Consider the following 56,080-nt stretch of genomic DNA (forward strand, 5'->3'; position numbering starts at 1 on the left):
GGGGGGGGGGCCGTTCTCCCCCCCGCCCCCGCGCCCGGCGTCCTCCCCGGGCCCGCCGCCCCGGCCGGCCCCCCGGGCCGGGGGGGGGCCGCCCCGCCGGGGCGGCACGTGTGGGGGCCCCCCGCTTCCGTGCGTCAGGTGTGACCGGTGTGGCCGTCAGACCCGGGCGGGTTCCTTCGCCGTGTCGTCCGGGCCGCCGACGGCGGTGGGTGCGGCCGGTGGCGCGGTGGTGGCCGGTTCCTGCGACACGTTGAACTCCGTCAGCAGGTCCTTGCTGAAGCCGAAGAAGTACGTGGCGAGGAAGCCCGCCAGATAGCCGACGACCAGGCCGCCCGCGTAGATCGCGATCGTCGCGCCCAGGCCGTGGTTGCCGTCCAGGAGGGGGAACAGGGCCCAGCCGGACGGGCCGATCGCGGTGGAGCCGACCGCGTCGCCGAGCTGGTTGAAGAAGCCGACGAACGCGCCGCCGAACGCACCGCCCACGCACGCCGTGATGAACGGGCGGCCCAGCGGGAGCGAGACACCGTAGATCAGGGGTTCGCCCACGCCCAGGAAGCCTGCGGGCAGGGCGGACTTGATCGTCTTGCGGATGGACTCGTTGCGCGGGAGGCGGAAGTAGACCGCGATGGCCGCGCCGACCTGGCCCGCTCCGGCCATGGCGAGGATCGGGAGCAGGACCGTGTAGCCCTGCTGCTCGATCAGGGTGGTGTGGATCGGGATCAGCGCCTGGTGCAGGCCCAGCATGACCAGCGGGAGGAAGAACCCGCCGAGGACCAGGCCCGCGCCGGCGCCGCCGTTGGAGAGCAGCCAGTCGGCGAACGTACCGATCGCGGTGGAGACCTCACCGGCCACGTACATCAGGCCGAAGATGGTCACCAGGCCGGAGATCAGGACCGTCAGCGTCGGGGTGACCAGGACGTCCAGCGCCTCCGGGACCCAGCGCCGGCACCACTTCTCCACGTACACCGCGAGCACCGCCGCGCCCAGCGCGCCGAGGACGCCACCCTGGCCGGGGGAGAGCTTCTGGCCGAACGCCTCGATGTTCGCGACGCCCGGGAAGACGATGATGGCCGCCACCGCACCGCCGAGGATCGGCGTGCCGCCGAACTCCTTCGCCGTGTTGTAGCCGACGAAGACCGCGATCAGGGCCATGAAGCCGGACGCCATCGCAGCCAGCGCCGGGGTGACGGACGTCAGCCAGCCGAGGTTCACCAGCAGGCCGTTGAGGCCCGCGATGATGCCGCAGCCGATCAGGGCCGGGATCAGCGGAACGAAGATGTTGGCGATCCGGCGCAGGAACAGCTTGAACGGCGTGGCGTTCTTCGCCTTCCTGGCCGCCTTCATCTCGGCGCCCTGCGCGGCCAGTTCCTCCGCCGTGAGCGGGGCGGAGGCCGGCGAGGGGGCCGGAGCCGGCTGTCCGGCCCGGCCCTCCTCGACGAGCTTCTCGAACTCCGGTGTGACGCGGGCGACCGTACCGGGACCGAGAACGATCTGGTACGTGTCGTCGTCGACCACGCCCATGACGGCCGGGACGGCCTTCAGGGCCTCGTCCTGGACGAGTGAGCGGTCGCGCAGACCCAGCCGGAGCCGGGTCATGCAGTGGGCGATGGAGCTGACGTTCGCGGCGCCACCGACGAGCGGAAGGATCGCGGCGGCGGTGGCGCGGTTCTTGTCTTCTGTAGCCATGGTGCGTGGTGCCTTGCTGTGCGGGGGGTGGAGCCGGAGGGTCAGGTGGTGCGGGGGGCGGCGGCGAGCGCGGCGCGGAGGTGGCCGTCCGATGCGGACAGGAGCGTGGCGGCGGTGGGGCCGTCGACCTGGCCGAGGATGGTGAGGATGGCGTTCTTCACCTCGCCGTCGGTCGCGGCGAGCGCGGCCTCGATCTCCTGGTCGGAGGCGCCGGTGGCCAGCGAGACGATCCGCCGGGAACGGGCGCGCAGCTTCTCGTTGGAGGCGCGGACGTCGACCATGAGGTTTCCGTACGTCTTGCCGAGCCGGATCATGGTGATCGTCGAGAGCATGTTGAGGACGAGCTTCTGGGCGGTGCCCGCCTTGAGCCGGGTGGAGCCGGTGAGCAGCTCGGGCCCGACGACGACCTCGACGGGGTGCTCGGCCGCCCCGCCCAGCGCGGAGTCCGCGTTGCAGGACAGGCCGATGGTCAGCGCGCCCCGGGCGCGGGCGTGCTCGACGGCCCCGATCGCGTACGGCGTGCGGCCGGAGGCGGAGATGCCGACCACCGTGTCGTCGGCGGTGAGCTCCAGCGCGTCGAGGTCGGCCGCGGCCAGCTCCTTGCTGTCCTCGGCGCCCTCCACGGCGGTGACCATCGCGGACGGGCCGCCCGCGATGAGGCCGATGACGTCCGCCGGGTCGGTGTTGAAGGTGGGCGGGCACTCGCTGGCGTCGAGCACGCCGAGGCGGCCGGCGGTGCCGGCGCCCGCGTAGATCAGCCGGCCGCCGCGGGCCATGCGGGCGGCGGTGGCGTCGATCGCGGCGGAGATCTCGGGCAGCCGGGCGGCGACCGCTGCCGGGACCGTCTGGTCCTCGCCGTTCATGATCCGGGCGATTTCCGAGGTGGCCAGCTGGTCTATCTCGGCGAGTTCGGGACGGAATGCCTCGGTGGTGAGGGTTTCGAGCTGGGCGCGCAGCTCGCCGTAGCCGTCGGGGGCGGTGGCGTCGGCGTCGGTGATGGAGGTCATGGAGAGCGGCTCTGCTTTCTTGAACTCGTACGGTTCTGCGGGTGCGGGTGCGGGTGCGGGTGCTTCTGCTGGGCGGTGCGTCAGCGGGTGCGCGGGTTGTGGCGGTGGGCCAGCGCCTCGTAGGAGGCGGCGAGGGCCGGGGCCGCCGTCTCGTACGTACGCTGCGCGACTCCGATGAACAGGCAGTCGACGACCAGGAGCTGGCTCGTACGGCTCGACATCGCGGCGGGGCGCAGCTCGCTCTCGCGGGCCGTGGACGTGGTCAGTACGTGGTCGGCGTACTGCGTGACCGGGCCGTCGGGGCGGCCGGTGATCGCGATCGTCGTCGCGCCGCGGTCGAAGGCGACCCGCAGCGGCTCGATGACGTCACCCGTCGAGCCGGAGTGGGTGATCGCGATGGCCACGTCACCGGAGCGCAGCTGCACGGCGTTGGTCACCGCGAGGTGCGGGTCCATGTTGGAGTGCGCGATCAGGCCGATGCGGGACAGCTTCTGGGCCAGGTCCTGGCCGACGAGAGAGGAGGCGCCCACCCCGTAGATGTCGATCCGGCGGGCGGTGGCGGCGGCGGCCACCGCGGCGCCGAGCTGCACGGTGTCGAGCCCGGCGGCCGTGTCGGCGAGGGTCTGCTGCTCGTCGTAGGCGAGCTTGGCGACCACGTCGGCGATCGGGTCGTCGACCGCTATGTCGGCGGTGACGGCGGGGGCCCGGCCGGACTGCTGGTGGGCGGCGAGACCGGCGAGCGCGAGACGCAGATCGCGGTAGCCGGGGTAGCCGAGGAGGCGGGCGGTGCGGACCACTGTGGCCTCGCTGGTGCCGGTGAGCTCGGCGAGACCGGTGACCGTCAGGGCGGCGCAGCCGGCCGGGTCACCCGCGACCGCCTCGGCGACCCGCTGCATGGAGCGGGTCATGGACGGCGCGAGCGTGCGCACCTTGGCGGCGAGGGCTGCCGGGGCGGGCGGCGAATCAGCGCTGAAACTTTCCTTCAGGTCATTGGTCACATTTGAAAGATATTTTCAGGACGCGGGTCCGTCAACCCCCCTTTGGTCCTGACCTCTGGCGGTCCGTCCTGACCTCCGGCGGTCCGCGTAACGTCCGGCGGTCCCGCAGGCGTCCTGCGGTCCGTGGAGCGTCCGGCGGTCCCGCAGAGCGTCCGGCCGTCTCGCGCTGCGGCAGGTGGACAATGGGTGTATGGAGCCGAATCGTCTTGAGCAGGTGCTGCACACCGCCCGCGCGCTCGTCATGGCCGACCTCGCCGCGGGAGAGGTCGCGGAGGCGCAGATCGTCTCCATGGTCGAGGACGCCGTGACGCACCGGCGCTGGTGGGTCGAGCAGTGGCCGGAGGGCGCGGAGTTCGTCGTCGGCCTGGTCGCTCAGGACGTTCAGGACGCGCTGTTGGAGAAGTACGGACGCTGGCCGCTGTGCCCGGTCTGCCACGAGGGCGACCCGCACGCCCTGGACGTCGAACCGGAACTGGGCCCGGACCCGCACTGGGTCTGCACGAAGGCCACCGTGTCGGTCGCCCGGGTCGGTGCGCTGAGCGGGATAGTGCGCCCGTGACCCTCTACATCGACCCGCCGGACTGGCCGGGCCACGGACGGTTCTGGTCGCACCTGGTCAGCGACGAGTCGTTCGAGGAACTGCACACCTTCGCGGCGTCCATCGGCTGCCCGGAGCGGGCCTTCGAGCGGGACCACTACGACGTACCGGCGGCCCGGTACGAGGACGCGGTACGGGCCGGCGCCCGGCAGATCGGCTCCAAGGAACTGGTCCGCCGGATCACCGACGCGGGCCTGCGCCGCCCGAAGGGCCGGTCGCTCTAGCCCTTCAGGCGCCGGTCGCGGGGGCGCACACCTCCGCCGCGTCCTTCGACGCGGCGGCCGGTGCACCCGCCACCAGCCGGGAGGCGGAGCCGCGGGCGCGCTGGAGCCGCAGCGAGAAGACGACGGCGACCAGGGCGAGCACCGTCATCGCGCCCCCCGCCCACGCGGTCGCCGGGTAGCCGAAGTCCGCGTCGATCACCGTGCCGCCCAGCCAGGGCCCACTGGTGTTGCCCAGGTTGAACGCGGCGGTCGTCGTCGCGCCCGCCAGGGTCGGGGCGGCGCCCGCGACGTTGAACATCCGGGCGTTGAGCGCCGGGGCGGTGTAGAACGCGGACAGGCCGAGCAGGAACGAGAGCACGATCACGGCGGCCTGGTTCGAGGCGAACAGCGCGAGCGCCGCGAGGAACACCGTGGACGCCGCGATACCGCTCAGCAGCACGCCGAAGAGGTGCGCGTCCGCGACCCGGCCGCCGATCGTCGTGCCGACCAGCGCACCGATCCCGAACAGCGCGAGCACGGTCGGCACCCAGCCCGAGTCGAGACCGGCGACATCCGTCAGCAGCGGCGCCAGATAGCTGAACGCGCAGAACACCCCGCCCGCCGCGAGCGCGGTGATCACGATCGACAGCCACACCTGCCGGTCGCGGTAGATGCTCATCTCTTGCTTGAGCTGCGGCTTCTTCTCCGGCAGCGGGATGCGGGGGATGAGGGTCGACACCCCTGCCAGGGCCACCGCGGAGGCCGCGCCGACCGCCCAGAACGCCGAACGCCAGCCGAGGTTCTCACCGAGGAACGCCCCCAGTGGCACACCCAGCACATTGGCGATCGAGAGACCACCGATCATCACGGCCATGGCGCGGGCCCGGGAGTTCACCGGCACCATCGCGATGGCCACCGCCGCCCCCACGGCCCAGAACCCGGCACAGGCGAAGGCGCTGATCACGCGGGAGGCGAAGAGCACCTCGTACGTCGGCGCGAGCGCACCCGCGACCTGGCCGAGGCCGAAGACCGAGATCAGCGCGATGAGCGTGGTGCGGCGCGGCAGCCGGAGCGTGGCGACGGCGAGCAGCGGTGCGCCCACCACCATGCCGATCGCGAACGCGGATATGAGGAGACCGGCGCGCGGGATCGACACGTTCATGTCGTCGGCTATCGGCGGCAGCAGTCCGGAGAGCATGAACTCGCTGGTGCCGAGGGCGAAGACCGAGAGGCCCAGGATGTATACGGCCAGGGGCATACGTGAGCGGCGAGCGGCAGAGTCGGGCATGACAGGTGCCAACAGTCAACTTGTCCGTTACATTCCCGCGGCCGGCCTCATCCCGCCCGCGTCCCGCCCGCCGGCGGCGGCCTCATCCCGCATCCCCGGCCGCAGCCCGCATCCCGCCGCTCGCGTCCCGCAGCCCGGGCCGAGCCGACGCACCCGCGGCCGCTCAGTGGGCGAGCAGCTCCAGTTCCGTCAGCAGGTTGTGCCGCGCCCTCGGCTCCCACTCGGCCACCCCGTGCGGCGTACGGAACAGCTGGGGCAGTTCCAGCAGCTGACGCAGCACGGCCGCCCGGCCCTCCCGGAACGCCTCGTCCGGGACGAAGCCGTACTCCTCGCGCACCTCGGCCGCGTACTGCGCGTACCCCTTGGGCGCGGCCGCCAGGATCGCCAGATCCGCGTCGCACAGCACCTCACCGTTGGTGTCGCCCTCGGCCGGATCGTGCGAGACGGTGAGCCGCACCAGCCGGGCGACCTCGGCGGTGACCGCGTCGGGCACCCCGGCCTCGGGCAGCGCGCGCTCGGCGAGGACGGCGCTGCGCTCCTCGTTCTCCGTGCGGTCGGGGCGGTAGACCGCGTCGTGGAACCAGGCCGCGAGCCGTACGGCGTCCGCGTCCGCGGCATGGCCGGCGAGCGTGTCGACGCGGTCCAGGACCGCTGCCAGATGGGCGGTGGTGTGGTACTTGCGCTGCGGCTCGGCCCAGCGCGCCAGGAGGTTGTCCGCGTACGGCAGCGGATCGGGCCCCGCCCCGCCGCCCCGTACGGCGGTCAGGGCGTCGCGCCAGCGGACGCGGAGGCCTGCATCGTCGGTGTCGCGGGTGCCCTGAGCGGTGTCGTCCATGGGGACGAGGTTAGGGCCTCGCGTGCGGTCGGGCGCGCGGACGGTCCGCCGCGTCCGCGCGGAACCGCAAGTCCGGGCCCGCGCAGGATGGTTGGCTGGGGTCATGGCTGACGAACGTGACCCCGAGCTCCCCGGACTCCTGCTGCGCACCGAGCGCGACGCACTCCTCCCGCTGCTGCGGTCCGCGGGACCGAGCGATTTCGGACTGCGCACCGCGTGCCCCGGCTGGACGGTGCGCGATGTCCTCGCGCACTGCGGTTCCGCGCTGGTCCGGGTCGTGGAGAGCCGGTTCGGACCGGATGTGTTCAGCCCCGAGTGCAACGACCGCGACATCGCCGAACGGGCCGGCTGGACGGACGCGCAGGTCCTGGACGAGCTGGAGCGCGGGATGACCGGGGCCGGTGCCGCGATCGCCGGGGCGGGCGGGGTGCTGGACGGCGTGGCGCTGGGGGAGTGGGTGCACGCGGGGGACGTACGGGAGGCATGGGGCCTCGAAGGGGCGTACCGGGGCGCCGGGCTGGCCCACGCGCTCACGCTCCTCGGCCCGGTCGCCCGCCGCAGGACACCGCTGCTCGTCGCGGAACTGGAGGACAGCGGGGAGGAACTGGTGCTCGGCACCGAACAGGAGGGCCGCGCCCCCGGCCGGTACCGGGGGGACGGGGCAACACTGATCAGGTTGTACGCGGACCGGCCGCTGGTGGGCACGCGCTATGAGCTGGAGGGCGTGAAGGAGCGCGAGCTGTTCGTCTTCTGACGTCCGGCCGGCCGTTTTTGACGGGCAGTTGGCCGCGGCCAGGCGCTAACGTGCGTTTCGTGACGAATCTGATGGACCTCAACGCGGATCTCGGTGAGGGCTTCGGTCGCTGGTCGCTCACCGACGACGAGGCGCTCCTCGCCTGCGTGACCAGTGCCAACGTGGCGTGCGGCTTCCACGCCGGGGATCCTTCGGTGATGCGGCGGGTCTGCGACACCGCGGCAACCCGGGGCGTACGGATCGGCGCGCAGGTCTCCTACCGCGATCTGGCGGGCTTCGGGCGCCGGTCCATGGATGTGCCCGCCGACGAACTGGCCGCCGAAGTGGCCTACCAGATCGGTGCCCTGAGGGTGTTCGCCGAGGCGGCGGGCTCCACGGTCTCGTACGTCAAACCGCACGGCGCCCTCTACAACCGCGCCGTCCACGACGACGGACAGGCCGCGGCCGTGATCGAGGGCGTCCGGCTCGCGGGCGGGGAACCGGCGGTGCTCGGGCTGCCCGGCTCCCGGCTGCTCGTGCGGGCCGCCGAAGCCGGGCTGGCCACCGTCGAGGAGGCCTTCGCCGACCGCGCGTACACCCCGCAGGGCACGCTCGTGCCGCGCGCCGAACCGGACGCGGTCGTGCACGACGGCGACGAGGTCGTACGCCGCAGCGTCGGGATCGCGGTGGACCGGAGCGTGATCGCGGCCGACGGCCGTCGGATCACGGTCGCCGCGCGCTCCCTGTGCGTCCACGGCGACACCCCCGGAGCTGCGGCGATCGCCCGGCGCGTACGGGCCGCACTGGAAGAGGCGGGCGTCGCGGTACGGGCGTTCGCATGAACACGCCGACACCGCCGCAGGGGGCGGGGCGCGGGCCGGCGCCCGTCGTACTGGCCGCCGGAGCGGACGCGCTGCTGGTCGAACTGGGCTCCGGGGAGGAGACCGAGGCCTTCCACGCGGAGGTGCTGCGGCGGCGCGAGGCCGGTGAACTGACCGGGGTGCGCGAGATCGTGCCCGGTGCGCGGACCGTACTGCTGGACGGTGTCGCGGCGGCCCGGCTGGACGGCGTCGCACGGGACCCGGCCGGGCTCGCCCGCGAGCTGACGTCCTGGCGTCCGCCGCCGCTGCGGCGGACCACCGGCGAACCGGTCGAGATCCCGGTCCGCTACGACGGCCCGGACCTGGCCGACGTCGCCGAGGCATGGGGCGTCGGCGCCGACGAGGTGGGCCGCATCCACGCCGGAACCGAATTCCGGGTCGCCTTCTGCGGGTTCGCCCCCGGCTTCGGCTATCTGACGGGCCTGCCCGACCACCTCCACGTGCCGCGCCGGGCGACCCCGCGGACCCGGGTCCCGGCCGGTGCGGTGGCCCTGGCCGGCCCCTACACCGGGGTCTACCCGCGACCGTCCCCCGGCGGCTGGCAGATCGTCGGCCGGACGCCGGACCCGGCCGCCCTGTGGAACCCGGACCGCGAACCCCCCGCCCTGCTGACGCCCGGGGCCCGGGTCCGCTTCGTCGCGGTGGGGGCCGGGGCATGAGCGGGCGGCTGGAGGTCGTCCGCGCCGGAGCCCTGACCACCGTGCAGGACGAGGGGCGCTTCGGCCACGCCCACCTGGGCGTGGGCCGGGCGGGCGCCCTGGACGCACCCTCCGCCCGGCTCGCCAACCGGCTGGCCGGCAACCCCGTGACCGCCGCGCTGCTGGAGACGACCGCCACCGGCTGCGCGGTCCGCCCGAGCCGCGCGGTGCGCGCGGTCGTCGGCGGCGCGCCCTGCCGGGTGACGGTGGACGGGCGGCCCGTCGCGTGGGGTGCGGCCGTGCACGTACCGGCGGGTGCGGTGCTGGACGCCGGACCCGCCGCGCACGGCCTGCGCGGATACGTGGCGTTCACGGGCGGCGTAGAGCCGGAGCCGGTGCTCGGCAGCCGCTCCGCCGATCTGCTCTCCGGACTGGGCCCGCCGCCCCTGAGCGACGGCGACGTACTGCCGCTGGGACCCGCCCCGGCCGCCGGCACCCCGCCCGCGGGGGCCGTCCCGTGGCCCGGGGCCCCCGCCGGACTCGTGCTCCCGGTGCTCCTCGGCCCCCGCCACACCTGGTTCACCGCCGAGGCCCTGCGCACCCTCACCACGACCGAGTACCGCGTCTCCCCGCAGAGCAACCGCATCGGCCTGCGCACCGAAGGCCCCGCCCTGGCCCGCGCCCGGCAGGGCGAACTGCCCAGCGAGGGCATGGTGCTGGGCGCGGTCCAGGTCCCGCCGGACGGCCGCCCGGTGGTGTTCCTGAACGACCATCCGACGACGGGCGGCTACCCGGTGATCGGCGTCGTCCCGGAAGCCGCGCTGGCGGCGGCGGCGCGGGTCGTGGCGGGGACCGCGGTGCGGTTCGTGACCGGCGGGGGCTGATCCGGCAGGGCGGCCGGAGGCCCGGCTCCCCGCAGGGGGCTGAGCCCGGCCGCCCGCGGTCGGGGGATCCGGGAGACGTCCTACGCCCCGGCGCGGAAACCCCGCAGCCGCAGCGAGTTGCCGACCACGAACACCGACGAGAACGCCATCGCCGCGCCCGCGATCATCGGGTTCAGCAAGCCCGCCGCGGCCAGCGGGAGGGCGGCCACGTTGTAGGCGAAGGCCCAGAACAGGTTCGTGCGGATGGTGCCCAGTGTCCTGCGGGACCGCCGGATCGCGTCGGCGGCGGCCCGCAGGTCGCCGCGGACCAGGGTCAGGTCTCCCGCCTCGATCGCCGCGTCCGTGCCCGTGCCCATCGCGAGGCCCAGGTCGGCCTGGGCGAGGGCGGCCGCGTCGTTCACACCGTCACCGACCATCGCGACCGAACGGCCCTCCTTCTGGAGGCGCTTGACGACGTCGACCTTGTCCTGCGGCAGGACCTCCGCGTACACGGTCCCGATCCCGACCTCGGCCGCGACGCTCTCCGCCACCGCCCGGTTGTCGCCGGTCAGCAGGATCGGCGTCAGTCCGAGCGTGCGGAGCCGTTCGACGGCCTCGGCGCTGGTGTCCTTCACCGCGTCGGCCACCTCAAGGACCGCCCGGGCCTCACCGTCCCAGGCGACCGCGATCGCCGTCCGTCCGGCCTTCTCCGCATCGGCCTTGCGGCGCGCCAGTCCGGCGGGCAGCCGGATCTCCCACTCCGCGAGCAGCTGCTCCCGGCCGACGAGGACGGCGTGGCCCTCGACGACGCCCTGGACGCCGAGGCCGGGGACGTTGGCGAAGTCCTCCGGGGTGGGGAGGGGGCCGGTGGTGCGTTCGGCGGCTCCGGTGGCCACGGCCCGGGCGATGGGGTGTTCGGAGGCGTTTTCCAGGGCACCGGCCAGACGCAGCGCGTCCTCCTGGGTGGTGCCGGGGGCGGTGTGGACGGCCTGGAGGGTCATCCTGCCGGTGGTGACCGTGCCGGTCTTGTCGAGGACGATCGTGTCGACGCGCCGGGTGGTCTCCAGGACCTCGGGTCCCTTGATGAGGATGCCGAGCTGGGCGCCGCGTCCGGTGCCGACCATGAGGGCGGTGGGTGTGGCGAGTCCGAGGGCGCAGGGGCAGGCGATGATCAGTACGGCGACCGCGGCGGTGAACGAGGCCGTCAGCCCCGATCCGTCGGCGAGCCAGAAGCCGAGCGTGCCGAGCGCGAGCAGGATCACGACGGGGACGAACACCGCCGAGATCCGGTCGGCGAGGCGCTGGGCCGCCGCCTTGCCGTTCTGCGCGTCCTCGACCAGCTTCGCCATCCGGGCCAGCTGGGTGTCGGAGCCGACCCGGGTCGCCTCGACGACCAGTCTGCCGCCCGCGTTGAGCGTGGCACCGGTCACCGGGTCGCCGACGCCGACCTCGACGGGGACGGACTCGCCGGTGAGCATGGACGCGTCCACGGCCGACGAACCCTCGACCACGGTGCCGTCGGTGGCGATCTTCTCGCCCGGCCGGACCAGGAAGCGGTCCCCGGCCCGCAGGTCCGCCGTGTCCACGGTCATCTCACGCCCTTCGCGCAGGACGGTGACCTCCTTCGCGCCCAGTTCGAGCAGGGCCTTCAGCGCGGCGCCCGCCTTCCGCTTGGAGCGGGCCTCGAAATAGCGCCCGGCCAGGATGAACGCGGTGACTCCGGCGGCGGTTTCGAGATAGATGTTCCCGGCGCCGTCGCCGCGGCCGATGGTCAGCTCGAAGGGGTGCGTCATGCCGGTCATTCCGGCGGTGCCGAAGAACAGCGCCCACACCGACCACAGGAACGCGGCCGAGGTACCGAGCGAGATCAGCGTGTCCATGGTGGCCGCGCCGTGCCGGGCGTTGGTCCACGCGGCACGGTGGAAGGGCCAGGCGGCGTACGTGACGACGGGTGCGGCGAGGGTCAGCGAGAGCCACTGCCAGTTGTCGAACTGGAGCACCGGGACCATCGACATCGCGATCACCGGTACGGCGAGCAGGACCGCGGTGACCAACCGCTGCCGCAGCGGGCGGAGCTCGTCCGCCTCCGCGGCCCCGGTGGCCCCTTCCCCGGTGCGTACCGGGGGAGTGGGCTCGTGCGCGGTGTAACCGGTCTTCTCCACGGTGGCGACGAGGTCCTGTACGGAGACGTCGTCGCCCCGGTAGCTGACCCTGGCCCTCTCGGTGGCGTAGTTGACGGTGGCCTCGACCCCGTCCATCCGGTTGAGCTTCTTCTCGATACGGGCCGCGCACGAGGCGCAGGTCATGCCGCCGATGGTGAGCTCGACCTCTGCGGTGCCGGTGGTGGCTGCGGTCTGCGCGGACACGGGGCCTCCTCGGTGGCTGGATCATTCGGCACGGTCATTTATACCCCTAGGGGGTATGTGGTTCTGATTCAGGTATACCCCCTCCCCCTATGGAGACGCAAGGCTGATCCAGTACGGACGCGCTGATCCGGCTCGTCCGATTGCCGGACAGGCGTCTGACCTCGCGTATCTTCACCTGCGCGGTGCGGCTGCGCCCTCGGCCGCCCGACCCGTAGGCTGGCCATTGGACTAGACCTATAGCTGCTTCCTGGAGGATTGGGTTCCCATGAGCAACCGTGCAGTCCTGGAGGTGATCGCTCTCGACGCGGAGGACGCGGTCGCTGCCCAGGCGGGTGGTGCGGACCGGCTTGAGCTGGTCACCGACATGGCGGCGGACGGCCTCACCCCGTCCTGTGCGACCTTCGCGGCGATCCGTGCCGCGGTGGACATCCCCCTGCGGGTGATGCTCAGAGTGGCGGACGGTTTCGCGGCCGGTGACATCGATGTACTCGTGCGCAAGGCGCACGAGCTGCGGGCGGAGGGCGCGGACGAGTTCGTGCTCGGTTTCCTGGACGCGGACGGCAACCCCGACCTGGTCGCGGTCGAGCGGATCATCGCCGAGCTGGACGGCTGCCACTGGACGTTCCACCGCGCGATCGACCGGGCAGCGGACCGGGATGCCCTGCGCAAGGCGCTCGCGGACGTGCCGGGACTGGACACCTACCTCACCGCCGGATCGCCCGCCGGGGTGGACGACGGCATCCCCACACTGCTGGTCGAGGCGGCGCGCAAGGGGGAGCCGGGGTACGAGCCGCAGATCCTCGTCGGGGGCGGGCTGCGGCTCGACCACCTGCCGGAGCTGCTGGACGCGGGTATCGACGCCGTCCACATCGGTGGTGCGGCGCGGCCGGGCGGGTGGTCCGGGCCGGTGGACGCGGAAGCGGTACGCGAGTGGCGGGTGCTGCTTGACGCGTAGCGGTGGCCGGCCCGGGGCGGGGCCCGGTCCGTGGACCGGGGGCTCCGCCCCCGGACCCCCGCTCCTTAATCGCCTGAGGGGCTTGAAATGGCTCGAATGGGGCGCCCGAGGGCTTGAGCGGGTTGGCCGGAGGGGCTCAGCGGCTCAGCTGGTCCGGGAGAGGTGTCGTGTGGACCACGATCAGACCCGACACCGCTCGGGTCAGGGCCACGTACAGGCGGCGCAGGCCCGTCCGTTCGTCCGGTTCGCCGTCGACAACCGCCGCCGGTTCGTCCAGCACCACGTAGTCGTACTCCAGGCCCTTCGCCAGGGACGCCGGGACCAGCGTCAGACGGGACTCGGCGGTCGTCTCCTGGCCGGGTGACAGGAACGGGTGGCCCGCGGCCGTCAGCGCGGCCTCCAGTGCCGGGATGCGGGCGTCGGCGGCGATCAGCCCCGTCGAACCCTCCTGCTCGAGCGACTCCTCACAGGCCGCGACCACCGCCGCGTCCAGCTCGTCCGCGTCCCCCGCCATCCGTACGGACAGCGAGCCCGGCGACTCACGCACCGACTCGACCGCCGCCAGGCCCGGCGAGATCACCGGCAGCAGCCGTGACGCGTACGCGATCACCTCGCGCGGTACGCGGAAGCCCGCCGTCAGCTCCTCCACCACCGCGTCCGACTTCCCGAGGTGGTGCAGCGCCTGCGCCCAGCTCTGCGTCGACCACGGCGTCGTGCCCTGTGCCAGGTCCCCGAGGACCGTCGCCGACCCGGTCGAACAGCGCCGGCCCACCGCCCGGTACTGCATGGGGGAGAGGTCCTGCGCCTCGTCGATGACGACATGGCCCAGCGAGTGCGTGCGCGCCACTAGATCGGACGCCTCGTCGATCAGCACCGCGTCCGCCGCCGACCACTTCGCGGACTTCGCACTGCGGGCGGGCCTGGTCCACAGGATCGTCTTCTGCTCGTCGTCGGTGAGCAGCCCCTCCGCCTGCTCGGCCAGGAACTCCGGGTCGGACAGCAGCCGCAGCACCAGCTTCGACGGATCGACCGCGGGCCAGATCGCCTTCACCGCGGCCTTCACCGCGGGGGTGCGCGCCACCGCGTTCTGCACCCGGTCGTCGGGCGCCTCGCCCGCCTCCTCCATGCGCACCAGCACGGCGTGCGCGATGCGCTGCGGAAGGGCCTCGTGCGCGGCCCCGTACCGCATGTCGCGGGCCAGCAGCTCCTGCACCATCTCCTCGATCTCGTACGCCGGGACCCGCCAGCGCCGCGAACCGCGCACCACCATCACGGGCTCCGTGGGCAGCGTCACGTGCGAACGGACCGCCCGCCGCAGGACCTCCGCCATCCGGGCATCGCCCTTCACCACGGCGGCCGGCGCCTCGTCCGTGCCCCGGACCTCCAGGTGGGCCGTCACCAGGTCGTCGACGGTGGCCTGCTTCACCTCCAGCTCGCCGAGGGCCGGCAGCACCTGCTCGATGTAGTGCAGGAAGGACCGGTTCGGGCCGATGACGAGCGTCCCCGTGCGGGCCAGCCGCTCCCGGTGCGCGTACAGCAGATACGCGACCCGGTGCAGACCGACGGCGGTCTTCCCGGTGCCCGGCCCACCCTGCACACAGACCGAACCGCCCAGCTCACTGCGGACGATCTCGTCCTGTTCGGGCTGGATCGTCGCGACGATGTCGCGCATCGGGCCGACGCGCGGCCGCTCGATCTCCGCCTGGAGGAGCTTGCTGGTCTGCGAGGTCTCGGTCGGATCGGTGAGGTGCTCGTCCTCGTACGCGGTGAGGTCACCGCCGGTGTAGCCGAAGCGGCGGCGCTGGCCGACGTCGAGCGGGTCGTTGCGGGAGGCCCGGTAGAACGGCTGGGAGACCGGCGCCCGCCAGTCGATGACCATCGGATCGCCGCCGGCGTCGTGGACATGGCGGCGACCGATGTAGAACTGCTCACCCTCCGCGCCCTCGGCCCGCTCGGCGCCGACCACGTGGAGGTAGTCCAGCCGGCCGAAGAAGAGCGGCGTGTGGGCGAGGTCGGCGAGCGACTTGATGCGGTCGGTGATCTGGGCCTGGAGTACTGCGGCGTTCACCCAGTTCGCCGTGACATCACGGATGTTGAGGGACTGGGCGTCCTCGCGCATGGCGCGCAACGCGGCGCGCGAGGCGGCGAGATGGGCGCGTTCGTGAGCGAGGGGGTCGGTGGTGGTGTCGCTTTCGTGGGCGTGCGCGGGCACGGTGTTGCCTCCGGCATTCAACGCAGGACGGCGGACCGCACCCCGTCCCCGGCCGTTCACCGGGGGCGATGCGGTCCGCTCGGGGATCGATCACTGGTACGCACGAGGGCGTGCGTACGGGCTGTCGGCCGGTTTCCGTCCGGTCGGCGGCGCTCCCCCGGCTGCCGGCGCACGTCCTTGCGGACGGCCGGTACCACGGTGCGGGAGGCGGGCAGACCGGCGATTGTATCGACGGGCCCGGCCGGGCGCGAACGAATTCCGGCGTACGGGGGAGTCCGTCCCGTAGGGGACGGCATGCGACCACAGGGGTAGGCGCGGCCCCGCCGCCTTCCGTCTGCGGGCCGACGCTTTCACGGGCCGGACGGAGCACCATGGAATACATGAGCACCGTCACCCTGAACCCGCGAAAGACCGGCCCCGCGCACGGCGCGACCGCGGCCACCGGTCACCCTCACAGTCACCGCGCCGGTGACGCCCTGCGCGCCGTCAGGATCTTCGTACGGGCCGCGTTCGGCGTCGTCGTACTCGGCGAGTACGCGGAGGAGGCGGGCGTCCGGCGCACGCGCTGACCACCCGCCCCGCTCGGCGGCCCCGGGCCGTCCGTCAGCTCTCCGCCAGCAGCTCGTCCGCGTCGACGATCCGGTACGCGTAGCCCTGCTCGGCCAGGAACCGCTGGCGGTGGGCCGCGAAGTCCTGGTCGATCGTGTCGCGGGCGACCACCGAGTAGAACCGCGCCTCGTGCCCGTCCGCCTTCGGCCGCAGCACCCGGCCGAGCCGCTGGGCCTCCTCCTGGCGCGAACCGAACGTGCCGGACACCTGGATGGCGACGGTGGCCTCCGGCAGGTCGATCGAGAAGTTCGCCACCTTCGACACGACCAGCACGCTGATCTCGCCCTCCCGGAACGCGCCGAACAGCTTCTCCCGCTGGGCGTTGCTGGTCTCGCCCTTGATGACCGGGGCGTCCAGATGCTCACCCAGCTCGTCCAGCTGGTCGATGTACTGGCCGATGACCAGGGTCTGCTCGCCCTTGTGCTTGCGCACCAGGGCCTCGGTGACCTTCCGCTTCGTGGCGGTCGTCGCGCAGAACCGGTACTTCTCCTCGGCCTCGGCGGTCGCGTACGCGAGCCGCTCGGTGTCCGTCAGATTGACCCGCACCTCGACGCAGTCGGCGGGCGCGATGTAGCCCTGCGCCTCGATCTCCTTCCACGGGGCGTCGAACCGCTTGGGCCCGATCAGCGAGAAGACGTCCGACTCGCGCCCGTCCTCCCGGACCAGGGTCGCCGTGAGCCCCAGCCGGCGCCGCGCCTGGAGATCGGCGGTGAACTTGAAGACCGGCGCGGGCAGCAGGTGCACCTCGTCGTAGATCACCAGACCCCAGTCGCGGGAGTCGAACAGCTCCAGGTGCGGGTAGATGCCCTTCCTTCGCGTCGTCAGCACCTGGTAGGTGGCGATGGTGACGGGCCGGATCTCCTTCCTCGTCCCGCTGTACTCGCCGATCTCCTCCTCGGTCAGCGAGGTCCGCTTCACCAGCTCGTGCTTCCACTGCCGGGCGGAGACGGTGTTCGTGACGAGGATCAGCGTGGTCGCCTTGGCCTGCGCCATCGCGCCGGCGCCGACCAGCGTCTTGCCGGCGCCACAGGGCAGCACGACAACACCCGAACCGCCGTGCCAGAACCCCTCGACGGCCTGCTGCTGATACGGGCGCAGCGCCCAGCCGCTCTCGTCCAGCTCGATCGGGTGGGCCTCGCCGTCCACGTAGCCGGCGAGGTCCTCGGCGGGCCAGCCCAGCTTCAGCAGCGTCTGTTTGACCTGCCCGCGCTCGGACGGGTGCACGGCGACGGTGTCGGGGTCGATCCGTGTCCCCACCAGCGGCTGGACCTTCTTCGACCGGAGGATCTCCTCCAGGACGGGCCGGTCGGTGGAGGTCAGCACCAGGCCGTGGACGGGGTGCTTGGAGAGCGTGAGGCGGCCGTACCGGCCCATCGTCTCTGCGATGTCGACGAGCAGCGCGTGCGGTACGGGGTAGCGCGAGTACTTCACGAGTGCGTCGACGACCTGCTCGGCGTCGTGTCCCGCGGCCCGTGCGTTCCACAGCCCGAGCGGGGTCAGCCGGTAGGTGTGAATGTGCTCGGGCGCGCGCTCCAGCTCGGCGAAGGGCGCGATCACACGGCGGCAGGCGTCGGCCTGCTCGTGGTCGACTTCCAGGAGCAGCGTCTTGTCGCTCTGGACGATGAGGGGTCCGGTCACGCGCTTCGGCCCTTTCTGCGGGGCCGCCACGGGGGCGGCGGGTTGGCCAAACCTCCAGTGTGCCGTATGCGGTGGCGGTATGCGGTGGGGCGGGCGTGGGGGTGGTGTGCGGCCCCGCCCCGGTCCGGGGGCCGGGCTCTGTATGCGGGCGCCCGGAGGCCGGGGCCGTGCCGGGTGGCTGGATTGTGCGGGGCGGGCCGGATCGCGCGGGGGCATGCTCTGGAACTCCTCAAATCGGCGGACGGCTTCCCCGGACGGGCGGTATACACGTCTTCCCGGGAAGCCGAGTGAGCGAGGGGTGACGCAATGGAATCGGAACTGGCCGCATTGGCGGGTCAGGCCGCGTCGACGATGGTCAACGGCATGGCGACAGCAGGGTGGGAGCGGGCGCAACGGGCGCTGGGCGACCTGTGGCGTCAGGTGCACCCCGAGCGGGCGGACACGGTGGTGGCCGAGCTGGGCGAGTCCCGGCGAGAGGTGCTCGCGGCCCGGCGGAACGGGGACGGCCCGGCCGAGCAGGAACTCGTCGACGAATGGCGGCTGAGGCTGCGCCGGCTGCTCACGGCCAACCCGGAGATGCTGCCCGAGTTCCAGCGGGTGATCGACGAGCTGCGGGCCGCGGGCGGTGAGGAGAAGCCGGGGGCGGAACGGGTCACCATGAACGCGACCGCGTCGGGCCGCGCCCGCATCACCATGGCCGGGCGGGACATCAACGGCACCGGGGCGTGACCGCTTGAGCTACTCCGGCGGGGCCCCGGGAGATTCGGGCGACGGGGACCGCGACGGGGCCGGCGGGACCCGGATCACCGCGCACGGGTCCGGGCGCTCCCGGATCACGGTGGCCGGCCGCGACATCACCAGTACCTACTTCGTCAGTGCCTCGTCGGCGGCGCTCGCCGCCCTCGTGGGTCTCGTCGTTCTCCTCGGCGTGTGGCAGCCGTGGCAGGAAGCCGCGTCCACCGGCGGACAGAAGACCCCGGACAGCGCGATCACCACCGGTGCGCCCCCCAGCGCGCGCGTGCCGGACCCGGACCCCGGGCCGCGGTCGGGCGGCGGGGACGGCGAGGAACACGAGGAGGACGCCTCCCCGAGCCCGAGCCCGAGCCCGAGCAGCCCCAGCCCCTCCCCGGCCCCTGATCCACCGGACCCGGTCGACGTCGCGTTCGCGTCCGCAGGCGTCGGCGCCTGCCTCAACGTGTACGACGAGGGCTGGGGCAAGCTGAACCGGGACCGGCCCCTGGTGGTCGACTGCGGAACGAACTTCGCCTTCTCGAAGGTGACGATGGTGACGGCGTCCACCACCGGCTGCCCCGAGGGCGGGGGCCGGCACGGCTGGGGCCACGTCAACCACGACGGGTCCTCCGTCGCCCTGTGCCTGGACCGCGTGTTCGTCGCGGGGCAGTGCTTCCCCGCGACACTGACCAAACAGGCCGACGGGTCCCTCCGGGGCACGGGGCGGCTGTTCAGCGTCTGGGGATGCAGTCGGACGGACGTACCGAAGGGCCAGAACGCGATCATGGCGATCACGGCGGTGCTGAACGGGGGCAGCTGCCCCCGGCAGACCGGCCGGCAGACGCTCTCCTGGCCGGTCTTCAACGGCGCGCGCAAGGTCTGCGCCGTGCTGAAGCAATGAGTGGGACCCGGGCTGTCACGCCGTCTGGTCGTCGGCCAGTTCCGCCACGCCCGTGATCCGGTGCAGGGGGTACGTGCGGACCTCGTCGGCCGTGTGGTCGTACGCCGTCACGTAACCGCCCTCGACCCGGACCGGGGCGATCACGCGCTGGCTGGCGGTGCCCTCCGCGTTCACGTAGCCGATCCAGATCGCCGAGCCCGTCATCGCCGCGGCCTGGACGGTGACCAGCGTCTCGGCGGACGTCGTGCGCGGCAGCGCGCCCGGCGACGCGGCGGGCCCGGAGCCGGGCCCGGTGTCCTTGTGGACGACCGTCGCCGCCGTGTCCCCGGCCCGGATCGCCCGGACCGCCGCCCCCAGCAGGGTGGGGTCGGGAACCGGCGGGCCCTCCGGCACGGGCGCCGGGGCGGTCCGCGGCGGGGTGCGGCGGGCACCCGCGCGGGTGATCAGGACATCGCCGTCGGCGGACTCCGCGGCGGGCGCGTAACCCAGTTCGCGCAGCCCCTCCAGGAGCGAGGCCGGATCGATCTGGGCGGCCAGGGCCGTGGGAGCGAGGCGCCGCAGCCGCAGGGTGGCCGAGCGCCGGTCGGCGAGGATCTCGTTGAGGACGGCCTCGTCGTCGCAGCGCACGTACGAGGACGCGACACCGATCCGCAGATGGCCGTGCCGCCTGGCGACGTCGTCGATGAGGTAGCTGAGCGGCTGCGGCACCGGCGTACGGCTGTGCGCGGCGAGGAAGGCGTGCAGGTCCGCGGCGGACTGTCCCGCGTCCAGGCCGCGGCGCACGGACCCGGGCGTGAACCGGTAGACCGTCGCCCCGCCCTTCGACTCGATGTCCGCGACAGCGGCGAGCATGTCCGCGAGCGGGCGCTCCAGCGGGCCCGGCGCGACGGCGGTCAGGTCGGCCTGGAGCAGGACGTGGTCGAGCGGCTCCGGGATGAGCGGGGCGAGCAGGGCGGCGGCCTCGGCGGGACCGGTGGCCAGCAGGGCGCGGGACTGCGAGGCGAGGGCGCCGCGGCCGGTGATGCCGAGGAGTTCGGACTCGTTCAGCGTCCACAGCGCGATCCGGGACCGCAGATCGGTGGTGTCCCCGGCGGAGGCGGAGGCCCCGCGCAGCGGGCGCTCCCAGCGGAGCCGGGCGAGCAGCGTCTCCGGGTCCGGTGCGGTGCCGGCGGGCAGCGCGGCGAGCAGGGCCAGTACACGGTGGCGGACCTCGGGCGCGGCGGAGCGGTCCAGGTCGGGGCCGAGGGTGGACAGCGCCCGGCCCTTCGCGTCCTGGCCGCCGACCAGTCCCGGGGTGCGGGTGGCGGCGAGCCAGGCGGAGGCGAGGCGTACCCAGCGGTCCTCGGCGGGGAGTTCGGTCCAGTCGTCGTACGCGGGGGTCGGCGCGTACCGCTCGTCGGCCTCGCCGTCGGAGGCCAGCAGCCCCGCCGCGTAGGCCAGTTCGATCCAGAACGCGGCGACGGGCTCCGACACGTCCAGCGCCGCAGCCGTCTTCTTCAGCTCGCGGACGCTGAGACCGCCGGCCCGCAGTATGGCCGGGCCGCCGCCGTTCCAGCTCTTCAGCAGCTCCTCGACGGTGGACACCGACAGGAACGCCTGGCCCGCCGCCGCACTGTCCACAGCCTGTGGATCGCGTTCGGCGACGGCGACCACGGCCGGCGGCCGCGGCTCGGGCACCCGGTGGGCGCGCCCGGCCCGCAGATGCAGAGCGGCCTCGCGCGGCAGCACGACCGTGCGGGTCGACACCGGCAGCAGCAGCCCGCGGTCGCGCAGCCACTTCACGGGCGGGGTGGGGTTCGGGGTCACCTCGCCGTACGGCGGCCCCCAGACCAGCCGGTCCAGCACCGACAGCGCCTCCACCGGGGCGGCGTCGAGGAGTTCGCCCATCCGGGCCCGGTCGGTGAACAGGGCGGCCAGGGCGGTCACCGCGGAGACCGGGTCGTGGGTGGCGGGCAGTCCGGCGGTGGCGAGGATCTCCTGGAGCCGCCCAGGCGACATACCGGACGTGGCCTCCGCGACCGTCGGTCCGAGACCGGTGGGGGAGGGGTGCTGCGGCGAGGGGGAGAGAAGTTCACGGGCGGTCCGCACCAGGTGCAGCCGCTCGTCCTCGCCCCAGACGAGGGCCTGTTCGCGCAGGGTGGTCAGGGCCCCCGGCAACGCGTCCACGACGGCGGCGCCGGCGTCGTCGTGATGGACGCCGTCGTCCCGGCCGTCACCTGTGAGCAGGCCGAGCAGCGTGTCGTACGGAGCGGGATCGGGCGCGACAGCGAGCGCCTCGGCGGTCTGCAGGGCGAACCGGTCGAGGTGTTCCAGGGCGCGGACGACGGAGGCACGGGTGCCGGCCCGCGTCGCGAGTTGGGTGATGTCGTTGGGCACGGGGCCGAGGAGGTCGGGCCGGGCGCGCAGCAGCCTGCCCAACGACTCGTCGTCCCGGGCGCGCAGAGCCTCGGCCAGCGTCCGCGGTGGTGTGGTCATCCCCATCCGTCCCACGGTAGTCGCTCCGGACGGGCCCGAGGGCGCTACCGTCGGTGCAGGGCCGAGAGGGGAACCATCGCGTGGGGATCGAGAGCGATCAGCTGGTCTACGACTACCTGAGCCGGGTCGGGGACATGGCGCAGCAGCAACAGCTGTCCTCGGGCACCCGGATGAAGCTGGTGTCGGCGCTGCGCGGCGAGATCGACCGGCAGCGGGTGAAACAGGCCGCGGACACGCCGGCGGCGGTGCGCCGCATCATCGGGAAGCTCGGCACCCCCGACGAACTGGTCGCGGCGGCGGCCTCGTCGGCCGACGGATCGGTGGCGCTGCCGCAGACGCCGGAACCGGGCCCCGCGGCGGCGTCCGGCATCCCGCGGCCACGCAGGCCGAAGCTCCGCAAGGACGGCCGCGGGGAGGTCCGCAAAGGCCGCGGGGAGGTCCGTAAAGACAGTTCGCGCAAGGGCGCGTCGGAGGCGCCCACCGATGCCGCCGAGGCTCCGGCGGCGGCTTCACCCGGCGGAGGTCCGTCCGCCCCGCACCGGGCCGGCACGGACGAGCTCGGACCGTCCGGGAGCGAGACGGACTGGTGGCGCGTCGAACCGGGCCCGTTCGGCGAGTTCGGCGAGGGGACCGACGTACCGGGCTTCCGGGGCGGGGTGGAGATCCCGGCGCTGCTGCGGCCGCCGGTGGCGGAGGACGACGACGAGTTCGACGACGACGGCGACGGGGCCGAGGCGTCCGAGGAGCTCGACGAGGAGTACGAGGAGTACGAGGAGGCGCAGGCGGTTCGCCCGCGCCGGTGGCGGCCGCGACTGCGCCGGGCCGGCGGGGAAGCCGGGCCCCGCGGCTTCTCGCACCCCGTGCTGCTGCTCGCCGCCGCACTGCTGGTGGCCGGCGCGGTGATGGGCTCCCCGCAGGCCCTGCTGGTCCTGGCGGGCGGCTGGGCGCTCGCGTACAGCTCCCGGAAGCTGTCTCGCGCGGAGGCGAAGTGGGCGGTCATGGGGCTGCCCGGCCTGGTGGCGGTGGCCGGGCTCGTCTGGCTGTGGGGCCGGCTGGACGGCCGTTGGGGCGCCCCGATCCCCGAACACGGCATGGCGGACGCGCTGAGCGGCGTCTGGCCCGTGGTGATCCGGGCGGCGGCGGTCTCCTCGGCCGTGTTCCTGGTGTGGCGGGCACGGCGGCGGTAGCCCGGTCCGGGGGCGGGTGTGCCCGGTGGGCGGGGGCCGGTGCCCCTCCCCACCGCGCGGAGCGCACCCCACGGACCACCAAATCAAGCCTGTCCGGGGATTGAGGACAGAAGAACCCGCACCCCGGAACCCCGCCCTCCGGCTACTTCTTCAGATCCGTCAGCAGCTCGTTGAGGATCTTGTCCGCCGCCGTGTAGCCGATCCCCTGGACCCACAGCTGGTCGTCGACCGCGAAGACCCTGCCCTTCTTCACCGCGGACATGTTCTTCCACAGCCCACTGCCCGTGGTCTGCGTCTCCTTGGACTTCTTCGGGTCGCCGTACGTCGAGTGGAAGACGACGTCCGCGTCCGCGAGGTCGATCTTCTCGGGGCTGACGTCGTACGAGAAGCCGTCCTTGGCCTTGTCCGTGATGGCCGGCCGCCCCAGGCCCACGTCGGCGAGGATCGTGCCGATGTAGTTCTTCCTGCCGTAGATGCGGATGTCCGCGCCCTCGACGAACCGCACCAGGTTGACGTCGGTGGCGGAGGCCTTCGCCTTGCCGCCCAGCGCCTCGGTGACGTCGGCGACGTGCGAGGCGTAGTCGGTGGTGACCATCTTCGCCTCGGCCTTCTTGCCGAGCGCGTCGGCGTGGACCTGGAAGTTCGCCTTCCAGGGGTAGCCGGTGTTCTCCGTCATCACGGTCGGCGCGATCTTCTTCAGCTCGTCGTACTTGTCGCCGTGCCGGATCTTGCTCGTGAGGATCAGATCGGGCTTGAGCGCCGCGATGGACTCCAGGTTCGGCGTCATCATCGCGCCGACATCCTTGATCCCGGCGACCTGGTCCTTCGGCAGGTAGTCCAGGAAGCCCGACTTGACGTCCGCGTGCGTCGCACCGACCGGCTTCACGCCGAGGGTGAGCGCCGAGTCCAGCTCCGCGGTGTCCAGGACGACGACCCGCTTCGGCGCGTCGGGGACCTTGACGTCACCCATGGCCGTCCTGACGGTGTGCGTACCGCTGCCGGACCCGCCGCCGGAGCCCGCGTCGGAGGAGTCCGAGTCCGAGGAGCCGCAGGCGGACAGCGTGAGTGCCGCCGTCACGGCCAGGGCGCAGGCGAGGATGCCACGTCGGTTGCGCAGGGGTGCGGTCATGTGAGCGGTGCCTTTCGGTCGGTGGGGACGGAGCCGGTCGGGGTGGAGCGGTCGGGGGCCGACGGGCTCCACGGCGCCCCCGGCACGACGAGCGGCGACCCCGTCACCGGGTCCGGGACGATCACGGCCTCCAGACCGAAGACCTCCCGGACGAGACCGGCGGTGACGACGTCCTCGGGACGGCCCTCGGCGACGATCCGGCCCGCCTTCATGGCGACCAGGTGATCGGCGTACCGGGCGGCCTGGTTGAGGTCGTGCAGGACGGTCACCACGGTCCGGCCGCGGGTGCCGTCGGCGGCCGGCGCGGCGAGCCGGCGCACCAGGTCGAGGACCTCCACCTGGTGGGCGATGTCGAGATACGTGGTCGGCTCGTCGAGCAGCAGCAGATCGGTCTCCTGGGCCAGCGCCATCGCGATCCACACGCGCTGACGCTGCCCGCCGGACAGCTCGTCCACCGAACGGGAGCCGAGCGCGGTGATGTCGGTGCGCTCCATGGCGTCCGTCACCGCCCGCTCGTCCTCCTGGGACCACTGCTGCCACCAGTGCTGGTGGGGCTGGCGGCCGCGGGCCACGAGATCGGAGACGGTGATCGCCTCGGGGGCCACCGGGGTCTGCGGAAGCAGCCCGATCGACTGGGCGATCTTCTTCGTGGGAATCCTCGACAGCTCGGTGCCGTCCAGCAGCACCGCCCCGCCGCGCGGCTTGAGGAGCCGGCCCAGCGCACGCAGCGTCGTCGACTTGCCGCAGGCGTTCGGACCGACGATGACGGTGACCCGCCCGTCCGGGACGGCGAGGTCCAGTTCGTGGACGACGGTGCGTTCCTCGTACGCGAGCGTCAGCTCACGCACCGTCAGCCGACTGGTCACCGCTTCCTGCTGCCGGGTCCCGTTCATGCGTTGCCTCCCCTGCGGCCACCGTGACCGCGGATGATCAGCCAGATCAGATACGGGGCGCCGACCGCCGCCGTCAGGACGCCCACCGGCAGTTCGGTGGGGGAGAAGAGTCTGCGGGCCAGCAGATCGGCGAAGACCACGATCACCGCGCCCAGCAGTGCCGAGCAGAGCAGCGGGATCTGTGCCGTCCGCGTCATCCGGCGGGCGATCTGCGGGGCGAGGAGGGCGACGAAGTCGACCGGCCCGGCGGTCCCGGTGGCCACCGACGCGAGGATCACGCCGAGCGCAACGAGCCCCAGTCGGACCCGGCCCAGCCGCACGCCGAGCGCGGTCGCCGTGTCGTCGTCCATGGTCACGGTGCGCTGGGCGCGGGCCGCCCACAGGACGGCGGGCAGCAGCACGAGCAGCGTCCAGCCGATGGGCGCCGCCTCGGCGTAGCCGCGGCCGTTGAGCGAACCGGTCATCCAGATCTGCGCCTGCTGGGCGACGAGGTAGTCGCCCTTGGTCAGGAACAGGGTGGTGACGGATCGCAGTGCGACGGCGAAGCCGATGCCGATGAGCACGAACCGGGTGGCGTGCAGTCCGCCGCGCCAGGCGAAGAGGTAGACGAGCGCCGCCGCCGCGACCCCACCGATCACCGACAGGTACGGCAGCACGGTGTACGAGGTGATGCCGAACGTCATCGCGCCGACCGTGAGCGCGCCGGCGCCCTGGCTGATGCCGATGATGTCCGGGCTGGCGAGCGGGTTGCGGGCCACGGTCTGGATCAGCGCGCCGGCGATCCCGAAGGCCAGGCCGACGAGCAGGCCGACGACCATGCGCGGCAGCCGCAGCGTGCCGACGACGAGTTCGTCGGCGGACGGCCGGCCGAGCACGACCTTCAGGACCTCGCCCGGGGCGACGAAGCTCTCGCCGACGCAGAGGTAGGCGACACAGACGACGGCCAGCAGGACGACGAGAGCGGTGGCGGCGACGGCGGCCCGGCGGTGCAGCAGGAACCGTCCGCGCGCCCCGATCCGTACGACGCTGTATCCGGCGGGCCGCACGGCGGCCGTGGTGGCGCTCACGCGGGCACCGCCTTCCTGCGCACCAGCGTGACCAGGAACGGCACTCCGATCAGCGCCGTCATGACCCCGGCCGGGATCTCGCTCGGCGGGAAGACGATCCGGCCGACCACATCGGATACGAGCAGCATCACGGGTCCGATCAGAGCGGCCATCGGCAGTACCCAGCGGTGGTCGCTGCCGACGATCGCGCGGGCGATGTGCGGGACGGCGAGGCCGATGAACGCGATCGGGCCGGCCGCCGCGACGCCGACGCCGGTGAGCACGGTGGCGCCGATCCCGCCGACGATCCGTACCGCCGCGATCTTCTGCCCGAGCCCCTTCGCCATGTCCTCGCCGAGCGCCAGCGCGTCCAGCCCACGGGCTACGGACAGCACGAGGACCGTCCCCACCAGCAGGAACGGCCAGATCTGCTGGGCGACCTGGGACTCGCGGCCGGCGATCGAGCCGACCTGCCAGAACCGGAACTCATCCAGCGCGGACGCCTTCGTCGTCAGTACGGCCATCGTCACCGACACCAGCAGCGCGTTGATCGCGGCGCCGCCGAGCGCGAGTTTCACCGGGGTGGCGCCGCCGCGTCCGCTGGAGGCGATGGCGTACACGGCGACGGAGGCCGCCGCAGCGCCCACGAAGGCGAACCAGACGTACCCGGTGAGCGTGTGGATGCCCGCGTACGCGATGGCGAGCACCACGCCGACCGACGCGCCCTGGCTGATGCCGAGGATGCCGGGGTCGGCGATGGGGTTGCGGGTGATGCCCTGGAACACCGTGCCGGCGAGGGCGAGCGCGGCGCCGACCATCAGCCCGATCAGGGTGCGGGGCACCCGCATGTTCCGGATGACCTCGGCGGCGTCGGAGTGCCCGCCGTGCAGCAGGGCGTCCAGGACGGCGGACGGGGCGATGGTCCGTGCCCCCACGGCGAGGCTGAGCAGTACGGCGAACAGCAACGCCGCGACGGCCGCCGCCGTCAGGAGAGCGCGTCTGGAGCGGCGTGGTGCGGCGGCTGGCATCGGACCCAATCGGCAAGCGAAACGAAGTAAGGCGGCCCTAAGTCTAGGTGCCGCCTGTGCGGGCCGGTCGGGGGGTGGCCGGGGTCTTGCGCGGGCTCGGCACAATGGCAGTCATGGCTTCGCACACACTGACGGTCGGCTTCGACCTGGACATGACGCTCATCGACTCCCGGCCCGGCATCAGGGCCGCCTACCTGGTGCTCGCCGCCGAGACGGGGGTGGCGATCGACGTCGATCTGGTGGTGAGCAGGCTGGGACCGCCGCTGGAGGACGAGCTGGCGAACTGGTTCCCCGTCGCCGAGGTGGCCGCGATGACCGACCGCTACCGGGAGATCTATCCCACGTACGCGATCACGCCGTCCCTCGCCATGCCCGGCGCCCGCGAGTCCGTCGATGCGATACGGGCCCTCGGCGGCCGGACGATGGTCGTCACCGCCAAGTACGAGCCGAGCGCGAAGATGCACCTCGCGCACCTGGGGATCGAGCCCGACGTGATCGTGGGCGGGCTCTGGGCCGAGGCGAAGGCGAAGGCGCTGCGGGAGCACGGGGCCGGGGTGTACGTCGGCGACCACACCGGCGACGTACGCGGCGCGCGGGCCGCGTCGGCGGTGTCCGTCGGTGTGACGACGGGCCCGTGCGACGAGGCGGCGCTGCGGGGGGCCGGGGCGGACGTGGTGCTGCGGTCCCTGGCGGAGTTCCCGGAGTGGGTACGCGGGTACGCGCGGCAGACGGGTGTCTCAAACCCGTCCGGCGTCTGAGGGCGGAACAGCTTCGGGGAGCCCGCACCCCACGCCTGCGCTCAAGGAGCCATGCCCAAGGAGCCACGTCCCAGGAGGCCACGCCACGCTCAGCGCGGCGCCCCCGCGCGGGCCGAGCGGAACAGGCCCGCCGCCGCGATCAGGAAGCCCACCCCCATCAGCATGCAGACCGCGTAGGCGATCGAGGGGAACGGCTCGGTGCCGAGGAACAACGGGGCCATGGTGACCAGCGTCGCCACCGCGCCGACGAAGAAGACGATCGCGCCGACCCGGACGAGCAGGTCACCGGCGCCAGAAGGAGAAGTACTCACCCGGTCAGGGTAGTTCTTTCAGGACACGAGTCCGGATGACCAGCCTTGACGAGGGGTACTTCACCTGTGGAGGCTTCTGCCAGCAGGGGGAGCACGATCACTGGACGGCCTGACCTGCTGAGGCTTTGTTCCGGCATACAGGTTGAGATGGGGTGCGTGCTTTGCCGACTGGCAAGGTCAAGTGGTTCAACAGTGAGAAGGGCTTCGGCTTCCTCTCCCGCGACGACGGCAGCGACGTCTTCGTGCACTCGTCCGTGCTCCCCGCCGGAGTCGACGCACTCAAGCCCGGCCAGCGCGTCGAATTCGGCGTGGTCGCCGGACAACGCGGTGACCAGGCACTGTCCGTGGCGATCCTCGACCCCACCCCGTCCGTCGCCGCCGCCCAGCGCCGTAAGCCCGACGAGCTGGCCTCGATCGTGCAGGACCTGACGACCGTGCTGGAGAACATCACGCCGATGCTGGAGCGCGGCCGCTACCCCGACAGGGCGGCGGGCGCCAAGATCGCCGGCCTGCTGCGTGCGGTCGCGGACCAGCTCGACGTCTAAGGGCCGTCCCGTCCTTGGGGCGCATCGAAAGTGCCGCCCACCCCGTGGGGGCGGACGGCACTGCTTTCGAAACACGCCCCGGGCAGGGGCCAGGGGCAGAAGCGGCCGTCAGACGAACGACAGCGCGTCCGGGCCGAGGGGCGGCACGAGCCCCTCGGCCGCGGCGCGCGTCAGCAGGCCGCGGATCGCCGCGTAGCCGTCCTCCCCGAGGTCGGCGGTGAACTCGTTCACGTACAGACCGATGTGCTGGTCGGCTACGGACGGGTCCAGTTCCTGCGCGTGCGCCCGCACGTACGGGCGGGAGGCCTCCGGGTCGTCCCACGCCATCCGTACCGACGTGCGCACCGACTCGGCGAGCAGCTTCAGCGTGTCCGCGCCCAGCGACCGCTTCGCGATGATCGCGCCGAGCGGGATCGGCAGACCGGTGGTGTCCTCCCAGTGCCGTCCCATGTCGGCCAGGTTGTGCAGGCCGTACTCCTGGTACGTGAAGCGCGCCTCGTGGATGACGAGACCGGCGTCCACCTTGCCGTCCCGTACCGCCGGCATGATCTCGTTGAACGGCATGACGACGACCTCGCCGACCCCGCCCGGCACCACGTCCGCGGCCCAGAGCCGGAACAGCAGGTACGCGGTCGAGCGCTCGCTCGGCACGGCGACGGTCTTCCCCGTCAGGTCGGTGCCCGCCTCCTTCGTGAGGACGAGCGGCCCGCAGCCCCGGCCCAGCGCGCCGCCGCACGGCAGCAGCGCGTACTCCTGGAGGACCCACGGCAGTACCGCGTACGAGACCTTGAGCACATCCAGCTCGCCGCGCTCGGCCATGCCGTTGGTGAGGTCGATGTCGGCGAAGGTGACATCGAGGGCGGGCGCGCCGGGGACCCTTCCGTGCGCCCAGGCGTCGAAGACGAACGTGTCGTTCGGGCACGGCGAGAAGGCGATCCGCAGCGGGTCAGGAGTCGTTTCGGTCATGGTGGGTCCAGCCTTCCAGTACGGGTATGAGCTTCCCGAACGCGTCGGTGAGCGCGGTCAGCGCGTCGCCGATGCGCCAGGCGTCGCGGTCGCGGGGGCCGACGGCGTTGGAGACGGCTCTGATCTCCAGGACGGGCACACCGGTCAGCTCGGCCGCCTCCGCGACCCCGAAGCCCTCCATGGCCTCGGCGACGGCCCCGGGGTGTGCGCAGAGGAGGGCGGCGGCGCGCTCCGCGCTGCCGGTCACGGTGGAGACGGTGAGGATGTCGCCGGTCACCGCCCCGGTCGCGGCGGACACGGCGCGCACGAGCGAACGCGGCGGGAGGTGCCACACCCGGCCGAAGCCGAGACCGGTGACGGGCACGAAGCCCGCGGGGGTCTCGGCGCCCAGGTCGGCCGCGCCGATGCGGCCGGCCACGACGAGGGAGCCGACCGGGGCGACACCGGGGAACCCGCCGCCGATGCCGGCCGAGATCACCAGGTCGTAGCGTTCCGGGGCCGGGGCCGAAGCCAGGGCGAACGCGGCGGAGGCCGCCGCGGCGGCCGGTCCCGCGCCGCCCGCGAGGACGTCGAAGGGGCCCGCGCGGTGGATCTCCGCACCCGGCACCCGGCGCACTGACACCTCGTCACCGGCCCCGGACGCACGCGTGACCGCGTCCCGTTCCACCGGGACAGCGGTCACTACGAGCACACGCACGGGGAGATCCTCCGCGGTCAGGAGGGGGTCAGTCGGTCTTCTTGAGCTCGAAGTGCCAGATGCCGGTGAGCTTCTTGCCCTTGGTCTCCACGATGCTGATCTGCGTCTTGCTCGCGGTGGCCTCGCCGCTCTGGCTGGAGAAGAAGGCGCTGCCCGGGATGGACCGGTAGGTCTTCTTGTACGGCTCCTGCTCGGCCTGCTGGCCGTTGATGAAGAGCGTCCAGCCGTTGTCCGCGACGCCGGGGTCCACGCCGAAGCGGACCTTGTCGTCCATCGCGACCTTGACGGTCTTCTCGGCCTTCTTGTTGAGGCAGCCCTGGATATCGGATTCCTTGAGGGCGTTGCCGTCGTTGTAGCAGGACGCCTCGGTGTTCACCGAGTTGTCGCCGACCGTCACGGTGGCGAGCGGCGTCGGCTTGTCGCAGGCGGAGAGGACAAGGAGTCCCGCGGACACGGCACCAAGAGCGACGCCGATTCGACGGCCCTTACCGGAGAAGAACGCAACGGTCATGGGCCGAAGGCTATCGGTCGCTCCGGCTCATGCCACGCGGGGGTGCGGCGAGCCGCGCCGCGCCGCGCCCAGCAGCCCCCGTACGGAGGCCGCCGCGCCGAGCGCGAGGAGCCCCGCGGCGACCGCCATGCCCAGTACGCCGTTGAGGGGGAGCGCGATACCGATCGCACCGCCGGCCACCCACGACATCTGGAGCAGCGTCTCGGACCGTGCGAACGCGGAGGTCCGCACCTCCTCCGGCACATCGCGCTGGATCATCGCGTCCAGTGAGAGCTTCGACAGCGCCTGGGTGAAGCCCGCCGTGGCGGCGAGCGCGGCGACCATCACCGTGCTGAAGAAGGCCGCGGCCAGCACGGCGACGCCGAGCGCCAGGCCCAGCACCCCGGCGATGATCACTTCCGGTCCGCGCGCCCTGAGCCAGGAGCCGACCGCGGTGCCCAGCGCGTTGCCCGTACCGGCCGCCACGCCGACGATGCCGAGCGAGATCGCGGCGCTCTGGCCGGAGAGGGGCTGCTCGCGCAGCAGGAACGCCAGGAAGAAGATCAGGAAACCGGAGAGCGCGCGGTGCGCGGCGTTGGCCTGCAGTCCGTGCAGGACGGAGGGGCCGACCGACCGCAGCCCCGGCCGTTTCTCGCCCTTCTCCTTCTTCTCCTTGGTTCTGGCCGCCTTCCTTTCCGTCCCGGGCGTGGCGGATTTCCGCGCCGGCTCGGGCCGGACGGCACCCTCGTGCGGCTTCACGAGACGTGCCTTGCTCTCACCCTTCGCCGAGTCCACCTTGGGCGGCAGGGTGAAGGCGAGGACGGCACCGCAGACGAAGATCGCGGACGCCCCGTAGAGCGGCCAAGGCGGGCCGATGCTCTGGAGCCCTGCCCCGATCGGAGCAGCGGCGCCCGTCGCGAGGAGACCGGCGAGGGTGACCCGTGAGTTCGCCTTCACCAGGGAGAAGCGGGGTGGCAGCAGGCGCGGTACGACGGCGCTGCGCACGACTCCGTACGCCTTCGAGCAGACCAGGACGCCCAGGGCCGCCGGATACAGCTCCAGGCCACCGGTGGCGACCGCGCCCGACATGGTGAGCGCCAGCAGCGCACGGGCCAGCATGGAGCCCGCCATCGCGGCGCGGCGGCCGTGCGGAAGGTGGTCCAGGAGCGGGCCGATGACCGGGGCGAGGACGATGAACGGTGCCATCGTGACGGCGAGGTACAGCGCGACCCGGCCGCGGGCCTGGTCGGTCGGTACGGAGAAGAACACGGTGGACGCCAGCGCGACCGTGATCATGACGTCGCCCGCGCCGTTCACCGCGTGCAGTTCGATCAGCTTGCCGAGCCCGGACTCACCGGCGCCGTGGGCGTGCGTGGCCTTGCGGATGCCCCGGGCGGTCCCGGTGAACGGGCTGCGCAGGGCATGACCGACCGTCCGGCCCGTTCTGCGGAGCGGGCCGGATCCGTCGTGCGACCTGGCAGAAGCCACTTGGTCATACTGCCCCAGTACCCGTGGTTGCGAACCGGGACAGGCGCGGGGCGCGGTGCGTACCGCCCCGTCGGGTCAGCGACCGGCCAGGTCGCAGGGGGTGCGGGCCGGTGAATACGGATGTCCGGACCGCGCTCTTCACACGGGACACGGCACCGGATACGGCCTCGTTTGGGACGGGCAGGTGGGCGGGAAGCGGCGGAGAGGGTAGCGTGCGTAGCGCGCCACCGGCGGTTGTTCTTGGCCGCGCGCCTCTCGGCGATCCCGCAGAATGGGTTGCGGAAGGTGCGCCCGAGGCAGGCACAACGGGTGTGGACGTCGACGCGGCCCCCAGGTCCGCTCCGCCCGCAACCGTATGGCCGAAATCGATGGATGTGCTGGCGCGCTCGTGAGACTGGCGTAGGAGAGAAGCGAGACCTGTGAGTGCTGCGACGACGCGAAGCCGTACGGCCCGTACCCCTGTTCCCGACCGTCTGTGCGCCGAGGCGGTAGACCTCGCCCGCGCGGCGGCCGAGGAGGCAGCCGCGCCAGGGGTCGTGGGTGAGCATGTGGACGTGGTCCCCGAGGGGGACCGGGTCGTCACGCACTACTTCGAGTGCAAGGACCCCGCCTACCGCGGCTGGCGCTGGGCGGTGACGGTCGCCAGGGCCTCCCGGGCGAAGAACGTCACACTGGACGAGACGGTGCTGCTGCCCGGCGGCGACGCGCTGCTCGCGCCGGAGTGGGTGCCGTGGAGCGAGCGGCTGCGGCCGGGCGACATGGGGCCCGGGGACCTGCTGCCCACCGAGGCGGACGATCTGCGGCTCGAGCCCGGTTACACCGGCGACGACGAGCCGCCGCCCAACTCCGTCGTCGAGGGCGTCACGGGCGAGCTGGCCGACCTGGTCGAGTCGGAGGACGCGGAGCTTACGACGCGCCCGGACGCGCCGCGACGCGGTTCGATCGCGGCGGTGGCGGACGAGCTCGGAATGCGGCGGGCGCGGGTGCTGTCCCGGTACGGGCTGCACGCGGCGGCCGACCGCTGGGACGAGGGGTTCGGCGCGAAGACCCCGATGGCTCAGGCGGCGCCGGCCTCCTGTGTGTCCTGCGCCTTCCTGGTACCGCTCGCGGGCTCGCTGAAGCAGGCCTTCGGTGTGTGCGCGAACGAGTTCGGTCCGGCGGACGGGCACGTGGTGTCCCTGTCCTACGGGTGCGGTGGGCATTCGGAGGCCGCGGTGATGCCGAAGCCGCCGAAGCCGGTGCCGCATGCGCTGGACACGATGCAGGTGGACGAGTACCCGCTGCGTCCGGAGCGGGATTCCGGCTCCGTGCCGGTGGGCCCGGACACCCCGCCGGAGGACCTCGGCCACTCGTAGGCGGCGCCCAGGCGTTTCCCGCCCGGCGCGGGCCGCCCCGGCGTACGGGTTCCGTCCTCAATCGCCGGACGGGCTTGGTTTGGCGTACCGGTTCCGTCGTCCGGTGGCGGGATGGGCTTGGGTTTGGCGTATTGGCCCTGTCCTCGATCGTGGGATGGGCTTGGTTTGGCGTACCGGTTCCGTCCTCCGGTGGCGGGGATGGGCTTGGGTTTGGCGTACCGGCCCCGTCCTCGATCGCCGGACCGGCTTGTTCTGGCGGGCGCGCTGTCGTCGGTCGCGGGATGGGTTCAGGGCGCATTCCAGCCCGTCCGGCGTTTGAGGACGGACCCGGTGCGCCGGGGCGGGCCGAGGAAATCAAGCCCGTCCGGCGATTGAGGACAGAACCGGTGCTGCACGGCGGGCCGAGGAAATCCAGCCCGTCCGGCGATTGAGGACAACGCGGGCGCGGGCCGGGACCCGGTAGCTTCGGGCGCACACTTGGCGGCACGGGTACCCGTCACCGGAAGAGGGAGTCACAGCGTGAGCATGAACGCGACCGAAGGGGCCGACCCATTCGGCACCGCACGGCTCCGCCGCGGCGTGCTCGACGCGTGGGGCGCCGGCCCCGCCCGCTTCCGCGAGGACGCCAACGCCGAGGAGGACCTCGCACTCGGCGGCTACCGCGACCGCCTCGTCGTCGAGCTCGCCCAGAACGCCGCGGACGCCGCCGCCCGCGCCCACGCACCCGGCCGGCTCCGCCTCACCCTGCACCCGGCGACCGACGGCGCCCCCGCCGTCCTCGCCGCCGCGAACACCGGGGCTCCGCTGGACGCCACCGGTGTCGAATCGCTGTCCACCCTGCGCGCCTCCGCCAAGCGCGAGGGGCACGAGGGCGCCGTCGGCAGGTTCGGCGTCGGGTTCGCCGCCGTGCTCGCGGTGAGCGACGAACCCGCCGTCGTCGGCCGGCACGGTGGCGTGCGCTGGTCCCTGGCCGAGGCCCGCGAGCTCGCCCGGGAAGCCGCCGTCGGCAGCCCCGGCCTCGGCGACGAGCTCCGCCGCCGCGACGGCCACGTACCGCTGCTGCGGCTCCCGCTGCCCGCCGAGGGCACCGCACCGGACGGCTACGACACCGTCGTCGTCCTGCCGCTGCGCGACGGCGGCGCCGAGGACCTGGTCGGCCGGCTGCTCGGCGCGGTGGACGACGCACTGCTGCTCACCCTGCGCGGCCTCGACGAGATCGTCATCGAAACCCCGGAAACCGTACGGACGTTGACGCGCTCGCAGCACGGCCCGTACACCCACGTCGTCGACTCCGCGCACGGTACGAACCGCTGGCGCACCGTCGCCCACCACGGCCCCGTCGAGCCCGCCCTGCTCGCCGACCGCCCGCTGGAGGAACGGCTGCGCCCGCACTGGTCGGTGACCTGGGCCGTCCCCGTGGACGCGGAGGGCGCCCCGGTCCACCCCCGTACCGCCCCCGTGGTGCACGCCCCGACGCCCACCGACGAACCGCTCGGCGTACCCGCGCTGCTCATCGCGTCGCTTCCGCTGGACACCACGCGCCGCCACCCCGCGCCCGGCCCGCTCACCGACTTCCTGGTGCAGCGCGCGGCCGACGCGTACGCCGAACTGCTCGCCGACTGGCAGCCGGTCTCAGTCGCCACCATCGCTCTGGTGCCCGGTCCGCTGGGCAAGGGCGGGTTGGACGGGGCGCTGCGGGCCGCGATCCTGGAGCGGCTGCCGCGCGTCGCGTTCCTGGAGCCGGCCGCGCCGCGCGACCCGGCCGCCGAGCCCGACCAGTGGGAGAACTGGGACGCCGGGCCGGGCGGTGCCCGTACGGCGACCACGGCCCTGCGGCCCATCGAGGCGGAGGTGCTGGAGGGCGTGGGCGCCGGGACGGTCGCGGTGCTGGCCGAGGTGCTGCCCTGTCTGCTGCCCGCCGGCCTGGAACGCCGGGTCGAGCTGCGTACGCTCGGTGTGGCCCGGGTGCCGCTGACCGAGGCGATCGACCGGCTCGCCGGTCTCGAACGCGATCCGGGCTGGTGGCGGCGGCTGTACGACAGCCTGGCCGGTATCGACCCGGACCGGCTGTCCGGTCTGCCGGTGCCGCTCGCCGGAACGGCGTCCCACGGGCCGGACCCGGAGACCCCCGCAGTACCGCGCACCACCATCGGCCCCCGGCAGATCCTGCTCCCGCTCCCGGACGCGCTGACCGCACCCGTACTGGACCGGCTGGCCCGGCTCGGGCTGAAGGTCGCCCACCCGGACGCCGCACATCCGCTCCTGGAGAAGCTGGGCGCCCTGCCCGCCACCCCGCGCGCCGTGCTGACGACCCCGCAGGTGCGGGCCGCCGTCGCCGGTTCGCTGGACGCGGGCGAGGTCTGGGACGAGGACGCGCCGACCGGCGACGAGCTGGTGGACACCGTCCTCACCCTGGTCCGGGACGCCGACCTGCTGCCCGGCGACGAGCCCTGGCTCGGTGCGCTGGCCCTGCCCGACGAGGACGGCGAGCTCGCGCCGGCCGGGGAACTCGTGCTGCCCGGCAGCCCGTTCGCCGGTGTCATGCGCGAGGGTGAACTCGCCCTCTGCGACGAGGAACTGGCCGACCGCTGGGGCGAGCAGCCGCTCACCGCGTGCGGGGTACTGGCCACGTTCGCCCTGGTGCGCGCCACCGACGTGGTCCTGGACCCGGACGAACTGGAGCCGCGCGACGGCGACTTCGCCGAGTCCGACGACGCCGGGCTGCTGGACGCCGTCGACGTGTGGTGCGAGGACATCCTCGACCAGCTGCCGGACACCCCCGTGCCACCGGTCGCCACCGAACTCGTCGCCGTGCGCGACCTGGACCTGGTCGACGACGACGCCTGGCCCCAGGCACTCGCGCTCCTGGCCCGGCCGCCGCTGCGTGACGCGCTGACCCAGCCGGTGCGGGTGCTCCTCCCGGACGGCACCACGCAGTCGGTGCGCCCGTACACCGCATGGTGGCTGCGCGACCACCCGGTGCTTGGCGGCCGCCGCCCGGCGGGCCTGCGCGCCGACGGGGGCGATCCCCGCCTGACGGGCCTGTACGACTCCGCCGACGCGACGGGCTTCGACGACGCCGAGGTGCTGCGCTCGCTCGGCGTGCGGACCTCGGTCGCCGCCCTGCTGGACGAGCCGGGCGGCGCCGCCGAACTCCTCGGCCGGCTCGCGGACGAGGACCGGCCGGTCGGCCTCGTACAACTGCACTCCCTGTACACGGCCCTGGCCGACCTCGACCCGGAGCAGGTCACCCTGCCGGACGAGCTGCGGGCCGTGGTCGACGGCGAGGTGCGGGTCGTCGACGCGGCGGACGCGATGATCGCGGACGCCCCCGACCTGCTGCCGCTGACCGAAGGCGTACCGCTCCTGCCGGTCGCCCCGGCGAACGCGGCGGAGCTGGCCGAGCTGTTCCAGGTGCGGCGGCTCGGCGAGAGCGTCGAGGCGGAGGTGACGAGCGAGGGCGAGGAGCACCGGGTGCCGGATTCGGTACGCGTCCTGCTCGGCGCGGGCACCCCTGACACCTACGTCGAACACGGTGAACTGCGTGCGGGCGGTGTGGAACTGGACTGGCGCCGCACCCCGGACGGCACCGTGCACGCCTCGACCCTGGAGGGCGTCGCGGCGGGCCTGGCCTGGGCGGCGGGCCAGTGGCCGCGCCGCTTCGAGGTCGCGGCCCTGTTGGAGGACCCGTCGCGCACGGACGAACTGGCCCGGGACCGCTGGTTCGACTGAGCGAGCCCCGGCACACCACAGCCGTTGCGGCGGGTGTGCACAGGAAATCCGCAAGGGTCTTCCCGGCTACACCGGGAAGCGGCGGCTCACCAGGCGCCAGGCGTACTCCAGCGCGGCCGAGGCGATCACGGCGATGCCCACCGCCATCCACGGCATCGGCGCGCCCACGAGCTTCAGGGCGAAGAAGTCCTGGAGCCACGGCACCGCGAGCACGATCAGGAAGGCCAGGCCCATCGCCGCCACCAGGCAGATCCGCCACCAGGTGTACGGGCGGGCGATGATCGCCAGGACCCACATGGAGACCAGGAACAGGGTGAGCGTGGCCGCGCTGGTCTCCGCGTCCAGTGCGCCGGGGCCGACGTAGTGGTGCCGGGCGATCAGGTACGTGGCGAAGGTGGCGGCGGCCGCGATGGTGCCCGACGGGACCGCGTACCGCATCACCCGGCGCACGAAGTGCGGATGCGCGCGCTCCTTGTTGGGCGCCAGGGCGAGGAAGAACGCCGGGATGCCGATCGTCAGGGTCGACAGCAGCGTCAGGTGCCTCGGCAGGAACGGGTACTCGACCTGGAAGCAGACCACCAGGACGGCCAGCAGCACCGAGTAGACCGTCTTCGTCAGGAAGAGGGTGGCGACCCGGGTGATGTTGCCGATCACCCGGCGGCCCTCGGCGACGACGGACGGCAGCGTCGCGAAGCTGTTGTTGAGCAGCACGATCTGGGCGACGGCCCGGGTCGCCTCCGAGCCGGAGCCCATCGAGACGCCGATGTCGGCGTCCTTGAGGGCGAGCACGTCGTTGACGCCGTCGCCCGTCATCGCGACGGTGTGGCCGCGGGACTGGAGGGCGGCGACCATCTCCCGCTTCTGCTGCGGGGTGACCCGGCCGAAGACCGCGTTCTCCTCCATGGCCGTGGCCATCTCGTCCGGATCGGTGGGCAGCCTGCGCGCGTCCAGGGTGTGTTCGGCGCCCGGCAGGCCGAGCTTCGCGGCGACGGCGCCGACCGAGACGGCGTTGTCGCCCGAGATCACCTTCGTGGCGACCCGCTGGTCGGCGAAGTAGGCGAGTGTCTCCCCGGCGTCGGGCCGCAGCCGCTGCTCCAGGACGATCAGCGCGGTGGGCGCCGCCCCGGTCGCCGTGTCCGGGCTGTCGAGCCGCCCCTCGACGCGGGCCAGCAGCAGGACCCGCAGGCCCTGCTGGTTGAGCTGTTCGATCTCGGTGAGCGCCGGGTCCTCATCGGGCAGCAGCACATCGGGGGCGCCGAGCAGCCAGGCCGATGTCCTTCCGTCGCCCTCGTCGAAGGCGGCCCCGCTGTATTTGCGGGCGGAGGAGAACGGCAGTGCCTGTGTGACCTCCCACCCCCTGTCTCCGGGGGCCGGGTAGGCGTCGATGATCGCCTGGAGGCTGGCGTTCGGCCTCGGGTCGGAGGCGCCGAAGGCGGCCAGCACCCGGCGCAGGTACGGCTCGTCCGTCCCGTTCAGCGGGCGGGCCTCGGTGACGTCCATGCCGCCCTCGGTGAGGGTGCCGGTCTTGTCCAGGCAGACGACGTCGACCCGGGCCAGACCCTCGATGGCGGGGAGTTCCTGGACCAGGCACTGCTTGCGGCCAAGGCGTACGACACCGATCGCGAAGGCGACCGAGGTGAGCAGGACCAGGCCCTCCGGGATCATCGGCACGATGCCGCCGACGGTTCGGGCGACGGAGTCCTTGAAGTTGTGGTCCTTCACCACGAGCTGGCTCAGCACCAGGCCGATCGCGGTCGGGATCATCATCCAGGTGACGTACTTCAGGATGGTGGAGATGCCGCTGCGCAGCTCGGACTGGACGAGCGTGAAGCGGGAGGCCTCCTCGGCGAGCTGTGCGGCGTAGGCCTCACGGCCGACCTTGGTCGCGGCGAACGCTCCGCCGCCCGCGACGACGAAGCTCCCGGACATGACCGGGTCGCCGGACCTCTTCAGTACCGGGTCGGCCTCGCCGGTGAGCAGCGATTCGTCGATCTCCAGGCTGTCCGCCTCGGCGACCGTGCCGTCCACCACGACCTTGTCGCCCGGTCCGAGCTCGACGAGATCGCCCAGGACGATCTCGGAGGTGTGGATCTCGGCCGCCACCCCGTCCCGCCGGACGGTGGGCTTCGCCTCGCCGATGACCGCGAGGCTGTCCAGGGTCTTCTTGGCCCGCCACTCCTGCACGATGCCGATGCCGGTGTTGGCGATGATCACGAAGCCGAAGAGGCTGTCCTGGATCGGTGCGACGAACAACATGATCAGCCAGAGCACGCCGATGATCAGGTTGAACCGGGTGAAGACGTTGGCGCGGACGATCTCGGTCACGGACCGGGAGGAGCGGACCGGGACGTCGTTGACCTCGCCGCGGGCGATCCGCTCGGCGACCTCGGCCGCGGTGAGCCCGGCTCCGCCGCCCGCCGGGGCGGGCAGTTCGACCGGGTGGACCGGGTCGAGTTCGGACCCGGCGTCGATCATCACCGGCCGGTCGGTGCCGGAGAATCCGGTCGGCTCATCCCCTGAGGGGTCGGGTGCCCGCTGAGTCATGGTTCCGACGGTACGGGCGTAACGTCCGGTTCACCCCCCGGGTGGCCCGAAGATCAGACCGGGGGAGGACCGGGATCGTCCGCTGGTGGTACGGGCGGGTTGCCGCCGTCCGCTCTCAGGCGGTGGCGCCGGGAGTCTCCCCTGAACCGGGACCGGAACCGGGACCGGAGTCGGAGCCGGAACCGGTCTGCGATGTGTCAGCTGCCGCGGCGGCCCGCTTGAGTGCGGCGTCGCGTCCCCGCACGTACCAGATGCCGATCAGGCCGAGGCCCGCACCGGCCAGGCACGTCCACACCCACCACAGGTGGCCGTGGTCGTCGAACCAGCCGTAGAACGGGAGCTGGACGAGGAAGAGGACGAACCAGAGGATCGTGCCGCCCGTGATGGTCGCGACGATCGGCCCCTCCAGGGGCTCGGGTGCCTCGTGCTTCGGTGTCCACTTCGCCATGCGGTCAGTGTATGCGGCGCATACACAAACCCCGCCGGTCCAGTCGGCCCAAGGGTCTACGCGCGGAGATAGCGATCTTCGCCTTATGTATTCATACTGAATCTGCTTACGGCTGTCTCGAATTATTCGTGTGAAAGTCCAAAGCTGACCGCATTTCGCCCCTCTCTACGTACGACTGAGGTCCTACATGCCCCCCTCGGCCACCGCTCCGGTCGACTCCGACCAGCCCCCGGCTCCCCAGCCCACCGGCGGCCTGGACCAGTTCTTCAAGATCTCCGAGCGGGGGTCGTCGGTCGCGCGTGAGATCCGTGGTGGATTCGCCACCTTCTTCGCGATGGCGTACATCATCGTGCTGAACCCGATCATCCTCGGCAGCGCGAAGGACATGTACGGTCACCAGCTCGACGGCGGCCAGTTGGTCACCGCGACGGTGCTGGTCGCGGCGTTCTCCACGCTGCTCATGGGCGTCATCGGCAACGTGCCGATCGCGCTGGCCGCGGGCCTCGGCGTCAACACCGTCGTCGCCCTCCAGCTCGCCCCCCGGATGAGCTGGCCCGACGCGATGGGCATGGTCGTCCTCGCGGGCATCGTGGTCATGCTGCTGGTCGCGACCGGGCTGCGGGAACGCGTGATGAACGCCGTACCGACCTCGCTCCGCAAGGGCATCGCGATCGGTATCGGCCTCTTCATCCTGCTGATCGGGCTGGTCGACTCGGGCTTCGTCTCCCGTATCCCGGACCTCGCGCACACCACCGTCCCGCTCCAGCTCGGCAACGACGGTCACCTCAACGGCTGGCCGGTCCTGGTCTTCGTCCTCGGTGCGCTGCTCACCCTCGCGCTGATCGTCCGCAAGGTGCCGGGCGCGATCCTGATCTCCATCGTGGCGATGACGGTCGTCGCCCTGATCATCGACGCGGTCGCGGACCTGCCGGGCGAGGCCTGGGGCCTGACCGTCCCGAAGTGGCCGGGCAATCCGGTCGCCTCTCCGGACTTCGGGCTGGTCGGAGACGTCAGCCTGTTCGGCGGCTTCCACAAGGTCGGTGTGCTGACCGGAGTCCTGTTCGTCTTCACCGTGCTGCTGTCCTGCTTCTTCGACGCGATGGGCACCATCCTCGGCGTCGGCGACGAGGCCAAGCTGATGGACAAGGAAGGCAACTTCCCCGGCATGAACAAGGTGCTGTTCGTCGACGGCATCGCGGTCGCCGCGGGCGGTGCGAGCTCCGCGTCGGCCGGTACCTGCTTCGTGGAGTCCACGGCCGGCGTCGGCGAGGGAGCCCGCACCGGCCTCGCGAGCATCGTCACGGGTCTGCTGTTCACGGCGTCGCTGTTCCTCACGCCGCTGGCGACCATGGTCCCCTCGCAGGCGGCCACCCCGGCCCTGCTGGCGGTGGGCTTCCTGATCATCGCGGGCTCGGTGCGGGACATCGACTGGAGCGACTACACGCTCGCGATGCCGGCCTTCCTCGCCATGGTGATGATGCCGTTCACGTACTCGATCACCAACGGCATCGGTATCGGCTTCATCGCGTTCTGTGTGCTGCGGCTGGCCGCCGGGCGCGGACGCTCGGTGCCGGTGGCCATGTACGTGGTCTCGGCGGTCTTCGTCTTCTACTACGCGATGCCGGCGCTCGGCCTCACGTGATCACTCACGGGTGCGCGGCCGACGGGGTCAGTTGACCTCCTCGGCCGCGCACCCTTTCGCTCCGTAGAACTTCTCCGTCTCGTCGACGGCCGCCTGGAAGCGCTCGTCGAAGTCGTCGCGAATGAGCGTCCGGACCACATAGTCCTGGACGCTCATTCCGCGTCTGGCGGCGTGCTGCTTGAGCCGGTCGAGCAGCTCACCGTCTATCCGCAGGCTGAGCACTGTCGATCCCATGGCATGCAGGGTTACGTTCCCCGGCCCCGACGCGCGTGACTTTCCGGAACCGACTCACTCGTTTGGGTGATCGATTGGTGATTCGGCTCTCGCGCGTGTACCACCGAGTGGTCTTTAGGGTAGGTAATGAGTTACGCTAACAAACATGCCTGACCTGATCCACGACAGCGACAGTGCCGCCGCCGTGAGCTCCCTTCGTTCCGCCGTCATGCTGCTCGGCCGGCGCCTCAAGCACCAGCGCGTCGACGAGTCGCTGAGCCCGACCGAGATGTCGGTGCTCGGCACACTCGCCCGTTGCGGTTCGGCCACCCCCGGTGAGCTGGCCCGCAAGGAGCACGTCCAGCCGCCGTCGATGACCCGCATCGTCGCGCTGCTGGAAGCGAAGGGACTCGTCAGACTGGAACCGCACCCCGATGACCGTCGTCAGAAGATGGTCAGCCAGACCGAGCAGGCCGAGGCCATGCTCGCCGAGAGCCGCAACAAGCGGAACGCCTGGCTGACCACCCTCGCCGAAGGCCTGGACGAGGACGAGTGGGAGACGCTGCGCAACGCGGCGCCCGTGCTGGAGAAGCTCGCCCACCTGTAGCGGAGCGGGCCGCGCCGGACCATCACCGGCGCACCGCCCCACCGCCGCGATCCCCGTCAGTCAGCACAATGTCCACGCCCGAGGAGGCGAACCCTTTTGAGTACGGGATCCGGAGCAGACTCCGCCCCCGCACCGACTTCCACCCACGAGAGCAAGCCCGGCGGGACCTTCTCGTCGCTGAAGATCCGTAACTACCGCCTGTTCGCAACCGGCGCCGTGATCTCCAACACCGGTACCTGGATGTCCCGCATCACGCAGGACTGGCTCGTTCTGAGCCTCACCGGGTCCGCCACCGCCGTCGGTATCACCACGGCGCTCCAGTTCCTCCCCATGCTCCTCTTCGGTCTGTACGGAGGCGTCATCGCCGACCGTCTGCCGAAGCGCAAGCTCCTGCTCTTCAGCCAGGCCGCGCTCGGCCTGTGCGGTATCGCGCTCGCCGTGCTCACCCTCTCGGGCGTGGTGCAGGTGTGGCACGTCTACCTGATCGCCTTCCTGCTCGGCGTGGTCACGGTCGTGGACAACCCGGCCCGGCAGTCGTTCGTCTCCGAGATGGTCGGCCCCGCCCAGCTGCGGAACGCGGTCAGCCTGAACTCGGCGAACTTCCAGTCCGCCCGGCTCATCGGTCCCGCCGTCGCGGGTGTGCTGATCACCTCGGTCGGCAGCGGCTGGGCCTTCATGTTCAACGGCCTCTCGTTCCTCGCGCCGCTCGCCGGCCTGATGATGATGCGCACGAGCGAGCTGCACAAGGCCATCGTCGTGCCGCGCGCCAAGGGACAGCTGCGCGAAGGGCTCCGCTACGTGTCCGGCCGTCCGGAGCTGATCTGGCCGATCGTCCTCGTCGGATTCGTCGGTACGTTCGGCTTCAACTTCCCGATCTGGCTGACGGCCTTCGCGGACGAGGTCTTCCACGGCGGCGCCGGGATGTACTCGTTCTTCAACATCCTGATGGCGGCCGGCTCCCTCGCCGGCGCCCTGCTCGCCGCCCGCCGCCGCTCCTCGCGGCTGCGGATGCTGGTGGCCGCGGGCACCCTGTTCGGCCTGCTGGAGATCGTCGCCTCCGTCTCGCCGTCCGTCTGGCTGTTCTCGATCCTGCTGGTCCCGATCGGCATGATCGGTCTGACGACCAACATCAGCGCGAACACCAGCGTCCAGATGGCGGCCGACCCGGCCATGCGCGGCCGGGTGATGAGCCTGTACATGATGGTCTTCGCCGGCGGTACGCCGGTGGGCGCCCCGATCGTCGGCTGGGTCAGCGACGCGTACGGCGTCCGGACCGGCATGGCGGTGGGCGGCGCGTTCTCCCTGGTGGCCGCGCTCGGAGTCGGCTTCATGCTGGCCCGCGTCGGCGGCCTGCGCCTCAAGGTCGACCTGCGGCCCGGCCGCCCGCACGTACGGTTCGTCCCGCGCGAGCAGCTGGCCACGGCGGCCTGAGAGCCACCGGCACCACGCGCCACGGCCCCGACCGGGTACCCCGGTACGGGGCCGTAGCGCGTGCGGGGCTCGTGCGGGGCGCACTTCGGAGGTGCGCCCGTCCGCCGGTGCCCACCATGCGTCCCCGCCGGACGACGATCCGTACGCGGACCGGGCCGCGCAGGCGACCGTATGCGGTGGTGCGGGCCTGGCCACCGGGGCGGTGAGCGGGACGGTTACGCTCGTCGGGTGGACCCCAAGACCCGAAACCGCATCATGGCGGCCGTGCTCGTGCTCATGTTCGTCGTCGTCGCAGTGGCGGCCGCCCTCGGCTGATGAGCCGGTGAGGACGGCCGCGGCGCCGATTCCTACCAGGCGAAGTTCTCCGGCGACGGACCCGGGCCCGGGAAGATGTCGTCCAGTGCCGACAGCACCTCGTCCGACAGCTCAAGCTCCACCGCGCGCAGCGCGGAGTCGAGCTGCTCGCGCGTGCGCGGGCCCGAGATCGGGCCGGTGACGCCGGGGCGGGTCAGCAGCCAGGCCAGACCGGCCTCGCCCGGCTCCAGACCGTGCTTCTCCAGCAGGTCCTCGTACGCCTGGATCCGGGCCCGCACCTTCGGGTCGGCGAGCGCGTCGCCGGAGCGGCCCGAGGTGGACCGGGCGCCGCCGCCCTCGCGCTCCTTGCGGAGTGCGCCGCCGAGCAGACCGCCGTGCAGCGGCGACCACGGGATCACTCCGAGGCCGTACTCCCGGGCCGCCGGGATGACCTCCATCTCGGCCCCCCGCTCCATCAGGTTGTAGATGCACTGCTCGCTGACCAGCCCGTAGCTGCCGCGCTGCTTGGCGACCTCGTTGGCCTGGGCGATCTTGTAACCCGCGAAGTTGGACGAGCCCGCGTAGAGGATCTTGCCCTGCTGGATCAGTACGTCGATGGCCTGCCAGATCTCCTCGACCGGGGTGGACCGGTCGACGTGGTGGAACTGGTACAGGTCGATGTGGTCGGTCTGCAGCCGCTTCAGGCTGGCGTCCACCGCCCGGCGGATGTTGAGCGCGGAGAGCTTGTCGTGGTTGGGCCACGCCTCGCCGTCGGCGCTCATGTTGCCGTAGACCTTCGTGGCGAGCACCACCTTGTCGCGGCGGTCTCCGCCCTGGGCGAACCAGGTGCCGAGAATCTCCTCGGTGCGGCCCTTGTTCTCGCCCCAGCCGTAGACGTTCGCGGTGTCGAAGAAGTTGACACCCGCGTCCAGGGCGGCGTCCATGAGCGCGTGGCTGTCGCTCTCGTTGGTCTGGGGGCCGAAGTTCATCGTCCCCAGGACGAGGCGGCTGACTTTGAGTCCGGTGCGTCCGAGCTGCGTGTACTTCATGAGCCCAAGCCAACTCCTTGGAGTCCGCTCGAAGCAAGGGCGGAATCCTGCGCGGTGCGGTGCGGCGCGACCCGGACGAAGGGCGCTACCCGCCCGCGAACCCGTCCAGCGCCGCCAGTACCGCCCGGCTGGTCGCCGCTCCGCCCAGATGGCCCGCGTCGTCGATCACGGTCAGTTCCGCGTCCGGCCACGCCTTGGCCAGCTCCCACGCGGTGACGAGCGGGCCGCCCAGGTCGAACCGTCCGTGCACCAGCACGCCCGGGATGCCCGCCAGCCGGCCGGCCTCCCGGATCAGCTGCCCCTCCTCCAGCCAGGCACCGTGGGAGAAGTAGTGCGCGCAGATCCGTACCAGCGCCTGCTGCGCCCGGCCCGGCCGGCCGCTGTACGGGGGCGGCCCGGCGTACGCCTCCTGGGAGAGCACCGCGTCCTCCCAGGCGCACCAGTCGGCCGTCGCCCGCGCCCGTACCTCGGGGTCGGGGCTCCCGGTCCGCCGGGCGTAGGCGGCGAGCACGTCCGGCGTCGCGTCGCTCGGGGCCTCCGGGACCCCGGCCCGGAACAGGTCCCAGGCCTCGGGGAAGATCTGCCCCGCGCCCCGGTACAGCCAGTCGATCTCGGAGCGGCGGGTCGTGGTGACGGCCGGGATGACGATCTCGCTGACCCGCTCCGGGTACTGCTCGGCGTACGCGAGGATCAGCGTCGAGCCCCAGGAACCGCCGTACAGCAGCCACTTGTCGATCCCCAGCCGGACGCGCAGCCGCTCCATGTCGGCGATCAGCCGGTCCGTCGTGTTGTACCGCAGCTCCGTTGCCGGGTCGCTCGCGTGCGGGGTGGAGCGGCCACAGCCCCGCTGGTCGAAGAGGATCACGCGGTAGCGGTCCGGGTCGAAGTACTGCCGGGGCCGCTCGGTGCATCCCGAGCCCGGTCCGCCGTGCACGACGACCGCGGGTTTGCCGGCCGGGCTGCCGCACGCCTCCCAGTAGACGAGGTTGCCCTCGCCGACATCGAGCATGCCCTGCTCGTACGGCTCGACGGGCGGGTACTTCTCGTCGGGGCGGCGCTGCACTGCGGTTGTCTCCCTCGGCTGGACGGCGTAGGGCGCGGGCGGTCTCCCGCCGGCGGTTCAGCCCCTGACCGCCACGTGGTAGGCGGACGCCCACAGCACCGCGGCGGAGCCCAGGCCCACCACGGCCCGCACGCTCTCGCCCGAAAGGCCTGCCGCGACGAGCACGAAGCCGACGACGGCGACGGCGCTCAGCAGCACGGCCGTGCCCTTGTACTGCCACTGGTCGTAGAGGCGCGCGAGCGGAAAGAAGTGCAGTCCCACGACCAGCGCGACGGCGGCCGGGATGAACTCGGGGTGCCCCGACGCGTTGGAGGCCGCGATGACCGCGAAGACGGCTGCCACCTCGACGACATTCACGATGCCGACCGCGCGGGCCCAGTTGCCCGGCAGGTTCACCATGCGGGGGGACGGGGCCGCGCCCTTGCGGTAGGCGAGCACGATCGCCACCGCGGTGAGCGGTACGGCGACGATCTCGATGGCCGCGGACGCGCCCGAGGACGTCAGTCCTGAGGCGCCGGCGAATGCCCAGACGGCGGCGAACACCGACAGGACGACCGTCCCCCTGCGGCGCAGGGACCGGGTGAGTGCGGCGCACTCGGCGCTCGCGGCCGAAGGCGCGGACGGTGACGGCGTTGTGGGAGCCATGTGCGGAGAGTACAAGGATCATCTTCCCGGCCGGACCGTTTCGGGCCGGGCGGCCCGTAGCCGGCCTGCCCGGCGCCGTAGCCTGGGAGCCGTGAACGCCACTCCCGAAGTACTGGCCGTACTCGACGACCTGCTCGCCACCGCAGCCCCCGACGACCGGGGCGCGCTCTGGCAACTGGACCGGCAGGGAAGGGAGCTGGACGCCAATCTGGTGCGACTTCCGCCGGGCGCCGAGGTCGGCGAGCACCAGGAGGACGTACTGGACGTCCTCCTCGTCGTCCTCGCGGGCAGCGGCCGCCTCACCCCGGCCGGCGGCGGCACCCCCCTCGCCCTGACCCCCACCACGGCCACCTGGCTGCCCCGCACCTCCCGCCGCTCCCTGACCGCGGGCCCGGACGGCCTCGCCTACCTCACGGTCCACCGCCGCCGCCCCGGCCTCACGATCAAGCCCGCGGTCCTCACCCAGGAGGGCGGCGAGGCCCCGTGCTCCCTGGACCGGGTCTGCCCGGAGTGCGGCCGCATGTCCCAGGAGCCGGCGCCGAAGTACTGCGGCGAGTGCGGGGAGCGGTTCCCGTTGCGCTGAGTGCCCCGGGAACTCCCCGCGCCGGGCCCTGCCGAGGATCGTCAGGTTCGTCGAGGAGCCGTCCAGGAACGCCGGGGCGGGGCGGGCCGGCGCACGGAACGCACGGGCCGCTGAAACTGATCGGGCCCGCAGCTCGTCCTGGAGGGCAGGACGAGCGGACGGGAAGACATGGTGCAGCGGCTGGACAGCGGTGGGACGACGCCGGCGGAGGGGACGGTGCCCCGGTTGCCGATCCCGGCGCGCGGGCGGGTGCTTGCCGTGCTCGCGGTGCTCACGGGTGCGCTGCTGGCGTTGCACCGGGCCGTGCCCAACTCCGTCGGGCACCTGGGGAGTCTGCTGGAGGCGTTCCTGCCCTGGGTCGGCGTCGTGGTCGTCCTGCTGCTCTGCCTGGCGCTGCTGCGCCGCTCGGCCACGGCCCTGCTGGCGCTGCTCCTGCCGGCCGCCGTCTGGACGTACCTCTTCGGCGGGCTGCTCGTGCCCGGGGCGGGGGCCGGTGCGCACGATCTGGTGGTGGTGCAGCACAACGTCAGCGACGAGAACGCGGACCCGGCGGGCACGGCCCGCGCGCTCGCCGGCGCCGGGCCCGATCTCATCGCGCTGGAGGAGCTGGTGCCGGCCGCGCTGCCGGCGTACGAGAAGACCCTCGCCCCGGACTTCCCGTTCCACGAGGTCCGGGGCACCGTCGGGCTCTGGTCGAAGCACCCGCTCTCCGGCACCCGGCTGGTGGACATCAGGCCCGAGGGGATCGCGGAGGGCTGGAGCCGCGGGCTGCGCACGGTGGCCCACACCCCGCACGGGGACGTCGCGGCGTTCGTCGCGCACCTGCCCTCGGTCCGCATCCGCACGAGCGGACTCGCCTCGTCCTCGCGGGACGAGAGCGCCGTTCTGCTGGGACGGGCCGTCGCCGCCGAGAAGACCGGAAAGGTGGTCCTGATGGGCGACCTCAACGGCACGGTCGAGGACCGCGGGCTGGCCCCGCTGACCTCGCGGCTGAACGTGGCGGAGCGCGGGTTCGCCTTCAGCTTCCCCGCGGCCTTCCCGCTGGCCAGGATCGATCAGGTCATGGCCCGCTCGGCGACGGTCGACGACATCCGCACCCTGCCGTCCACCGGCAGCGACCACCTGCCGGTGGCCGCCCGGATCACCCTGGACTGACGGCCCCGGCCCGGAGGGCGGCTCCCGCTGCCGGGCCGGTCTGCGAGCGGGCGGGCCGGGACCGCCCGGACAGCCCGCCCGCCGGAGGGATCAGCCGGTGGGCAGATTGCGGTGCAGCAGGGGGAGCAGACGCTCCCAGTGCAGCTTCAGGCCCGCGGGGCTGAATGCACCGGTGTCGGACATCGTGAAGCCGTGGACGGTGCCGGGGTAGGTCTCGGTCGTGTAGCCGACACCGGTGGCGTCCAGGGCGCGGTTGAACTCGCCGAGGGTCTCCGGTGACATGTCGCCCTCGGCGAGGCCGAGATGGACCTCGGCGGTGAGCCCGGAGAGCAGCCGGTGCGGGCTGTCCGGCGCGTCGGTGACCAGGAAACCGGGGTGGAACCCGGCGACCGCGGCCACCTGGCCGGGGTGGGCCGCCGCGGTGCGCATCGCCAGGGAGGCGCCGAAGCAGTAGCCGATCACGCCGACCGGCCCACCGTCGGTGCCGGGCTGGGCGGTGAGGAAACCGAGGTAGGCCTCGGCGTCGCGCAGGACGCGTTCGGTGGTGTGCGCGTGGATCAGCGGCATCAGTTCGCCGATGATCGCGTGCCGGACGTCCTCCCCGATGTACTCGGGGAGTTCGGTCACCGGCGCCGGCCCCTTCCGGTAGTAGATGTTGGGTACGAGCACGTAGTACCCGTGCCCGGCCAGTTCGCGGGCCTTCGCCTCCAGTTCGGGCCGCACACCGAAGGCGTCCGAGTACAGCAGCACTCCCGGATGCCGTCCGCCGTCGTCGGGGAAGGCGGCGAAGGCGTCGGCCGTGCCGTCCGGAGTGGGAAGCGTCAGAGTCGTGCTGGGCATGAAGTCACCTGTCGTGATTGAGGTGTCGGATCTTCGGATCTCTGGTCGACATCAACACGACGGAGGCGGAGCCCGCGCAGCGGCACGGGTTCCGCCGTCGTACGGCGGGCCGCCCCCGGCCCGTACGGCGCTCAGCGGAGCACCGGGTAACCGATCCGTGTGTGGCGCGAGGCCGTCCCGGTAGTCATGGCCGCAGAGCCTAGCCGAACGTCCGTCAGGACAGGATCTCGACGTACCCGTCCGTTCCGTGCACCCGGATCCGCTGCCCGTCCCGGATCAGCCGGGTGGCCCGCTCGACGCCCACGACGGCCGGCAGACCGTACTCCCGGGCGATCACCGCCCCGTGCGTCATCAGGCCGCCCACCTCCGTCACCAGGCCCGCGATCACGACGAACAGCGGTGACCAGCTCGGATCGGTGAAGGGCGTGACCAGGATGTCGCCCGCCTCGAGATCGGCGTCGGCCATGTCGAGGACGACGCGGGCCCGTCCCTCGACGGTCCCGGCGGACACCGGCAGTCCGACCAGGGCGCCGGCCGGCGCGTCATCGCGCCGGTACGCCCCGGTGAGGGCCTCGCCGTCCGACGTGAGGACCCGCGGCGCCGTCAGCGCACGGCAGGACCGGAACTCCTCCTTGCGCCGCCGGATGAGCCCGCCGTCCACCCGGTGCGAGCGCACGACGTCGCCGAGTTCCTGGAACGTGAGGTAGAAGGCGTCCTCCTTCTCGGCGAGCACGCCCGCCCGCACGAGGCGCCCGGCCTCCTCCAGCAGGGCCCGCTTGTAGACGAACGAGCGGCTGACGATGCCGTACTTCGGGTACTCGCGGTACCCGATGAACGCTCTGACCTGGTCGATCATCCGCTTGACCTGGTCCGCCCTGTCGTCCCCCTCCGGCAGTGCCCGCAAGCGGGACAGCACGTCCTGTTCCTTCGCCAGGGCCTTCTGCCGGCCCTGCTCGAAACGCCGCCCGGCCGCGCCCGCCTCGAAGTTCCTGACGTTGTCGAGGATCACGGGCACGAGCGTGCTGGGGCGCTCACGCCACCGCGGCCTGGTGATGTCGATCTCGCCGACGCAGCGCATGCCGTACCGGTCGAGGTAGGACTCGATGGCGTCGCGCGCCTCGGTCCCGCCCGTGACCTCCGCCAGCTCGGCCAGGAAGTTCTCGTCCTCGACGCCCTGGAGGAACGCCACCACCTCCGGATGCGGACGGATGACGTCCGCGACGTCGAGCAGCGCCAGCCCCATTTCCGACGTGATGTTGTCGGGGGCGGACAGCGTGAGCGTGTCCGCCACGTTCTTCTCGCCCAGCCACTCCAGCAGCTTGTCGTTGAGCCACCACGTGGCGTCCATCCCCGCCATGATCGCCTTGAAGTTCAGCGGATCACCGAGGACCCGCTTGTGCTCCTCGAAGGCCTCCAGCAGGAAGTCGAACAGCGCCGGTCCGCTCTTCGTGCGGATGTCGCGCTCCAGGGCGGCGACGGATGCCCGGCTGCGCTCGATCAGCTCCGCGACGATGGCCGGATCGGCCTCGTCCGGCATGGACGCACCGTCGGCCGGCGGTGCGCCGCGGCCCGTGTCCGGGAGCGACGGGACGAAGCCGTCGTTGTCCAGGACGGTCTCCAGCGCGTCCCTGACCAGCGGATCGCCCCGCCCCATGAGGTCCAGCAGACCGGCCCGGCTCGCGGGCGATGCCAGGCGCGGGGTGACGTCCACGAACAGCCTGCCGCCGGCCTCGTGCATCCGCACCATGGCCGTCAGCTGCCACATCGAGAGCCCCAGGGGCTTCATGGCGTCGGTCATCATCTGCTGATGGCCGACGGAGACGTAGACGTGGTTCTCCCGGTCACCGGCATCGGGGACGGGGAACAGAGTCGTGATGGGCCGGCTCTGAACGATCCGGAAGCCGTCGTCGGCCAGGCACCATTCGATGTCCTGGGGCCGGCCGAAGTGCGCCTCGATCCGCCGTCCTAGCCGTGCGAGCCGGACGACCTGGGCGTCCGTCAGCGCCGGCTGCTCCTGCCGCTCCGGTTCGACCGCCACCTCCCGCGTACCGCCGTCCGGCAGGGCGTGAACGGCCCGCTGTTTGGCGGCGATCGCCCTGCCGACGACCTCGCCGTTCCGCACCTTGAAGACGTCCGGGTTCACCAGGCCAGAGACCAGGGCCTCACCGAGGCCGAAACCGGCGTCGACGGTGGTGACCCGCCGGTTGCCGGTGACGGGGTCGGCCGTGAACAGGATGCCGGACGCGTGCGGGAAGACCATCCGCTGCACGACCACGGCCATGTCGACGGTCCGGTCGTCGATGCTGTTCCGCCGGCGGTAGGTCACGGCCCGTTCGGTGAACAGCGAGGCCCAGCACCGGCTGATGTGCTGAAGGACCGCCGCGGGGCCCACGACGTTCAGATACGTGTCCTGCTGGCCGGCGAAGGAGGCCGTCGGCAGGTCCTCCGCCGTGGCGCTGGACCGGACGGCGCAGGCGGTCCCATCGCCGAGCCGGGCGAGCGCGCGGGTGATCTCCGCCGAGAGCTCCTCCGGTACGGCGATCTCCTCGATGGTCCGCCGGATCCGCGCGCTGAGCGTGCGGATCGCCTCCCGGTCGTCCGGCTCCAGGCGCGTCAGCTCATCGAGCAGGTCACCGATCGACGGGACCTGTGCCATGATCCGCCGGAAGGCGCCCGTCGTCACGACGAAGCCGTCCGGCACGCGGACGTCCTCGATCCGCGAAAGCGCGCCCAGATGCGCGCCCTTGCCGCCGACGGCCGCGATCCGCGACTCGTCGACCTCCGCAAGGTCCAGCACGTACCGCTCGGTCATCGTGAGACCCCCGGGTCCGCCGCTCGCCCGGCCCGCAGGCTCGCTGCCGGTCCGTCCATCCGCCGGACGTCACCGCGTCCCCAGTACGCCGACAACAACACACGCACGTCGTGCCCTCTTTTCCGCAGGTTGTGGCCTCGGCCGACGATTGTGCGCCGTTACGGGGGCCTTGCCGCAAGCCCCCCTGTGCGCTATAAGTTGAGAGTGGCAAGGAGAGCTCTCTCCTTGCCATTGTCTTTTTCCGCCGCGGGACGCGGCGTCGCGCCACGCGAGATCCGGGCCGCCCACGGGCCCCTGTCCGCCCTCGGCCACGGCATAGAAAATTCCTATGGCGTCCGCTGCTTTTTCGTCTTTGCCTCTCTTTCTTCTCCGAACGTAACGTTCGAGAACACGCAATCGAGAGGGCAGATGAAATGACCGCGATCGAAAATGGGTCAGGCACGCGGGAACTCGCTGGAAAGCGCGCTCTGGTCACGGGTGGTTCCCGCGGGATCGGGGCGGCCGTCGTGCGGCAGCTCCTGGACGCGGGTGCGCAGGTGCTCACGACCGCCAGGTCCGCGACGAGCACGGTGCCCGACGGGGCGTCCTTCGTCGAGGCCGACGTGCGGACACCGGCCGGAGCCCGGGCGCTCGCCGCCGCCGCGCGGGAGCGGCTGGGCGGGGTGGACATCCTGGTCCACAACGCGGGCGGGGCGACCCCGCACGCGGGCGCGTCGGACATCTCCGACGAGGAGTGGCAGGACGCGCTGGACCTGAACTTCCTTGCATCGGTACGGCTGGACTCGCTGCTGACACCGGGGATGCGGGAGCGGGGTTCCGGGGCGATCGTGCACGTCTCGTCGGCGGCGGTCCTCACCCCGGTGGGGCCGTTCCTGCACTACGCGGCGGCCAAGGCGGCACTGGAGACGTACGGAAAGGGACTGGCCCTGGAACTGGCCCCGTTCGGAATCCGGGTCAACACCGTCTCTCCCGGCAGGACCGCCACGCCGGGTGGCGAGGAGACGCGGGAGCGGTGGGCGGAGGTGTCGGCCCGTACGGGAGGGGAGCCGGCCCGGATCAACGCCGACGACACGACACCGCTGGGCCGCGACGGCCGGCCCGAGGACATCGCGAACGCGGTGCTGTTCCTCCTGTCCGACCGGGCGAGCTGGCTGACGGCGAGCAACCTCATTGTGGACGGCGGTGAATTCCCCAGGGGGTGATACCGGCGGAAACGTATGGCACCGGTTTCCTTCTCCGGGAATTCAGGAAACCGGTGAGAAGGAAGCGGATGCGGACCATTTCTGCTGACGCAGGAATTCGAGCAGGGCCGTTTCCGCCGGGGCGGCGTCCGGCCGGAGCACGGCGATCACGGGCTGGGGCACCACCGGGAACACCCGGCGCACGAGGTGCTCGTAGCCGTGGGGCACGGCGGACTCCGGGACGAGCGTCACCCCCAGCCCGTGGGCGGCCCAGCGCACGGCCGTCGCCGTCTGGGAGACGCGGGCGGCCGTGGCCGGGGTCAGATCGTTCTCCCGCAGGACGTTCAGCAGCACGCCGTCGAGCGCGCTGTCCCGGTCGAACCGCACCCAGGGCTCACCCTCCAACTCGCGCAGCTCCACCCGGTCCGCGGCGAGCAGCCGGTGCCCGGCGCCCAGCACCACGACGAACTCCTCGTCGCCGATGTGGTGGGCGTCGGAGGGGCTCCGCTCGCACGCCGCCATCAGAGCGAGGTCCAGGACGCCCCGGCGGCACAGCCGTTCCAGCTCGGCGGAGCTCGGCTCCTCGAAGACGGTGGCCTCCAGCCGCGGGAAGCGGCGCCGCAGCGCGCTCAGTGCTTCCGGCAGCTGCCGGGTGCCGAAGCCCATCTGCACCGCGACGACCAGCTCACCCACCACGTCATCGGCGCCGGCCCGCGCCGTCGCCCGCGCCCGCCGCGACGCCCTCACCGCGACCTCGGCCTCCCGCAGGAACGCGCGGCCGACCATGGTCGGCACCAGTCCGGTCGGCGTCCGGTCGAACAGCTGCACTCCGAGCTCCCGCTCCAGGCCGCGGATCTGCTGGGACACCGACGGCTGGGCGACGTGCAGTACTTCGGCCGCCGCCGTCACGGACCCCTCCTCGGCGACGGCCAGGGCGTACTCGTACTGACGAAGGCTCATCCCGCTCCCGTTCCTTCCAGCTCACCGACGCAGTCATTGCAGTCGTAGCGACAACGCGGCAGGCGGCACGTTTACTCCGCGGCGGCGCGGCCGGTGCGTCCCGTTCCGTGCCCACAGAACTGCAGTTCGGGCTGCTGGAGGGTGTGGTGGCGGGGGACGGACGTGCTGTACGGTGATCGCGTTATTACGCTCCGTGCGCATCCGCGCGCTGGTCGTCCCCCGGGGCGGGCCGACCAGGCGTCGGGCGATCACGCCGAGCGGATCGGGTCGGGCACGTCTTCCGGCCCAGGGTGACGAGACGGTGTGCCCGCCGTGTGCGCAGGACGCCGCCCGGCGGTCGCACATCGCCAAGTGGCCGGTCCGCACGCCCGATCAGGGCCAGGACATCGAGGCCGCCGAGCCGTCGCCCCGGTGGGAGCGGACCGCGGCGGTTCTCGCGGGACGCGGGGGTGATGTCGGCCGAGGCGTAAGGCCGTTCGCCGGTGTGGCGGTTCCACCGCTCGGGCGGTGGAGCGAGGAGAGTGGCCCCGGGGGCCTGGACGGACTGAGGAGGACCGGTGGTGGACGCCATGGTTGACCAGTGGGACGGAGTTCGGGTGACGAGGGACCCGGTGCGGTGCCGTGAGCAACTCATGGCGGCCGGACGTACCTTGTTCGCCGTGTACGGCTACGCCCGTACCTCCGTCGAGGATCTCTGCGCCGCGGCACACGTACAAGTGCGGGATTTTTACCGCGAGTTCGAATCACGCGAGGCGCTACTCACCGACCTGTACGACGAGGTGGCGATGGGCGGGATGCGTGCGGCCGAGATCGAGCTCACGGCCGAGGGCATGGAGACCTGTTCGACCGAGGAGCGGGTCCGCAGGCTCTTCGACGCCTATGTGCGGGTCGTGACGCGCGATCCGCAGGCGGCGAGGGTGGCGTTCGTCGAGGTGCTCGGGGTGAGCCGGGCGATGGACGACCACCTGACGGCGTGGCGGTCGGTGTGGGTCGAGTTCCTGACCCGCGAGGCCGAGCGCGCGGCGGAGCGGGGCCATGGGGCCGACGGTGATCTCTCGGTCGTGGTGAAGGTGCTGACGCGCTCCGTGGACGAGCTCCTCGCCCACCACGGACGCCGGCCGCGGCAGGTGCCGTCCGACTGGCTGACCAGCGAGCTGACCAGGATGTCGCTGGCCATGATCGGGGCGGGCGCACCTCGCTCCGCCTGACAAACCCGCTTGCCGGACCGGCAAGCGGAGGCATCATGGAGTCATGGCATCGGATGAGGTCGAGGCGGCCGGGGCGGACGGCGGTGGCGGCGCGGAGGACGAGTTCTCCTCCGTCCTGACCGGCGTGGGACCGCGGCTGCGCGCGCTGCGGACCGAGCGCGG

General features: G+C 72.5%; 50 protein-coding genes (1 of these 50 running past the window's edge). 23 read left to right on the plus strand and 27 right to left on the minus strand.

Annotated elements, in window-relative coordinates:
- Positions 1 to 156: 156 nt before the first annotated feature.
- The 3 genes from ACFVJX_RS07245 to ACFVJX_RS07255 all read right to left on the minus strand — a co-directional run bounded on the left by ACFVJX_RS07245 (position 157) and on the right by ACFVJX_RS07255 (position 3,691).
- Entirely contained in the window at positions 157 to 1,686 is a 1,530-nt protein-coding gene (locus tag ACFVJX_RS07245; RefSeq protein ID WP_384126178.1) for a PTS transporter subunit EIIC, read from the minus strand.
- A 41-nt stretch (positions 1,687 to 1,727) separates the two neighbouring features.
- Positions 1,728 to 2,693 (minus strand): N-acetylmuramic acid 6-phosphate etherase, encoded by a 966-nt coding sequence (murQ, locus tag ACFVJX_RS07250; RefSeq protein WP_384126177.1) that lies wholly within the window; start codon positions 2,691 to 2,693, stop codon positions 1,728 to 1,730.
- 80 nt (positions 2,694 to 2,773) lie between these two features.
- Positions 2,774 to 3,691, minus strand: coding sequence for a MurR/RpiR family transcriptional regulator (locus tag ACFVJX_RS07255; RefSeq protein WP_384126175.1), 918 nt, complete (start codon positions 3,689 to 3,691; stop codon positions 2,774 to 2,776).
- 190 nt (positions 3,692 to 3,881) lie between these two features.
- Here ACFVJX_RS07255 and ACFVJX_RS07260 point away from each other — a divergent pair, with 190 nt between their 5' ends.
- Together ACFVJX_RS07260 and ACFVJX_RS07265 are read left to right on the plus strand one after the other, a co-directional pair.
- A complete protein-coding gene (locus ACFVJX_RS07260; protein WP_384126173.1) occupies positions 3,882 to 4,250 on the plus strand; it encodes a hypothetical protein in 369 nt (122 codons plus the stop codon).
- Positions 4,247 to 4,513 carry a DUF4031 domain-containing protein gene (locus tag ACFVJX_RS07265; protein ID WP_384126172.1) on the plus strand — a complete coding sequence of 89 codons (267 nt, stop codon included), beginning with the start codon at positions 4,247 to 4,249 and terminating at the stop codon, positions 4,511 to 4,513. Before ACFVJX_RS07260 ends, ACFVJX_RS07265 begins: the two co-directional genes overlap by 4 nt.
- Before the next feature lie 4 nt (positions 4,514 to 4,517).
- Here ACFVJX_RS07265 and ACFVJX_RS07270 read toward each other — a convergent pair whose 3' ends face one another.
- Entirely contained in the window at positions 4,518 to 5,750 is a 1,233-nt protein-coding gene (locus tag ACFVJX_RS07270) for a Cmx/CmrA family chloramphenicol efflux MFS transporter (protein ID WP_384126170.1), read from the minus strand.
- A 193-nt stretch (positions 5,751 to 5,943) separates the two neighbouring features.
- Positions 5,944 to 6,615, minus strand: coding sequence for a hypothetical protein (locus ACFVJX_RS07275; RefSeq protein ID WP_384126168.1), 672 nt, complete (start codon positions 6,613 to 6,615; stop codon positions 5,944 to 5,946).
- Between the two features lie 103 nt (positions 6,616 to 6,718).
- Between ACFVJX_RS07275 and ACFVJX_RS07280 the strand changes: the two genes are divergently transcribed.
- The 4 genes from ACFVJX_RS07280 (at position 6,719) to ACFVJX_RS07295 (ending at position 9,751) form a co-directional block, all read left to right on the plus strand.
- A complete protein-coding gene (locus tag ACFVJX_RS07280) occupies positions 6,719 to 7,369 on the plus strand; it encodes a maleylpyruvate isomerase family mycothiol-dependent enzyme (RefSeq protein WP_384126166.1) in 651 nt (216 codons plus the stop codon).
- 71 nt (positions 7,370 to 7,440) lie between these two features.
- Positions 7,441 to 8,190, plus strand: coding sequence for a LamB/YcsF family protein (locus tag ACFVJX_RS07285; RefSeq protein WP_384126189.1), 750 nt, complete (start codon positions 7,441 to 7,443; stop codon positions 8,188 to 8,190).
- Entirely contained in the window at positions 8,187 to 8,888 is a 702-nt protein-coding gene (locus ACFVJX_RS07290) for an allophanate hydrolase subunit 1 (RefSeq protein WP_384126165.1), read from the plus strand. The genes ACFVJX_RS07285 and ACFVJX_RS07290 overlap by 4 nt, the downstream gene beginning before the upstream one ends.
- Positions 8,885 to 9,751, plus strand: coding sequence for a biotin-dependent carboxyltransferase family protein (locus tag ACFVJX_RS07295; protein ID WP_384126163.1), 867 nt, complete (start codon positions 8,885 to 8,887; stop codon positions 9,749 to 9,751). Before ACFVJX_RS07290 ends, ACFVJX_RS07295 begins: the two co-directional genes overlap by 4 nt.
- An 80-nt stretch (positions 9,752 to 9,831) precedes the next feature.
- Here ACFVJX_RS07295 and ACFVJX_RS07300 read toward each other — a convergent pair whose 3' ends face one another.
- Positions 9,832 to 12,096: a heavy metal translocating P-type ATPase gene (locus ACFVJX_RS07300; RefSeq protein ID WP_384126161.1), complete on the minus strand. Its 2,265-nt coding sequence runs from the start codon at positions 12,094 to 12,096 to the stop codon at positions 9,832 to 9,834.
- A 265-nt stretch (positions 12,097 to 12,361) separates the two neighbouring features.
- Here ACFVJX_RS07300 and ACFVJX_RS07305 point away from each other — a divergent pair, with 265 nt between their 5' ends.
- Positions 12,362 to 13,051 (plus strand): copper homeostasis protein CutC, encoded by a 690-nt coding sequence (locus ACFVJX_RS07305; RefSeq protein WP_384126159.1) that lies wholly within the window; start codon positions 12,362 to 12,364, stop codon positions 13,049 to 13,051.
- A 136-nt stretch (positions 13,052 to 13,187) separates the two neighbouring features.
- Here the strand turns inward: ACFVJX_RS07305 and ACFVJX_RS07310 are convergent, their stop codons facing one another.
- Complete coding sequence (locus tag ACFVJX_RS07310) at positions 13,188 to 15,263, minus strand: HelD family protein (protein ID WP_384126157.1); 2,076 nt, start codon at positions 15,261 to 15,263, stop codon at positions 13,188 to 13,190.
- 380 nt (positions 15,264 to 15,643) lie between these two features.
- Between ACFVJX_RS07310 and ACFVJX_RS07315 the strand changes: the two genes are divergently transcribed.
- Positions 15,644 to 15,832 carry a hypothetical protein gene (locus tag ACFVJX_RS07315; protein ID WP_384126156.1) on the plus strand — a complete coding sequence of 63 codons (189 nt, stop codon included), beginning with the start codon at positions 15,644 to 15,646 and terminating at the stop codon, positions 15,830 to 15,832.
- Between the two features lie 34 nt (positions 15,833 to 15,866).
- On the opposite strand, the gene ACFVJX_RS07320 is transcribed toward ACFVJX_RS07315, so the two are convergent.
- The gene (locus ACFVJX_RS07320) at positions 15,867 to 17,510 is read right to left on the minus strand and encodes a DNA repair helicase XPB (protein WP_384126155.1); all 1,644 of its coding nucleotides are present in this window, start codon (positions 17,508 to 17,510) and stop codon (positions 15,867 to 15,869) included.
- 306 nt (positions 17,511 to 17,816) lie between these two features.
- On the opposite strand from ACFVJX_RS07320, the gene ACFVJX_RS07325 reads away from it, so the two are divergent.
- Together ACFVJX_RS07325 and ACFVJX_RS07330 are read left to right on the plus strand one after the other, a co-directional pair.
- Positions 17,817 to 18,239 (plus strand): hypothetical protein, encoded by a 423-nt coding sequence (locus ACFVJX_RS07325; protein WP_384126154.1) that lies wholly within the window; start codon positions 17,817 to 17,819, stop codon positions 18,237 to 18,239.
- Between the two features lie 4 nt (positions 18,240 to 18,243).
- The gene (locus ACFVJX_RS07330) at positions 18,244 to 19,143 is read left to right on the plus strand and encodes a hypothetical protein (protein ID WP_384126153.1); all 900 of its coding nucleotides are present in this window, start codon (positions 18,244 to 18,246) and stop codon (positions 19,141 to 19,143) included.
- Positions 19,144 to 19,158: 15 nt separating this feature from the next.
- Here the strand turns inward: ACFVJX_RS07330 and ACFVJX_RS07335 are convergent, their stop codons facing one another.
- Complete coding sequence (locus ACFVJX_RS07335; protein WP_384126151.1) at positions 19,159 to 21,624, minus strand: helicase C-terminal domain-containing protein; 2,466 nt, start codon at positions 21,622 to 21,624, stop codon at positions 19,159 to 19,161.
- 74 nt (positions 21,625 to 21,698) lie between these two features.
- Between ACFVJX_RS07335 and ACFVJX_RS07340 the strand changes: the two genes are divergently transcribed.
- The gene (locus ACFVJX_RS07340) at positions 21,699 to 22,805 is read left to right on the plus strand and encodes a hypothetical protein (RefSeq protein ID WP_384126149.1); all 1,107 of its coding nucleotides are present in this window, start codon (positions 21,699 to 21,701) and stop codon (positions 22,803 to 22,805) included.
- Positions 22,806 to 22,947: 142 nt separating this feature from the next.
- Here the strand turns inward: ACFVJX_RS07340 and ACFVJX_RS07345 are convergent, their stop codons facing one another.
- The 4 genes from ACFVJX_RS07345 to ACFVJX_RS07360 are packed head-to-tail and all read right to left on the minus strand — an operon-like array spanning position 22,948 to position 26,901.
- Entirely contained in the window at positions 22,948 to 23,934 is a 987-nt protein-coding gene (locus ACFVJX_RS07345; RefSeq protein WP_384126147.1) for an ABC transporter substrate-binding protein, read from the minus strand.
- Positions 23,931 to 24,827, minus strand: a complete 897-nt coding sequence (locus ACFVJX_RS07350) for an ABC transporter ATP-binding protein (RefSeq protein WP_384126144.1) — start codon at positions 24,825 to 24,827, stop codon at positions 23,931 to 23,933. The genes ACFVJX_RS07345 and ACFVJX_RS07350 overlap by 4 nt, the downstream gene beginning before the upstream one ends.
- Entirely contained in the window at positions 24,824 to 25,894 is a 1,071-nt protein-coding gene (locus ACFVJX_RS07355; RefSeq protein ID WP_384126143.1) for a FecCD family ABC transporter permease, read from the minus strand. The genes ACFVJX_RS07350 and ACFVJX_RS07355 overlap by 4 nt, the downstream gene beginning before the upstream one ends.
- Entirely contained in the window at positions 25,891 to 26,901 is a 1,011-nt protein-coding gene (locus ACFVJX_RS07360; protein ID WP_384126141.1) for a FecCD family ABC transporter permease, read from the minus strand. Before ACFVJX_RS07360 ends, ACFVJX_RS07355 begins: the two co-directional genes overlap by 4 nt.
- 113 nt (positions 26,902 to 27,014) lie before the next feature.
- Here ACFVJX_RS07360 and ACFVJX_RS07365 point away from each other — a divergent pair, with 113 nt between their 5' ends.
- Positions 27,015 to 27,659, plus strand: a complete 645-nt coding sequence (locus ACFVJX_RS07365) for an HAD family hydrolase (RefSeq protein WP_384126139.1) — start codon at positions 27,015 to 27,017, stop codon at positions 27,657 to 27,659.
- An 89-nt stretch (positions 27,660 to 27,748) separates the two neighbouring features.
- Here the strand turns inward: ACFVJX_RS07365 and ACFVJX_RS07370 are convergent, their stop codons facing one another.
- A complete protein-coding gene (locus ACFVJX_RS07370; RefSeq protein ID WP_384126137.1) occupies positions 27,749 to 27,970 on the minus strand; it encodes a hypothetical protein in 222 nt (73 codons plus the stop codon).
- A gap of 161 nt (positions 27,971 to 28,131) precedes the next feature.
- On the opposite strand from ACFVJX_RS07370, the gene ACFVJX_RS07375 reads away from it, so the two are divergent.
- Positions 28,132 to 28,515, plus strand: coding sequence for a cold-shock protein (locus ACFVJX_RS07375; protein ID WP_384126135.1), 384 nt, complete (start codon positions 28,132 to 28,134; stop codon positions 28,513 to 28,515).
- A 108-nt stretch (positions 28,516 to 28,623) separates the two neighbouring features.
- Here the strand turns inward: ACFVJX_RS07375 and ACFVJX_RS07380 are convergent, their stop codons facing one another.
- The 4 genes from ACFVJX_RS07380 to ACFVJX_RS07395 are packed head-to-tail and all read right to left on the minus strand — an operon-like array spanning position 28,624 to position 32,156.
- Positions 28,624 to 29,481 carry a 1,4-dihydroxy-6-naphthoate synthase gene (locus ACFVJX_RS07380; protein WP_384126133.1) on the minus strand — a complete coding sequence of 286 codons (858 nt, stop codon included), beginning with the start codon at positions 29,479 to 29,481 and terminating at the stop codon, positions 28,624 to 28,626.
- Positions 29,462 to 30,178, minus strand: a complete 717-nt coding sequence (locus ACFVJX_RS07385; RefSeq protein WP_384126131.1) for a futalosine hydrolase — start codon at positions 30,176 to 30,178, stop codon at positions 29,462 to 29,464. Before ACFVJX_RS07385 ends, ACFVJX_RS07380 begins: the two co-directional genes overlap by 20 nt.
- Before the next feature lie 28 nt (positions 30,179 to 30,206).
- Entirely contained in the window at positions 30,207 to 30,689 is a 483-nt protein-coding gene (locus ACFVJX_RS07390) for a DUF2771 domain-containing protein (protein ID WP_384126129.1), read from the minus strand.
- Positions 30,690 to 30,716: 27 nt separating this feature from the next.
- On the minus strand, positions 30,717 to 32,156 hold the full coding sequence (locus tag ACFVJX_RS07395) for an MFS transporter (RefSeq protein WP_384126127.1): 1,440 nt from the start codon (positions 32,154 to 32,156) through the stop codon (positions 30,717 to 30,719).
- Between the two features lie 419 nt (positions 32,157 to 32,575).
- Here ACFVJX_RS07395 and ACFVJX_RS07400 point away from each other — a divergent pair, with 419 nt between their 5' ends.
- Together ACFVJX_RS07400 and ACFVJX_RS07405 are read left to right on the plus strand one after the other, a co-directional pair.
- Positions 32,576 to 33,511: a DUF3027 domain-containing protein gene (locus tag ACFVJX_RS07400; RefSeq protein ID WP_384126125.1), complete on the plus strand. Its 936-nt coding sequence runs from the start codon at positions 32,576 to 32,578 to the stop codon at positions 33,509 to 33,511.
- Between the two features lie 525 nt (positions 33,512 to 34,036).
- Positions 34,037 to 37,243 (plus strand): sacsin N-terminal ATP-binding-like domain-containing protein, encoded by a 3,207-nt coding sequence (locus ACFVJX_RS07405; protein WP_384126188.1) that lies wholly within the window; start codon positions 34,037 to 34,039, stop codon positions 37,241 to 37,243.
- A 66-nt stretch (positions 37,244 to 37,309) separates the two neighbouring features.
- Here the strand turns inward: ACFVJX_RS07405 and ACFVJX_RS07410 are convergent, their stop codons facing one another.
- Entirely contained in the window at positions 37,310 to 39,787 is a 2,478-nt protein-coding gene (locus ACFVJX_RS07410) for an HAD-IC family P-type ATPase (RefSeq protein ID WP_384126124.1), read from the minus strand.
- Positions 39,788 to 39,902: 115 nt separating this feature from the next.
- Entirely contained in the window at positions 39,903 to 40,235 is a 333-nt protein-coding gene (locus tag ACFVJX_RS07415; protein ID WP_384126123.1) for a DUF2530 domain-containing protein, read from the minus strand.
- A 187-nt stretch (positions 40,236 to 40,422) separates the two neighbouring features.
- Between ACFVJX_RS07415 and ACFVJX_RS07420 the strand changes: the two genes are divergently transcribed.
- Positions 40,423 to 41,877 (plus strand): NCS2 family permease, encoded by a 1,455-nt coding sequence (locus tag ACFVJX_RS07420; protein ID WP_384126121.1) that lies wholly within the window; start codon positions 40,423 to 40,425, stop codon positions 41,875 to 41,877.
- 27 nt (positions 41,878 to 41,904) lie between these two features.
- Here the strand turns inward: ACFVJX_RS07420 and ACFVJX_RS07425 are convergent, their stop codons facing one another.
- Positions 41,905 to 42,111, minus strand: a complete 207-nt coding sequence (locus ACFVJX_RS07425; RefSeq protein ID WP_384126119.1) for a ribbon-helix-helix protein, CopG family — start codon at positions 42,109 to 42,111, stop codon at positions 41,905 to 41,907.
- 145 nt (positions 42,112 to 42,256) lie between these two features.
- On the opposite strand from ACFVJX_RS07425, the gene ACFVJX_RS07430 reads away from it, so the two are divergent.
- Both ACFVJX_RS07430 and ACFVJX_RS07435 read left to right on the plus strand, forming a co-directional pair.
- On the plus strand, positions 42,257 to 42,697 hold the full coding sequence (locus ACFVJX_RS07430; protein WP_123524412.1) for a MarR family winged helix-turn-helix transcriptional regulator: 441 nt from the start codon (positions 42,257 to 42,259) through the stop codon (positions 42,695 to 42,697).
- Positions 42,698 to 42,793: 96 nt separating this feature from the next.
- Positions 42,794 to 44,128, plus strand: a complete 1,335-nt coding sequence (locus ACFVJX_RS07435; protein WP_384126117.1) for an MFS transporter — start codon at positions 42,794 to 42,796, stop codon at positions 44,126 to 44,128.
- Positions 44,129 to 44,475: 347 nt separating this feature from the next.
- Here the strand turns inward: ACFVJX_RS07435 and ACFVJX_RS07440 are convergent, their stop codons facing one another.
- The 3 genes from ACFVJX_RS07440 to ACFVJX_RS07450 all read right to left on the minus strand — a co-directional run bounded on the left by ACFVJX_RS07440 (position 44,476) and on the right by ACFVJX_RS07450 (position 47,179).
- On the minus strand, positions 44,476 to 45,471 hold the full coding sequence (locus ACFVJX_RS07440) for an aldo/keto reductase (protein WP_384126115.1): 996 nt from the start codon (positions 45,469 to 45,471) through the stop codon (positions 44,476 to 44,478).
- Positions 45,472 to 45,556: 85 nt separating this feature from the next.
- Positions 45,557 to 46,534 (minus strand): prolyl aminopeptidase, encoded by a 978-nt coding sequence (pip, locus tag ACFVJX_RS07445; protein WP_384126113.1) that lies wholly within the window; start codon positions 46,532 to 46,534, stop codon positions 45,557 to 45,559.
- A 57-nt stretch (positions 46,535 to 46,591) separates the two neighbouring features.
- A complete protein-coding gene (locus tag ACFVJX_RS07450) occupies positions 46,592 to 47,179 on the minus strand; it encodes a hypothetical protein (RefSeq protein WP_384126111.1) in 588 nt (195 codons plus the stop codon).
- A 91-nt stretch (positions 47,180 to 47,270) separates the two neighbouring features.
- Here ACFVJX_RS07450 and ACFVJX_RS07455 point away from each other — a divergent pair, with 91 nt between their 5' ends.
- Together ACFVJX_RS07455 and ACFVJX_RS07460 are read left to right on the plus strand one after the other, a co-directional pair.
- A complete protein-coding gene (locus tag ACFVJX_RS07455) occupies positions 47,271 to 47,762 on the plus strand; it encodes a hypothetical protein (RefSeq protein ID WP_384126109.1) in 492 nt (163 codons plus the stop codon).
- A gap of 168 nt (positions 47,763 to 47,930) precedes the next feature.
- Positions 47,931 to 48,917 carry an endonuclease/exonuclease/phosphatase family protein gene (locus ACFVJX_RS07460; RefSeq protein ID WP_384126108.1) on the plus strand — a complete coding sequence of 329 codons (987 nt, stop codon included), beginning with the start codon at positions 47,931 to 47,933 and terminating at the stop codon, positions 48,915 to 48,917.
- 90 nt (positions 48,918 to 49,007) lie between these two features.
- Here the strand turns inward: ACFVJX_RS07460 and ACFVJX_RS07465 are convergent, their stop codons facing one another.
- Positions 49,008 to 49,757: a dienelactone hydrolase family protein gene (locus tag ACFVJX_RS07465; protein ID WP_384126106.1), complete on the minus strand. Its 750-nt coding sequence runs from the start codon at positions 49,755 to 49,757 to the stop codon at positions 49,008 to 49,010.
- Positions 49,758 to 49,971: 214 nt separating this feature from the next.
- A complete protein-coding gene (rph, locus tag ACFVJX_RS07470; RefSeq protein WP_384126104.1) occupies positions 49,972 to 52,569 on the minus strand; it encodes a rifamycin-inactivating phosphotransferase in 2,598 nt (865 codons plus the stop codon).
- Between the two features lie 413 nt (positions 52,570 to 52,982).
- Between rph and ACFVJX_RS07475 the strand changes: the two genes are divergently transcribed.
- Complete coding sequence (locus tag ACFVJX_RS07475) at positions 52,983 to 53,771, plus strand: SDR family oxidoreductase (RefSeq protein WP_384126103.1); 789 nt, start codon at positions 52,983 to 52,985, stop codon at positions 53,769 to 53,771.
- Between the two features lie 42 nt (positions 53,772 to 53,813).
- Here ACFVJX_RS07475 and ACFVJX_RS07480 read toward each other — a convergent pair whose 3' ends face one another.
- Positions 53,814 to 54,710: a LysR family transcriptional regulator gene (locus ACFVJX_RS07480; protein ID WP_384126101.1), complete on the minus strand. Its 897-nt coding sequence runs from the start codon at positions 54,708 to 54,710 to the stop codon at positions 53,814 to 53,816.
- 557 nt (positions 54,711 to 55,267) lie between these two features.
- On the opposite strand from ACFVJX_RS07480, the gene ACFVJX_RS07485 reads away from it, so the two are divergent.
- Both ACFVJX_RS07485 and ACFVJX_RS07490 read left to right on the plus strand, forming a co-directional pair.
- The gene (locus tag ACFVJX_RS07485) at positions 55,268 to 55,918 is read left to right on the plus strand and encodes a TetR/AcrR family transcriptional regulator (protein WP_384126099.1); all 651 of its coding nucleotides are present in this window, start codon (positions 55,268 to 55,270) and stop codon (positions 55,916 to 55,918) included.
- A 43-nt stretch (positions 55,919 to 55,961) separates the two neighbouring features.
- A protein-coding gene (locus ACFVJX_RS07490) for a helix-turn-helix domain-containing protein (RefSeq protein ID WP_384126097.1) crosses the window boundary here: on the plus strand, positions 55,962 to 56,080 show its start. Its footprint extends 520 nt past the window's final position; the window shows 119 of its 639 coding nt (coding positions 1-119); its start codon is at positions 55,962 to 55,964; the stop codon falls past the right edge of the window.

The sequence above is a fragment of the Streptomyces sp. NPDC127177 genome (genome assembly GCF_042672475.1).
Lineage (GTDB): Bacteria > Actinomycetota > Actinomycetes > Streptomycetales > Streptomycetaceae > Streptomyces.

What these genes read in the sequence shown, in the direction of transcription:
- ACFVJX_RS07245 (WP_384126178.1), bottom strand. Translation starts at nt 1,686, where the DNA reads ATGGCTACAGAAGACAAGAACCGCGCCACCGCCGCCGCGATCCTTCCG.
- murQ (WP_384126177.1), bottom strand. Translation starts at nt 2,693, where the DNA reads ATGACCTCCATCACCGACGCCGACGCCACCGCCCCCGACGGCTACGGC.
- ACFVJX_RS07260 (WP_384126173.1), top strand. Translation starts at nt 3,882, where the DNA reads ATGGAGCCGAATCGTCTTGAGCAGGTGCTGCACACCGCCCGCGCGCTC.
- ACFVJX_RS07270 (WP_384126170.1), bottom strand. Translation starts at nt 5,750, where the DNA reads ATGCCCCTGGCCGTATACATCCTGGGCCTCTCGGTCTTCGCCCTCGGC.
- ACFVJX_RS07275 (WP_384126168.1), bottom strand. Translation starts at nt 6,615, where the DNA reads ATGGACGACACCGCTCAGGGCACCCGCGACACCGACGATGCAGGCCTC.
- ACFVJX_RS07280 (WP_384126166.1), top strand. Translation starts at nt 6,719, where the DNA reads ATGGCTGACGAACGTGACCCCGAGCTCCCCGGACTCCTGCTGCGCACC.
- ACFVJX_RS07285 (WP_384126189.1), top strand. Translation starts at nt 7,441, where the DNA reads ATGGACCTCAACGCGGATCTCGGTGAGGGCTTCGGTCGCTGGTCGCTC.
- ACFVJX_RS07290 (WP_384126165.1), top strand. Translation starts at nt 8,187, where the DNA reads ATGAACACGCCGACACCGCCGCAGGGGGCGGGGCGCGGGCCGGCGCCC.
- ACFVJX_RS07295 (WP_384126163.1), top strand. Translation starts at nt 8,885, where the DNA reads ATGAGCGGGCGGCTGGAGGTCGTCCGCGCCGGAGCCCTGACCACCGTG.
- ACFVJX_RS07305 (WP_384126159.1), top strand. Translation starts at nt 12,362, where the DNA reads ATGAGCAACCGTGCAGTCCTGGAGGTGATCGCTCTCGACGCGGAGGAC.
- ACFVJX_RS07315 (WP_384126156.1), top strand. Translation starts at nt 15,644, where the DNA reads ATGAGCACCGTCACCCTGAACCCGCGAAAGACCGGCCCCGCGCACGGC.
- ACFVJX_RS07325 (WP_384126154.1), top strand. Translation starts at nt 17,817, where the DNA reads ATGGAATCGGAACTGGCCGCATTGGCGGGTCAGGCCGCGTCGACGATG.
- ACFVJX_RS07335 (WP_384126151.1), bottom strand. Translation starts at nt 21,624, where the DNA reads ATGGGGATGACCACACCACCGCGGACGCTGGCCGAGGCTCTGCGCGCC.
- ACFVJX_RS07345 (WP_384126147.1), bottom strand. Translation starts at nt 23,934, where the DNA reads ATGACCGCACCCCTGCGCAACCGACGTGGCATCCTCGCCTGCGCCCTG.
- ACFVJX_RS07350 (WP_384126144.1), bottom strand. Translation starts at nt 24,827, where the DNA reads ATGAACGGGACCCGGCAGCAGGAAGCGGTGACCAGTCGGCTGACGGTG.
- ACFVJX_RS07360 (WP_384126141.1), bottom strand. Translation starts at nt 26,901, where the DNA reads ATGCCAGCCGCCGCACCACGCCGCTCCAGACGCGCTCTCCTGACGGCG.
- ACFVJX_RS07365 (WP_384126139.1), top strand. Translation starts at nt 27,015, where the DNA reads ATGGCTTCGCACACACTGACGGTCGGCTTCGACCTGGACATGACGCTC.
- ACFVJX_RS07380 (WP_384126133.1), bottom strand. Translation starts at nt 29,481, where the DNA reads ATGACCGAAACGACTCCTGACCCGCTGCGGATCGCCTTCTCGCCGTGC.
- ACFVJX_RS07390 (WP_384126129.1), bottom strand. Translation starts at nt 30,689, where the DNA reads ATGACCGTTGCGTTCTTCTCCGGTAAGGGCCGTCGAATCGGCGTCGCT.
- ACFVJX_RS07405 (WP_384126188.1), top strand. Translation starts at nt 34,037, where the DNA reads ATGAACGCGACCGAAGGGGCCGACCCATTCGGCACCGCACGGCTCCGC.
- ACFVJX_RS07410 (WP_384126124.1), bottom strand. Translation starts at nt 39,787, where the DNA reads ATGACTCAGCGGGCACCCGACCCCTCAGGGGATGAGCCGACCGGATTC.
- ACFVJX_RS07415 (WP_384126123.1), bottom strand. Translation starts at nt 40,235, where the DNA reads ATGGCGAAGTGGACACCGAAGCACGAGGCACCCGAGCCCCTGGAGGGG.
- ACFVJX_RS07420 (WP_384126121.1), top strand. Translation starts at nt 40,423, where the DNA reads ATGCCCCCCTCGGCCACCGCTCCGGTCGACTCCGACCAGCCCCCGGCT.
- ACFVJX_RS07425 (WP_384126119.1), bottom strand. Translation starts at nt 42,111, where the DNA reads ATGGGATCGACAGTGCTCAGCCTGCGGATAGACGGTGAGCTGCTCGAC.
- ACFVJX_RS07430 (WP_123524412.1), top strand. Translation starts at nt 42,257, where the DNA reads ATGCCTGACCTGATCCACGACAGCGACAGTGCCGCCGCCGTGAGCTCC.
- ACFVJX_RS07440 (WP_384126115.1), bottom strand. Translation starts at nt 45,471, where the DNA reads ATGAAGTACACGCAGCTCGGACGCACCGGACTCAAAGTCAGCCGCCTC.
- ACFVJX_RS07450 (WP_384126111.1), bottom strand. Translation starts at nt 47,179, where the DNA reads ATGGCTCCCACAACGCCGTCACCGTCCGCGCCTTCGGCCGCGAGCGCC.
- ACFVJX_RS07460 (WP_384126108.1), top strand. Translation starts at nt 47,931, where the DNA reads ATGGTGCAGCGGCTGGACAGCGGTGGGACGACGCCGGCGGAGGGGACG.
- ACFVJX_RS07465 (WP_384126106.1), bottom strand. Translation starts at nt 49,757, where the DNA reads ATGCCCAGCACGACTCTGACGCTTCCCACTCCGGACGGCACGGCCGAC.
- rph (WP_384126104.1), bottom strand. Translation starts at nt 52,569, where the DNA reads ATGACCGAGCGGTACGTGCTGGACCTTGCGGAGGTCGACGAGTCGCGG.
- ACFVJX_RS07475 (WP_384126103.1), top strand. Translation starts at nt 52,983, where the DNA reads ATGACCGCGATCGAAAATGGGTCAGGCACGCGGGAACTCGCTGGAAAG.
- ACFVJX_RS07480 (WP_384126101.1), bottom strand. Translation starts at nt 54,710, where the DNA reads ATGAGCCTTCGTCAGTACGAGTACGCCCTGGCCGTCGCCGAGGAGGGG.